This window comes from Alcanivorax hongdengensis A-11-3, assembly GCF_000300995.1.
In the GTDB taxonomy this organism is placed as follows: domain Bacteria; phylum Pseudomonadota; class Gammaproteobacteria; order Pseudomonadales; family Alcanivoracaceae; genus Alcanivorax; species Alcanivorax hongdengensis.
The window spans coordinates 1-56,510 of record NZ_AMRJ01000013.1 but is presented as its reverse complement, the minus strand read 5'-3'; the positions used below and the strand labels follow the sequence as shown (position 1 = coordinate 56,510).

Annotated in this window: 53 protein-coding genes and 1 tRNA gene (1 of these 54 running past the window's edge); 25 read left to right on the top strand and 29 right to left on the bottom strand. The window is 59.9% G+C overall.

Features of this window, described 5'->3' with window-relative positions:
* The 3 genes in view from A11A3_RS09630 to pilB are tightly spaced (at most 2 nt apart) and all read right to left on the bottom strand, a layout consistent with a single transcriptional unit that may run on beyond the window.
* Positions 1-443: the 5' portion of a prepilin peptidase gene (locus A11A3_RS09630; protein ID WP_040296994.1), read on the bottom strand. The gene continues 436 nt to the left of window position 1, outside the view; the window shows 443 of its 879 coding nt (coding positions 1-443); it begins with the start codon at positions 441-443; the stop codon falls past the left edge of the window.
* 1 nt (position 444) lies between these two features.
* On the bottom strand, positions 445-1,668 hold the full coding sequence (locus tag A11A3_RS09625; protein WP_008929103.1) for a type II secretion system F family protein: 1,224 nt from the start codon (positions 1,666-1,668) through the stop codon (positions 445-447).
* A 2-nt stretch (positions 1,669-1,670) separates the two neighbouring features.
* Complete coding sequence (gene pilB, locus A11A3_RS09620) at positions 1,671-3,380, bottom strand: type IV-A pilus assembly ATPase PilB (protein WP_008929102.1); 1,710 nt, start codon at positions 3,378-3,380, stop codon at positions 1,671-1,673.
* Positions 3,381-3,776: 396 nt separating this feature from the next.
* On the opposite strand from pilB, the gene A11A3_RS17445 reads away from it, so the two are divergent.
* Positions 3,777-4,253 (top strand): pilin, encoded by a 477-nt coding sequence (locus tag A11A3_RS17445; protein WP_040296993.1) that lies wholly within the window; start codon positions 3,777-3,779, stop codon positions 4,251-4,253.
* Positions 4,254-4,855: 602 nt separating this feature from the next.
* On the opposite strand, the gene nadC is transcribed toward A11A3_RS17445, so the two are convergent.
* Both nadC and A11A3_RS09605 read right to left on the bottom strand, forming a co-directional pair.
* Positions 4,856-5,701 carry a carboxylating nicotinate-nucleotide diphosphorylase gene (gene nadC, locus A11A3_RS09610; RefSeq protein ID WP_008929100.1) on the bottom strand — a complete coding sequence of 282 codons (846 nt, stop codon included), beginning with the start codon at positions 5,699-5,701 and terminating at the stop codon, positions 4,856-4,858.
* Between the two features lie 111 nt (positions 5,702-5,812).
* Positions 5,813-7,153: an alanine/glycine:cation symporter family protein gene (locus A11A3_RS09605; protein ID WP_008929099.1), complete on the bottom strand. Its 1,341-nt coding sequence runs from the start codon at positions 7,151-7,153 to the stop codon at positions 5,813-5,815.
* 176 nt (positions 7,154-7,329) lie between these two features.
* Here A11A3_RS09605 and A11A3_RS09600 point away from each other — a divergent pair, with 176 nt between their 5' ends.
* The 6 genes from A11A3_RS09600 to aceF all read left to right on the top strand — a co-directional run bounded on the left by A11A3_RS09600 (position 7,330) and on the right by aceF (position 16,385).
* Positions 7,330-9,546, top strand: a complete 2,217-nt coding sequence (locus A11A3_RS09600) for a DUF1631 domain-containing protein (protein WP_008929098.1) — start codon at positions 7,330-7,332, stop codon at positions 9,544-9,546.
* Between the two features lie 63 nt (positions 9,547-9,609).
* Positions 9,610-10,167, top strand: coding sequence for a 1,6-anhydro-N-acetylmuramyl-L-alanine amidase AmpD (gene ampD / locus A11A3_RS09595; protein ID WP_008929097.1), 558 nt, complete (start codon positions 9,610-9,612; stop codon positions 10,165-10,167).
* A complete protein-coding gene (locus A11A3_RS09590) occupies positions 10,164-10,994 on the top strand; it encodes a protein AmpE (protein WP_008929096.1) in 831 nt (276 codons plus the stop codon). Before ampD ends, A11A3_RS09590 begins: the two co-directional genes overlap by 4 nt.
* Positions 10,995-11,483: 489 nt before the next feature.
* A complete protein-coding gene (gene aceE / locus A11A3_RS09585) occupies positions 11,484-14,156 on the top strand; it encodes a pyruvate dehydrogenase (acetyl-transferring), homodimeric type (protein ID WP_008929095.1) in 2,673 nt (890 codons plus the stop codon).
* Between the two features lie 134 nt (positions 14,157-14,290).
* Positions 14,291-14,719 carry an endonuclease domain-containing protein gene (locus A11A3_RS09580; RefSeq protein ID WP_051011794.1) on the top strand — a complete coding sequence of 143 codons (429 nt, stop codon included), beginning with the start codon at positions 14,291-14,293 and terminating at the stop codon, positions 14,717-14,719.
* A 4-nt stretch (positions 14,720-14,723) separates the two neighbouring features.
* The gene (gene aceF, locus A11A3_RS09575) at positions 14,724-16,385 is read left to right on the top strand and encodes a dihydrolipoyllysine-residue acetyltransferase (protein ID WP_008929093.1); all 1,662 of its coding nucleotides are present in this window, start codon (positions 14,724-14,726) and stop codon (positions 16,383-16,385) included.
* 72 nt (positions 16,386-16,457) lie between these two features.
* Here aceF and A11A3_RS09570 read toward each other — a convergent pair whose 3' ends face one another.
* From A11A3_RS09570 to A11A3_RS09525, 10 genes are all read right to left on the bottom strand, one after another.
* Complete coding sequence (locus tag A11A3_RS09570; RefSeq protein WP_008929092.1) at positions 16,458-16,799, bottom strand: DUF4890 domain-containing protein; 342 nt, start codon at positions 16,797-16,799, stop codon at positions 16,458-16,460.
* 117 nt (positions 16,800-16,916) lie between these two features.
* The gene (locus A11A3_RS09565) at positions 16,917-17,588 is read right to left on the bottom strand and encodes a response regulator (protein ID WP_008929091.1); all 672 of its coding nucleotides are present in this window, start codon (positions 17,586-17,588) and stop codon (positions 16,917-16,919) included.
* Positions 17,585-18,943, bottom strand: coding sequence for an ATP-binding protein (locus tag A11A3_RS17255; RefSeq protein ID WP_008929090.1), 1,359 nt, complete (start codon positions 18,941-18,943; stop codon positions 17,585-17,587). Before A11A3_RS17255 ends, A11A3_RS09565 begins: the two co-directional genes overlap by 4 nt.
* Before the next feature lie 76 nt (positions 18,944-19,019).
* Positions 19,020-19,598, bottom strand: a complete 579-nt coding sequence (locus A11A3_RS09555) for a cob(I)yrinic acid a,c-diamide adenosyltransferase (protein ID WP_008929089.1) — start codon at positions 19,596-19,598, stop codon at positions 19,020-19,022.
* Positions 19,598-21,508, bottom strand: coding sequence for a TonB-dependent receptor plug domain-containing protein (locus A11A3_RS09550; RefSeq protein WP_008929088.1), 1,911 nt, complete (start codon positions 21,506-21,508; stop codon positions 19,598-19,600). Before A11A3_RS09550 ends, A11A3_RS09555 begins: the two co-directional genes overlap by 1 nt.
* Before the next feature lie 141 nt (positions 21,509-21,649).
* Positions 21,650-22,519: a ketopantoate reductase family protein gene (locus A11A3_RS09545; protein WP_008929087.1), complete on the bottom strand. Its 870-nt coding sequence runs from the start codon at positions 22,517-22,519 to the stop codon at positions 21,650-21,652.
* A gap of 26 nt (positions 22,520-22,545) precedes the next feature.
* Entirely contained in the window at positions 22,546-23,496 is a 951-nt protein-coding gene (locus A11A3_RS09540) for a GGDEF domain-containing response regulator (RefSeq protein ID WP_040296991.1), read from the bottom strand.
* A 69-nt stretch (positions 23,497-23,565) separates the two neighbouring features.
* Positions 23,566-24,915: an AmpG family muropeptide MFS transporter gene (locus A11A3_RS09535; RefSeq protein ID WP_008929085.1), complete on the bottom strand. Its 1,350-nt coding sequence runs from the start codon at positions 24,913-24,915 to the stop codon at positions 23,566-23,568.
* A gap of 6 nt (positions 24,916-24,921) precedes the next feature.
* On the bottom strand, positions 24,922-25,245 hold the full coding sequence (locus tag A11A3_RS09530) for an MGMT family protein (protein WP_008929084.1): 324 nt from the start codon (positions 25,243-25,245) through the stop codon (positions 24,922-24,924).
* A gap of 137 nt (positions 25,246-25,382) precedes the next feature.
* Complete coding sequence (locus A11A3_RS09525) at positions 25,383-26,144, bottom strand: SDR family oxidoreductase (protein ID WP_008929083.1); 762 nt, start codon at positions 26,142-26,144, stop codon at positions 25,383-25,385.
* Positions 26,145-26,263: 119 nt separating this feature from the next.
* Here A11A3_RS09525 and A11A3_RS09520 point away from each other — a divergent pair, with 119 nt between their 5' ends.
* The 8 genes from A11A3_RS09520 to rimI all read left to right on the top strand — a co-directional run bounded on the left by A11A3_RS09520 (position 26,264) and on the right by rimI (position 34,602).
* A complete protein-coding gene (locus A11A3_RS09520) occupies positions 26,264-26,965 on the top strand; it encodes a HugZ family pyridoxamine 5'-phosphate oxidase (protein ID WP_008929082.1) in 702 nt (233 codons plus the stop codon).
* 197 nt (positions 26,966-27,162) lie between these two features.
* Positions 27,163-27,453 carry a co-chaperone GroES gene (groES, locus tag A11A3_RS09515; protein ID WP_008929081.1) on the top strand — a complete coding sequence of 97 codons (291 nt, stop codon included), beginning with the start codon at positions 27,163-27,165 and terminating at the stop codon, positions 27,451-27,453.
* A gap of 70 nt (positions 27,454-27,523) precedes the next feature.
* Positions 27,524-29,170, top strand: a complete 1,647-nt coding sequence (gene groL / locus A11A3_RS09510; RefSeq protein ID WP_008929080.1) for a chaperonin GroEL — start codon at positions 27,524-27,526, stop codon at positions 29,168-29,170.
* 129 nt (positions 29,171-29,299) lie between these two features.
* Complete coding sequence (gene rrtA / locus A11A3_RS09505) at positions 29,300-29,896, top strand: rhombosortase (protein WP_008929079.1); 597 nt, start codon at positions 29,300-29,302, stop codon at positions 29,894-29,896.
* Positions 29,862-31,580, top strand: a complete 1,719-nt coding sequence (locus A11A3_RS09500; RefSeq protein ID WP_008929078.1) for a DUF3592 domain-containing protein — start codon at positions 29,862-29,864, stop codon at positions 31,578-31,580. Before rrtA ends, A11A3_RS09500 begins: the two co-directional genes overlap by 35 nt.
* A 140-nt stretch (positions 31,581-31,720) precedes the next feature.
* Complete coding sequence (locus tag A11A3_RS09495) at positions 31,721-33,268, top strand: 2-isopropylmalate synthase (protein WP_008929077.1); 1,548 nt, start codon at positions 31,721-31,723, stop codon at positions 33,266-33,268.
* Positions 33,269-33,383: 115 nt separating this feature from the next.
* Complete coding sequence (locus A11A3_RS09490; protein WP_008929076.1) at positions 33,384-34,124, top strand: hypothetical protein; 741 nt, start codon at positions 33,384-33,386, stop codon at positions 34,122-34,124.
* On the top strand, positions 34,111-34,602 hold the full coding sequence (gene rimI / locus A11A3_RS09485) for a ribosomal protein S18-alanine N-acetyltransferase (protein WP_008929075.1): 492 nt from the start codon (positions 34,111-34,113) through the stop codon (positions 34,600-34,602). Before A11A3_RS09490 ends, rimI begins: the two co-directional genes overlap by 14 nt.
* A gap of 11 nt (positions 34,603-34,613) precedes the next feature.
* On the opposite strand, the gene A11A3_RS09480 is transcribed toward rimI, so the two are convergent.
* Positions 34,614-35,039 carry a hypothetical protein gene (locus tag A11A3_RS09480; RefSeq protein WP_008929074.1) on the bottom strand — a complete coding sequence of 142 codons (426 nt, stop codon included), beginning with the start codon at positions 35,037-35,039 and terminating at the stop codon, positions 34,614-34,616.
* Between the two features lie 98 nt (positions 35,040-35,137).
* On the opposite strand from A11A3_RS09480, the gene A11A3_RS09475 reads away from it, so the two are divergent.
* The 4 genes from A11A3_RS09475 (at position 35,138) to A11A3_RS09460 (ending at position 37,914) form a co-directional block, all read left to right on the top strand.
* Positions 35,138-35,473, top strand: coding sequence for a DUF2834 domain-containing protein (locus A11A3_RS09475; RefSeq protein ID WP_008929073.1), 336 nt, complete (start codon positions 35,138-35,140; stop codon positions 35,471-35,473).
* A gap of 60 nt (positions 35,474-35,533) precedes the next feature.
* Entirely contained in the window at positions 35,534-37,114 is a 1,581-nt protein-coding gene (prfC, locus tag A11A3_RS09470) for a peptide chain release factor 3 (protein WP_008929072.1), read from the top strand.
* A gap of 87 nt (positions 37,115-37,201) precedes the next feature.
* Complete coding sequence (locus tag A11A3_RS09465; RefSeq protein WP_008929071.1) at positions 37,202-37,600, top strand: MmcQ/YjbR family DNA-binding protein; 399 nt, start codon at positions 37,202-37,204, stop codon at positions 37,598-37,600.
* 2 nt (positions 37,601-37,602) lie between these two features.
* A complete protein-coding gene (locus tag A11A3_RS09460) occupies positions 37,603-37,914 on the top strand; it encodes a hypothetical protein (RefSeq protein WP_008929070.1) in 312 nt (103 codons plus the stop codon).
* Between the two features lie 6 nt (positions 37,915-37,920).
* On the opposite strand, the gene A11A3_RS09455 is transcribed toward A11A3_RS09460, so the two are convergent.
* On the bottom strand, positions 37,921-38,337 hold the full coding sequence (locus tag A11A3_RS09455) for a VOC family protein (RefSeq protein ID WP_008929069.1): 417 nt from the start codon (positions 38,335-38,337) through the stop codon (positions 37,921-37,923).
* A gap of 1 nt (position 38,338) precedes the next feature.
* A complete protein-coding gene (locus tag A11A3_RS09450) occupies positions 38,339-39,763 on the bottom strand; it encodes a phospholipase D family protein (RefSeq protein ID WP_008929068.1) in 1,425 nt (474 codons plus the stop codon).
* Positions 39,764-40,031: 268 nt separating this feature from the next.
* Here A11A3_RS09450 and A11A3_RS09445 point away from each other — a divergent pair, with 268 nt between their 5' ends.
* On the top strand, positions 40,032-42,668 hold the full coding sequence (locus A11A3_RS09445; RefSeq protein WP_008929067.1) for a DUF6351 family protein: 2,637 nt from the start codon (positions 40,032-40,034) through the stop codon (positions 42,666-42,668).
* Here the strand turns inward: A11A3_RS09445 and A11A3_RS09440 are convergent.
* Together A11A3_RS09440 and A11A3_RS09435 are read right to left on the bottom strand one after the other, a co-directional pair.
* Positions 42,665-44,473: a beta-ketoacyl synthase gene (locus tag A11A3_RS09440; RefSeq protein ID WP_040296989.1), complete on the bottom strand. Its 1,809-nt coding sequence runs from the start codon at positions 44,471-44,473 to the stop codon at positions 42,665-42,667. The two genes, A11A3_RS09445 and A11A3_RS09440, sit on opposite strands and share 4 nt — an antisense overlap.
* 221 nt (positions 44,474-44,694) lie before the next feature.
* Positions 44,695-45,876, bottom strand: a complete 1,182-nt coding sequence (locus A11A3_RS09435; protein WP_008929065.1) for an acetyl-CoA C-acyltransferase — start codon at positions 45,874-45,876, stop codon at positions 44,695-44,697.
* Positions 45,877-46,213: 337 nt separating this feature from the next.
* Here A11A3_RS09435 and A11A3_RS09430 point away from each other — a divergent pair, with 337 nt between their 5' ends.
* From A11A3_RS09430 to A11A3_RS09410, 5 genes are all read left to right on the top strand, one after another.
* Positions 46,214-46,801 (top strand): superoxide dismutase, encoded by a 588-nt coding sequence (locus A11A3_RS09430; RefSeq protein ID WP_008929064.1) that lies wholly within the window; start codon positions 46,214-46,216, stop codon positions 46,799-46,801.
* A gap of 168 nt (positions 46,802-46,969) precedes the next feature.
* On the top strand, positions 46,970-47,533 hold the full coding sequence (locus tag A11A3_RS09425; protein WP_008929063.1) for a hypothetical protein: 564 nt from the start codon (positions 46,970-46,972) through the stop codon (positions 47,531-47,533).
* Between the two features lie 42 nt (positions 47,534-47,575).
* A complete protein-coding gene (locus tag A11A3_RS09420) occupies positions 47,576-48,433 on the top strand; it encodes a hypothetical protein (protein ID WP_008929062.1) in 858 nt (285 codons plus the stop codon).
* Positions 48,434-48,478: 45 nt separating this feature from the next.
* Positions 48,479-49,144, top strand: coding sequence for a hypothetical protein (locus A11A3_RS09415; RefSeq protein WP_008929061.1), 666 nt, complete (start codon positions 48,479-48,481; stop codon positions 49,142-49,144).
* Positions 49,145-49,189: 45 nt separating this feature from the next.
* Positions 49,190-49,274: transfer RNA gene (locus tag A11A3_RS09410), tRNA-Leu, on the top strand.
* A gap of 40 nt (positions 49,275-49,314) precedes the next feature.
* Here A11A3_RS09410 and A11A3_RS09405 read toward each other — a convergent pair.
* The 9 genes from A11A3_RS09405 to A11A3_RS17725 all read right to left on the bottom strand — a co-directional run bounded on the left by A11A3_RS09405 (position 49,315) and on the right by A11A3_RS17725 (position 56,337).
* Entirely contained in the window at positions 49,315-50,325 is a 1,011-nt protein-coding gene (locus A11A3_RS09405) for a phage integrase (protein WP_008929060.1), read from the bottom strand.
* On the bottom strand, positions 50,322-51,563 hold the full coding sequence (locus tag A11A3_RS09400; RefSeq protein WP_008929059.1) for a phage replication initiation factor: 1,242 nt from the start codon (positions 51,561-51,563) through the stop codon (positions 50,322-50,324). Before A11A3_RS09400 ends, A11A3_RS09405 begins: the two co-directional genes overlap by 4 nt.
* 66 nt (positions 51,564-51,629) lie before the next feature.
* Positions 51,630-52,679, bottom strand: a complete 1,050-nt coding sequence (locus tag A11A3_RS17435) for a zonular occludens toxin domain-containing protein (RefSeq protein WP_083851727.1) — start codon at positions 52,677-52,679, stop codon at positions 51,630-51,632.
* A complete protein-coding gene (locus A11A3_RS09395) occupies positions 52,679-53,005 on the bottom strand; it encodes a DUF2523 family protein (protein WP_008929057.1) in 327 nt (108 codons plus the stop codon). Before A11A3_RS09395 ends, A11A3_RS17435 begins: the two co-directional genes overlap by 1 nt.
* Complete coding sequence (locus A11A3_RS17730) at positions 53,005-54,528, bottom strand: virulence factor TspB C-terminal domain-related protein (RefSeq protein ID WP_157375555.1); 1,524 nt, start codon at positions 54,526-54,528, stop codon at positions 53,005-53,007. The genes A11A3_RS09395 and A11A3_RS17730 overlap by 1 nt, the downstream gene beginning before the upstream one ends.
* Before the next feature lie 66 nt (positions 54,529-54,594).
* Entirely contained in the window at positions 54,595-54,729 is a 135-nt protein-coding gene (locus A11A3_RS18050) for a major capsid protein (RefSeq protein WP_237738848.1), read from the bottom strand.
* Between the two features lie 349 nt (positions 54,730-55,078).
* Positions 55,079-55,387 carry a hypothetical protein gene (locus A11A3_RS09380; RefSeq protein ID WP_008929054.1) on the bottom strand — a complete coding sequence of 103 codons (309 nt, stop codon included), beginning with the start codon at positions 55,385-55,387 and terminating at the stop codon, positions 55,079-55,081.
* 22 nt (positions 55,388-55,409) lie between these two features.
* On the bottom strand, positions 55,410-55,670 hold the full coding sequence (locus A11A3_RS09375) for a hypothetical protein (protein WP_157375552.1): 261 nt from the start codon (positions 55,668-55,670) through the stop codon (positions 55,410-55,412).
* 424 nt (positions 55,671-56,094) lie between these two features.
* Positions 56,095-56,337: a hypothetical protein gene (locus A11A3_RS17725; protein WP_008929052.1), complete on the bottom strand. Its 243-nt coding sequence runs from the start codon at positions 56,335-56,337 to the stop codon at positions 56,095-56,097.
* Between the last annotated feature and the right edge of the window lie 173 nt (positions 56,338-56,510).

The following is a 56,510-nucleotide window of genomic DNA, read 5'->3' as shown; positions in this document are numbered from 1 at the left end:
AACGCTGCCGCCAGCAGGATCCAGGTAGCAAACAGTGTAAAGGCCAGCCATGGCCCATAACCGAAATGCCAGGCGCACAGGCCGGACAGTATGCCACTGATGATTTCAACCGTCGGGTAGCGCTTGCTGATCGGGTTCTTGCAGTGGCTGCACTTGCCACGCAGCGCCAGCCAGCTGACCACGGGGATGTTCTCCCAGGAACGAATCTGGTGGTCACAGTGCGGGCAGCGCGAGCGGGGTACAACCAGGTTGAATACCGTAAGCGCTTCGGTGCTCTCAAGCTCCAGTAATTCACGGGCTTCCTGTTTCCAGGCGCGCTCCATCATCAAGGGCAGGCGATGGACTACCACATTGAGGAAGCTGCCTACTAATAAACCCAGAATTGTTATGACAGAGACAAGTACCGCCGGCTGTGACAAAACATCGGGGAAAAAAGGTTGCATGCTAAACGACGCTTCCCAGCTGGAAGATTGGCAGATACATGGCAACGATCAGACCGCCAATCAATACGCCAAGTACACTCATGATAAGCGGCTCCATCATACTGGTAAGGCCGTCCACGGCGTTGTCGACCTCATCTTCGTAATAGATAGCCACTTTTTCCAGCATGGCATCAAGGGCACCGGATTCTTCGCCAATGGCGGTCATCTGGAGTGCCATGGCAGGAAAAACACCCGTTGCCCGCATGGCAAATTGCAGTTGCTGACCTGTGGATACATCTTCCTTGATACGCAGAACCGCTCTGCGATAAACCACATTGCCGGTTGCACCCGCGCAAGCGTCAAGTGCTTCAACCAATGGGACGCCAGCTGCAAAAGTGGTGGCAAGAGTCCGTGCATAGCGCGCTACTGTCGCTTTAAATGTTAGATCACCCACAAGGGGTAACCTTAGCATTAGCCTGTCGAGTGTATCTCTGAATGCTTCGGAACGTCTCCTTGCTTCAGATAGTCCGACGCCTAATACAATGATGCCTGCTAATATATACAGAAAGTTGTTTTGCAGTGAGTTTGAAAGACCTATAACAAATTGTGTAAAGGCGGGGAGCTCTGCGCCAAAACCCTTGAATAGATCTTCAAATACCGGGACTACCTTGAGCAAGAGGATTGCGGTTACAATCGCCGCGACAATAATAACGGTAATTGGGTACTTTAATGCTTTCTTGATTTTTTGCTTCAGGGCTTCACTTTTCTCTTTGTACAGTGCCACTCGATCCAGCATGGTTTCCAGGGCTCCAGACTGCTCCCCTGCGTCAATCAGACTGCAATAGAGATCATCAAAATAGAGAGGATGCTTCTTGAGGGCGCCGGCAAAATTGTTACCTCCTTCCACTTCCACCTTGAGCTTTAGTACTAGGTCTTTCATGGATGGGTTGTCCAGCCCGTCAGCAACAATTTCAAAAGCCTGTACGAGGGGGACGCCGGCCTTCATCATGGTGGCCATCTGGCGAGTAAAGATGGCAATGTCCATTGGCTTGATCTTCTTCTTGCCGCCAATGTTGATCTCGCGCTTCTTTACCACCTTCTTGGCATTGATGCCCTGCTTGCGAAGTTCGGCACGAACCAGAGCCGGCCCTTTGCCGCTCACTTCCCCCTTTACCTTTACGCCGCGACGGTCTACGCCTTCGTAAACAAAGGTGGCACTTTTTTGTTGTGTTGCTGCTTTAGCCATAGTTAATGCCCGCTGGTGACACGGTTGATTTCTTCCAGACTTGTCACACCTTGCATGACTTTGACCAGGCCGGAGCGATGCAGGTCATTGAATCCCTCTTTGCGGCACTGATCAGCGATCTGGATGGAGTTACCTTCCTCCATGATGATTCGGGCGATGCCGTCAGTGATCTTGACCACTTCGTAGACCCCGACACGCCCCTTGTAGCCCCCTTTGCACTTGTCACATCCCTCAGGGCCATAGACAGTAAATCCGGTTGCCACATCTTCTTCAGTGAAGCCCATCTCAAGTAACGATTGTTTAGGGATGTCCATTTCCGTTTTGCAATGCTCACAAAGTCGCCGGGCGAGCCGCTGTGCGATAATCAAGACAACGGAGGTAGCAATATTGAAAGACGGCACCCCCATATTTCGTAGCCGGGTCAGGGTCTCCGGGGCACTGTTTGTATGGAGGGTCGAAAGCACCATATGACCGGTTTGAGCGGCTTTCACTGCAATACTGGCGGTTTCCAGGTCCCGAATCTCCCCCACCAGAATGACATCCGGATCCTGACGCAGAAAGGCGCGTAGGGCGGAGGAGAAATCCATGCCCTGCTTGGGGTTCACATTGACCTGGTTGATGCCTTCCAGGTTGATTTCCACCGGGTCTTCCGCAGTGGAGATGTTTCGCTCCGGGGTGTTGAGAATGTTGACACCGGTATAGAGTGAAACGGTTTTACCCGAGCCCGTGGGGCCGGTAACCAGAATCATGCCCTGTGGCTTGTGTAGCGCGTCCAGGTACATCTGCTTTTGAATATCTTCATAGCCCAGCGCTTCAATACCCATCTTGGCGGATTCCGGGTCAAGAATCCGTAGCACGATCTTTTCGCCAAACAGTGTAGGGCAGGTGTTAACGCGGAAATCGATGGCACGAGTTTTGGAGATTTTCAGCTTGATGCGCCCATCCTGGGGAACCCGGCGTTCGGAAATGTCCAGCCGTGCCATGACCTTTAACCGTGCGGAAAGTTTGCTGGCGATATTGACCGGCGGTTTGCTTACACTTTGTAGAATGCCATCCTGGCGAAAGCGAACCCGGTAACTCTTTTCGTAGGGCTCGAAATGAAGGTCTGACGCGCCGCCCTTGATGGCATCAAGCAGCAGCTTGTTAACGAAGCGGACAATGGGGGCGTCGTCGGCGCCGGATTTGGTTTCGTCAGTTTTGTTTTCTTCCGCGGCGCTGACGTCCAGATCGTCCAGGTCGTCGTCCAGATCATCAAAGGCACTGTCTTCAGCTTCGGATTCCTGATGTGCTATCCACTGAACCAGTTTGTCTTCCTCGACCACCACCGTTTCAATGTTCAATCCTGTGTTGAACCGTATCTCCTCCAGGGCGGACAAATTGGTGGGGTCGGAAACGGCGATGAATAGCCGGCTTCCTCGACGAAACAGGGGGAGAACATGGTGCTTGGTGATCAGCTTGGGGTCGACAATATCCTTAACCAGGCTATCTCGCTGGAAAGCATTGAGATCCAGTATCGGGTCGCCAAACTCTTCCGCTACCGCACTGGCTACGGCTTTGGCTGGCACCTTGGCCGTATTGACCAACTGAAAAACCAGGCTGGTCTTTTCCTGTCGAGCTGTCTGTAGGGCCTGCTGAGCGCCTTCCGGGGATAAAAGTCCATCCTGAACCAGGCGGCGAGGCAAGCCACTGAGAGAGGCGGTTTGGGTAGTCATGGCAACCTGCTTGTTATTGCTTAGAGTGGTCGGTTTGCCCAACACTTTATTCTTAACATACCGGTTGATGGCGGAGCTGGGAAGGCCGAATGTCGCAAAATCAGGCCGTTGTCGGGTAAAGCTGAGGCTTATTCTTGTTTGTTGATGCAATACGGGTGTCGCGAGTTGTCAGTTTTTGCTTTGCGGTCGCCCAAAAGTGTCACTGGCTGACGCTTTGTGTCACTGGTCGTGAGTGACGATAGGGTTCTATGGGGCTAAGCGTAAAGTGCCATATGCAGACCAGACGGCGGTTTGGCTGTGTTGGTAAAAAGTTGGCCCGCTCTGTGCATTAGTCAGGGCCAGAAGCTCGCCGGGGGTGGGCTCCAGCAAAATTTGCCAATGGTTTGGAGAGAAAATATGAAGAAGCAAATGCAACAGGGTTTCACCCTTATCGAACTGATGATCGTGGTTGCCATTATCGGTATTCTGGCGGCTGTTGCTATTCCTGCTTACCAAGACTACACCATTCGCTCTCAAGCGTCAGAAGGCCCGACGCTTGCTGATGGTTTGAAAACCAGCATTGCCGAATATTATTCTGATCGTGGTGCATGGCCGGCTGATAACGCTGCTTTGGGAATTACTAACACTGTAGAAGGCTCCTATGTATCGAGCATCACTTCTGCTGGCGGTGTGTTGACTGTGACCTATGGCAACAAGGCTAATGCTGCAAATCTTGCTGGTAAAATCCTGACTATTCGTCCTGCGACTTCTGCAAATGGGGACATTGCATGGGTATGTGGTTATGGAGCTGCACCGAGTAGTAGCACCACAGTTGTTGGTGCTGACGCTACTGACGTTCCCTCCAAGTATCTGCCGACTGCTTGTCGTCCGTAATGGTTAGTTAATCCTTGCGGGTTTTCCGTGAGCTAGGATTGCCATGCAAGGCCCCCTTTTAAGGGGGCCTTGTCCGTTATGGGAGAGATCCTTTTTGCAGTATTGGGTTGATTTTCTGTGTTATTGCCGACTTTCCCAGTCAGGGGGCTGGCGGATTCCGCAAGCTTGGCTCCTGTAAACGGGAGCGGGGCATTCCAGAAAGCAAGTGTTAAGCGAACATCGTAGGTAGACTGTCATGATATGGGAGTTCGCTCCAATGGCAGCCGACTGGCGGCGAAAGATGAGGTTCGCTTGCAAGCAAGCTCCTACCGCTTATTATTGGTTCATCGCGGATTAGCGGGGGAATGTACAGGGTCGAACGTCAGAGGGCTGACGCCAATCTCAACCCCGGGCAGCTTGCGCAGCACTGATATTTTGGGGGTTCCTCTTGCATGCCGCCCCTTCGCCTACAAGTCGCCTCCTGGAAACCCAGGCATTGCCAGTGGGAGCTTGCTTGCAAGCGAACAAGCCCTATTCGTTTGTAAACAAACGTCTACAGGGGGCGGCCGGTGAAGGCTCTCAGACGTTGGTCAGGCTGAATTCCCGCCATTGCCCGATGAACTTTAATGTTGCTGGATTCGTAATGACAAGTCCGTGGCATGAATATGCTTGGTCAAGGCGCCGGAGGACAGGAACCAGTCACGGTAAGTGGGTAGCATGCCGGCATTCTCAATCGTCAGGTTTCCAGACACCTCCAGTGCGGACGGCACAGTCATATCCGCGGCTTGCACCAGCATTTCGGCGCTGAAATTATCCAGCATGATCTGATCCGGCTTGAGCGCCGCGGCCTCTTGCAGTTCTTCCAGTGTTTCCACTTCCACGATGATCTTCTTGTCCGGGGCCAGGGCTCTGGCGCGTTCAATGGCGGCGGTAATACCGCCGCAGGCGGCGACATGGTTTTCCTTGATCAGGAAGGCATCATAGAGGCCGATGCGGTGATTCTCGCAGCCGCCACAGAGTACTGCGTACTTCTGGCCGGCGCGCAGGCCGGGAAGGGTTTTGCGGGTGTCCAGAATGGTCACCTTGTTGTCGATCACGGCATCCGCATAGCGGCGGGCGGTGGTGGCGGTGCCCATCAGGGTTTGCAGGAAGTTGAGGGCGGTGCGCTCGCCGGTGAGAATCTGGCGGGTATTGCCGCGCAGTGTACACAGCGTGGTATCGGCTTTTAGGCGCTGGCCATCTTCCACGTGCCATTCCAGCGCCACATTGCCCAGCTGATGGAACACTTCATTTGCCCAGGGGATGCCGCACATGACGCTGTCTTCCCGGGTGATGATAGTCGCTGTGCTGGTGCTATCCGCATCAATCAGCTGGGCGGTGATGTCGCCATCACGAATATCTTCTTCCAGGGCGAAGCGAACGTTGCGAGAGATATCATCGCCGACGTAGTCGGGCAGGGGAATGGTCATGCTGAGGTAAATCCTAAACGTGAGTTTGTTCATTGCAGGAGGCGGCTTGCAAGCGGACGAGGGCGTTCCTCGATCTCAGAGATTCGCTTGCAAGCAAGCTCCTACCAATATTCATTCCGGGCGGCGGTTGCTAAAGAATTCCCGGCTCAAGCGTATCACCACCGGCGACAGCAACAGCAGGGCTATCAGGTTGGGGATCGCCATCAGGATATTCATTATATCAGCCAGAGCCCACACAACGTTAAGGCTCACGGCGGCGCCGACAGGCACGGCCAACACCCAGAGCAGGCGGAAGGGCACGATGGCCTTTTCGCCGAACAGGTAGCTGGTGCAGCGTTCGCTGTACAGGCTCCAGCCAAGCAGGGTGGTGAAAGCGAAAATCGCCAGGCTACAGGCGACAATTATATCCCCGATGCTGCCAAAGGTACTGGAGAAGGCCAACGCGGAAAGCGGCGCGCCCTTTTCGCCACTGGTCCAGGCCCCGGATGAAACGATGGCCAGGCCGGTGATGGAGCATACCACAATGGTATCCAGAAACGTCCCCAGCATGGCGATGGAGCCCTGCCTTGCCGGGTGGTCGGTATTGGCGGAGGCGTGGGCAATGGGGGCGCTACCCAGACCGGCTTCGTTGGAAAAAATGCCACGGGCAATGCCGAAGCGGATGGCTTCCTTGACCACCGCGCCGGCAAAACCGCCGGCGGCGGCCGTACCGTTGAAGGCACCATCAAAGCAAAGCGCCAGGGCGTTGGGGAGTTCGCTGGCATGGTTGATCAGCACGGTCAGACCGGCCAACAGATAGGCCAGGGCCATGAAGGGCACCAGTATCGTGGCCACATGGGCGATACGTTTGACGCCGCCCAGTACCACCAGGGCAACCAGTACGGCCAGTGTCAGGCCGGTGATCCAGGTGGGAATGCCAAAGCTGCTGGAAAGCCCGTCGGCCACGGAATTGGCCTGGACTGTGTTGCCAATGCCGAAGCCGGCAAACATGCCGAAAAAGGCGAAGGCGGCAGCCATCCAGCGCCAGTTGTGCCCCAGGCCGTTACGAATATAGTACATGGGGCCGCCCACATACTGGCCGCGGCTATCCGTCTCGCGGAATTTGACCGCCAGTACCGCTTCCGAATATTTGGTGGCCATACCCACCAGGGCAATCAGCCACATCCAGACCAGTGCACCGGGGCCGCCGGCATGAATGGCCGTGGCCACGCCGACAATGTTGCCGGTGCCAATGGTGGCTGACAGTGAGGTGGCCAGGGCGGCGCCGGCGCCGATGGTGCCTTCACCACGCTTGGGGCCGAACATCTGGCGAAAGCCGAAACCCAGCTGCCGCAGGGGCAAAAATCCCAGGGCCAGGGTCAAGTAGATGCCGGTCCCGGCGATGAGGACCAGCGCCGGCCATCCCCACAGGAGACCGCTAATCTGTTTGAGTATGGTTACAGCGTGCTCCATGGGTATCGCCTATTGCCAGTAAAACCAATAGGCTAGAAGAAATTGCCCGGTAGGGAAAGCGCGGGGTTACTGGTAAGGATGTACCTATAAGGTAGTATCTGCCAACTGGTTCAAAATTCTTATATGGCCAGTATGTTAGCTTAATAATTAATCAGTATTTGGTGTCAGGTGACTCTATGACCAAGGTTACGCGCTTGCAGTCTGTGCCCGGCAAAACCGGTGTTGCCGCTTTGCCGCGCCCCCTCGAAAAAGTGCGTGACCGTTACCTGAATCTGGCAGCGGGCTATCTGTCCGACATGCTTGATGGCGCCGATGACACCCTTTATGACTTGGCGGAAAAAGAATCCGACAGCGAGCGTGAGCGCTACTTTGATGCCATGCGCGAGCTGCGTATCCAGCGAGCCGGCCTGGAAACCGGTTTCCGGCAGTCATTGAGCAACCTGTTCCAGAAACTGGCGCATTCCCCTGAAAAAGGCGAAAGCCTGGAAGACACCAAGGTCGACCTGGACAGCCTCTCACTGGTCAATGAGGAAGAGCTGGAAACCTCGGTGGCACTGGACAATATGGCCCGGCGTGCCCGCAATGGCTGCGATGAACAGCTGGGGGTTTTCCATCACCGACTGGAGTATCTCTTCGAGGGCAAGCGCAGCTTTAGCCAGCGCGATAATCCTCTGGAGCCCCGTCAGCTGGTGGAGTGCTTTAACAGCTGTCTGGAAAAGCTGTCTCTGGATATCAAGGCCCGCTTGATCGTGCTCAAACTTTTCGAGCGTCAGGTCATGGCGGAAACCGGCTATTTCGCCTCTGAAGCCAACAAGGTGCTGATTGATGCCGGCGTGCTGCCGGAAATGAAATCCGCACCGATTGCTCCGGCCCGCAAGGCCGGAGGCCGTACTCTGGCAGCGTCTTCCGAGTCGGCTTCAGGGGGCGGCGGCCCCAGCAATGACCAGATGTTCGGCCTGCTGCAGGAGTTGCTGGTCACCATGCGTGGCATGCAGGTGGGTGGTGGCCACGGTAGTGCCGGAGGCGCCGCGGGGCCGGTCTCACCCATGGCGGTGATGCAGGATGGTGTGCCTTACATGAATGGTGCCCCGGTGGCCAATGCGGCCAGTGTGCACCAGGTCAGCTCCGATGACCTGCTGGGTGTGCTCAATCGGCTACAGCGGGTTGAGCGCAGCCTGGACCAGGGCGACGATGAAGATCGGGATCTGAAAAACCACCTGTCCGACATGCTCGACAGCGAGCATGGTGAGGCCATTCACGCCCTCGATCAGGCCGATGACGATGTCATCAATCTGGTCTCCATGCTGTTCGATTTCATTCTGGATGACGAGGGGCTGCCCTCGGAAATCAAGGCCCTGATAGGGCGCTTGCAGATTCCCCTGCTCAAGGTGGCCATCAGTGACAAAAGCTTCTTCAGTAATGACAACCATGAGGCCCGTCAGCTGCTGAACATGCTGGCCCGTGCCGGCAACCAGTGGGACCCGCAGCAGGGCATCCAGGATGAGCTCTATCAGCGCATCAACCAGGCGGTGCATCAGATTATTGATGACTATGAAGATGATGCCAGCCTGTTTGCGCGCCTGCTCGGCGAGTTTCAGGACTATTTTGATAGCCAGAAAGTCCGCTCCGAACGGGTGGAGCAGCGAGTCCGTGAGGCCGAAGAGGGCAAGGCCCGGGCCGAGCAGGCCCGTGAGTCCGTCACCGTATTGCTGGATCAGCGTATGGCCGGCCGTTCCCTGCCGGACGTGGTGGTACGTCTGCTGCGTCAGGGCTGGCAGCAGGTGCTGTATCTCACCTGGTTGAGGGAAGGGGAAGACAGCCCGCAGTGGCAGCAGCAGGTCAAGGTGGTGGATGCGGTGGTCTGGAGTGTGCTTGAGCACCGGGAGCAGACCGCGCTGGAAAAACTCAAGGTGTTGAGCCCGAAGTTGCTAAAAACCCTGCACGCCGGCCTGACCCGAATCAACTACGACAGCGCGGAAACCAACCAGCTGCTAAGTCGCCTCAAGGAAGTGCACACCCAACTGCTCAAGGGGCTGCAGACCGAGCGTGTTGCCGTCAAGGCGGAGCAACCCGAGGCGCCGGCACCGGTGGACCCGGCACTGTCGCAGGATCATTTCCTGGTCCGCAAGGTCAGCCAGCTTTCACCGGGCCAGTGGATCGAGATTGGCGAAGGCGAAGACGCCGTGCGCGCCAAGCTGGCCGCCAACATCCGCTCCGGGACCAAGCTGGTCTTTACCAACCGCCGTGGTATCAAGGTGCAGGAATATACCGGCTATGATCTGGCCGTTGCCCTGCATAAGGGGGCTGTTAAACTCATTGAGGAAGGGGCGCTGTTCGACCGGGCCCTGGAAGCCGTGATCGGTGATTTGCGCCGCAGGCAGGGAGTGGCTTAGCAGCCTGCTAGCTCCTGTCTGTCTGCTTCGGCGCGACAGTAGCAGGAGCCGTGGGTGCTAAGCATGACCAGACATCGGGTGGACCAGGCACAATGGTGCCCATCCCCCAACTACAATGAGCGCCCGGACCCCACCGATATTTCCCTGCTGGTGATTCACAATATCAGCCTGCCACCGGGCCAGTTTGGCGGCCCCTACATCGAAGACCTGTTTCTCAACCGCCTGTCGGCGGATGCCCACCCCTATTTTCGTGACATCCACCAGCTCACCGTCTCGTCCCATTTTCTGGTGCGCCGGGACGGCTCTCTGCTGCAGTTCGTTGACTGTGACCAGCGTGCCTGGCATGCGGGGGTGTCGGAATTCGCAGGGCGCGAAAACTGTAACGATTTTTCCCTGGGGATCGAGCTGGAAGGCGCCGATGATATCCCCTATGAGCCGCCGCAATATGGCACCCTGGTGGCGCTGACGGCATTGCTGCAGGCCCGGTATCCTGCCATTACCGATAGGCGCATTACCGGCCATCAAGATATCGCCCCGGGCCGCAAGACCGACCCGGGACCGGCGTTTGACTGGACTGAATACCGACGGCGGTTGGCGGCTTTCAAGGAGGAAAGAACATGAAGATTCTGCTGTTGCTGGTGGTGCTGGGCCTGCGTCGTCTGGATATCCACTGGCCCGCCTGGCTAATGGACGAACAGCGCCATGACCGCTGGTTACAGGCCTGGGCTGCCCGTTTTGGCCAGGGTATGTTGCTGTGGTGGCTGGCCGTTGTGCTGCCGTCAGTGCTACTGACCCTGTTGTTCGCCTATGGTGACAGCATCGGCTTCCTGCTGTTGCTGCTGGTGCCGGCTGGCATCCTGCTGCTGTGGTTACTGGGCGCCCAGAGTGAATTCCGTTATGTGGATGAGCTGTTGGTGCGCGGCCATATGAATGACAGTCAAGGCTTTGCCGATCTGGCAGCTGATGAATTCGGAATCAGTGGCTCCACGCAGACGCCCGATTATTTTCCCGCGCTTACCGCCCGCATTCTTGAACGTGAAATGCGCCTGTTCGCGGCCATCTTCTGGCTGATGACCCTGGGTTTTGGGGCCCTGACTTTTTATCTGCTTAATCGGGTCTGGCTGAACCGTCAGGAACAGAGCGATAGTCGCTTGCGGGATCTGCAAGCTATTCTCGACGGGATACCCCGACAGTTGCTGGTGCTCTGCATGGCCCTGGCCGGCAATTTTTCTGCGGTCATGTCGCGCATGAACGGACACTGGTGGCGACAGGATAAGGCCGCGCCGCCGCTGGATCAGATCGTGCTGGTGGCCCTGGATGATGCTCCCGGAAAAGCGCCTGTCTCGCTGCCGGAAGGGATGGAACAACTGGAAGCCCTGCAGGGCTTGCTGCTGCGCTGCATGGCGATATGGTTGATTCTGGCCGCGCTCTGGGTGGTGTTGGTCTGATTGGGTCTCTGAAAATCCGGTTTTGCTCTGCGACAGGTAGTGTAGCTCCCCTCTCCCCTTGTGGGAGAGGGGCTGGGGGTGAGGGGATGACGCAACTCAATGCGGTAGTCTTGCCTCTCACCCTCTCCCTGTCCCTCTCCCATCAAGGGAGAGGGGACCATTCCGGAAAAGTGGGAGGCTTGAGTTTTTCAGAGGTTCCCTAGGCCCTTGGTCGCATAGGCGGCACATCGGGAATTTTCTATTCTGTGGTAACGCCAATGGCAACGCTGCAGGAGGCTGTGATCGTTTTCGTCACCTGTCAGGTTTGCTTGTAAAAGCCGCGCCGCTAGTATGAGGCATAGAGGTTATGGCTCTCCGCGGGGCGCCATGATCACAGTCGGTGCCTGTCGACTGTAACCACGGTTATCGCTCAGTTACCCCTGAGCCTGGTCTGTCGGCCCGTAGTGATCCTGCGTGCCGGTTCGGCAACGCGAGTAAGGACGCAAGCCCATGCAAAAACGCAGTTTTTTTGATGATATCGATCCGTCCGAAACACGGGAATGGCTGGAAGCTCTGGAATCGGTGGTAGAGCGCGAAGGCCCGGAGCGGGCCGCCTGGCTGCTGGATATCATTACCAACGAAGCCCAGGAACAGGGCGTCTATCGAACTCACCTGAACACCCCGTATCTCAATACCATTTCCGCCCAGGACGAAGCGTCCATTCCCGGTGACATGTTCATGGAGCGACGCATTCGCTCCCTGGTACGCTGGAATGCCCTTGCCACGGTAATGCGGGCCAACATGAACAACGATGACGAGCTGGGTGGGCACATTGCCTCCTTTGCGTCATCGGCCACACTGTACGATGTGGGCTTCAACCATTTCTTCCGGGCCCCCAGCGACAAGAACGAAGGGGACCTGGTGTTCTTCCAGGGCCATTCTGCCCCGGGGGTGTATGCCCGCGCCTACCTGGAAGGACGCATTTCCGAGCAACAGCTGGATAACTTCCGCCGTGAAGTGGACGGCCAGGGCTTGTCGTCTTACCCCCATCCCTGGCTGATGCCGGACTTCTGGCAGTTTCCCACCGTGTCCATGGGGCTGGGGCCGATCCAGGCCATTTATCAGGCCCATATCATGAAGTACCTGCAGAACCGGGAACTGATTCCCCGGGACGATCGCAAGGTTTGGGCTTTCCTGGGCGACGGCGAAATGGACGAGCCGGAATCCCTGGGCGCGCTGGCCCTGGCCGGCCGCGAAAAACTGGATAACCTGGTGTTCGTGGTTAACTGTAACCTGCAGCGGCTGGATGGCCCGGTGCGCGGCAACGGCAAGATCATTCAGGAACTGGAAGGCGTGTTCCGCGGTGCCGGCTGGAATGTCATCAAGGTGGTCTGGGGTCGACTATGGGACCCGCTGCTGGAAAAGGACAGCCAGGGCCTGTTGCGCCGGCGCATGGAAGAATGCGTGGATGGCGAATACCAAGCCTACAAGAAAAATGGTGGCGCCTACACCCGCGAACACTTTTTCGGCGAATACCCGGAGCTTAAAAAACTGGTCGAGCACATGTCCGACGAGGACGTTTACCGGCTCAACCGCGGTGGCCACGACCCCTTCAAGGTCTATGCCGCCTACCACGCGGCCACCCATCATACCGGTCAGCCCACCGTGATTCTGGCCAAGACCGTCAAGGGTTACGCTACCGGGGCCGGGGAGGCGGTCAACAAGACTCACCAGATGAAAAAACTGGATCTGGACAGTCTCAAGGAATTCCGCGACCGCTTCGACATGCCGTTCACCGATGAACAGCTCAAGGACGTGCCCTATTACCGCCCGGCGGACAATTCCGCCGAGCTGCGCTACATGAAGGAGCAGCGTGACAAGCTGGGTGGCTATATGCCGGTACGCCGCCAGCAGGCCAGCCAGGCGCTGACCCTGCCCGGGCTGGATATCTTTTCCAGCTTTCTGGAAGGCAGTGGCGACCGGGAAATTTCCACCACCATGGCCTTTGTGCGCATGATGAGCGCGCTGATCAAGGACAAGCAGATTGGTGATCGCGTGGTGCCCATCGTGCCCGATGAGGCGCGCACGTTCGGCATGGAAGGCCTGTTCCGGCAGCTGGGCATCTACTCCTCCGGCGGCCAGAAATACGAGCCGGAAGATGCCGGGCAGGTGATGTTCTACCGGGAAGACAAGAAAGGCCGGATTCTTGAGGAAGGCATCAACGAAGCCGGTGCCATGTCCGGCTGGCTGGCTGCCGCCACCAGCTACAGCGTGCACAACTTCACGCTGATTCCCTTCTACATCTACTACTCCATGTTCGGCTTCCAGCGGGTTGGCGATCTGGCCTGGGCCGCCGGCGACAGCCAGGCGCGCGGCTTCCTGCTGGGGGCGACCGCCGGGCGCACCACGCTCAATGGTGAGGGCCTGCAGCACCAGGATGGTCACAGCCATGTGCTATCCAGCACGGTGCCCAACTGTGTCAGCTATGACCCGACCTACTCCTACGAGCTGGCGGTAATCCTGCACGATGGCCTCAAACGCATGTACGAAGACAATGAAAAGGTCTTCTATTACCTGACGCTGATGAACGAGAACTATGTGCATGGCGCCATGCCGGAAGGGGCGGAAGAGGGCATCCGCCGAGGCATGTACCTGTTGCGCGAGGGCAAGGCAAAAACCAAAAAGGCGCCACGGGTTCAGCTGCTCGGTGCCGGTACCATTCTGCGTGAAGTGGAAGCAGCCGCAGAGCTGCTGCGTGACGATTTCGGCGTGGCCGCCGATGTCTGGAGCGTTACCAGTTTCAATGAGCTGCGCCGCGAGGGTATCCGCATGGATCGTGACGAAATGCTGCACCCGGAACAGGAGCGCGAGCAGAACTGGGTGGAAAAATGCCTGGATGGCCGTGATGGGCCGGTGATTGCCTCCACCGATTACATGCGCACCTATGCCGACCAGATTCGTCCCTGGATCAAGGCCCCTTACTCGGTGCTGGGCACCGACGGTTTCGGCCGCAGCGACTCTCGCCAGAAGCTACGTCATTTCTTTGAAGTGGACCGTTATTTTGTGGCCCTGGCGGCACTCAATGCCCTGCGCAAGGCGGGCAAGGTGGACGCCTCGGTGATCAAGGAGGCCATCGAGAAATACGGGATTGATACGGATAAACCCTATCCGGTCACGCATTAAAAACAGCCCTCTCCCTGTCCCTCTCCCGCAAGCAAGAGAGGGAACCTTTCCGAGAGATGGGATTCTCCCCTCTCCCGCTTGCGGGAGAGGGGCTGGGGGAGAGGGCCTTTTTCATTGAATCAGGGAAGATTGCAATGAGTGATGTGTCAGAGGTATTTCGCGTTCGTCGATCTTTAACAAAACGGGCACGAGATCTGCGTAGTCGGCAAACCGAGGCAGAGAAAAAGCTATGGTATTACCTGCGTGCCGGTCGTTTCATGGGTATCAAGTTCAAGAGACAGAAGCCCATCGGCAACTACATTGTGGATTTTGTGTCGCCTTCACATTGTTTGATCATTGAGCTTGATGGTGGTCAGCATGAGGAGCAGCGGGAGTACGACCAGATTAGAGACGCCTGGTTACGGAATCAGGGCTACGAAGTCGTACGTTTCTGGAATCATCAGGTGCTGACTGAAACCCAGGCAGTACTGGAGAGTATTCGCCAGCAAATTCAACAGCTGTCGGCCCTCTCCCCTGACCCCTCTCCCGCAAGCGGGAGAGGGGAATCAACTGGCAAAGGTTAGGGATATGGCTAAAACCATGATTCATGTTCCCGATGTGGGCAGCAGTGATCCTGTTGACGTCATCGAGATCAGCGTAAAGGTGGGCGATACCATCGCCGCCGAAGATACCATTGTGGTACTGGAATCCGACAAGGCCACTGTGGAGGTGCCGGCCCCGCAGGGCGGCAAAGTAACCGCTATCAAGGTCAAGGTTGGAGACCGGGTCAAGGAAGGCGACGATCTGCTGGAAGTGGACGCCGCGGATGACCAGGCCGATAAGCCGCAGGATCAACAGCCGCAACAGGCCGAAGAGGCGCCGGCACCAACGCAAGAAGACGATGCCGGTGAGGCCGCACAAAAGCAGCAGGAAGCGTCGGCCCCAAGCGAGTCGGCAGGTAGTGAAACGGTGACCGTGCCGGATCTTGGTGATATCGAGGCTGCCGAGATCATTGAAGTGAATGTGGCCGTTGGTGACAGCCTGGAACCGGAGCAGGTCATCGTGGTGCTGGAATCCGACAAGGCCTCGCTGGAAATTCCGGCGCCCAAGGCCGGCAAGGTGCAATCCCTGGCGGTCAAGGCCGGTGACAAGGTGGGCACCGGCGATGTGCTGTTGACCCTGTCGGTTTCCGGTGCGGCAGCGCCGGCAGCCCCGTCCGTTTCGAAAGAAGACAAACAGGACAAGACGCCGGCCCGGGAGGAAACGGCCGCGCAACACGCTGCCGCCCCAACCGACACCCCGACAACGCTGGCGCCCCAGGCAGCCGCATCCTCCGGCGGCACGTCAAAAGCGGTCCATGCCGGCCCGGCGGTGCGCAAGCTGGCCCGGGAGATGGGTGTGGATCTGGCCCAGGTCAGTGGCTCTGGCCCCAAGAGCCGAATCCTCAAGGAAGATGTTCATGCCTGGGTCAAGCAGCGTTTGGAGCAGCAACCGGCGGCCAGCGCCGGCGATGGTCTGGCGGTGACGTTGCCGGACATTGATTTCAGCCAGTTTGGTGAGATAGAGCGCGTGGAGCTCAACAAGCTGCGCCGGGTGGCCGCCCAGAACCTGACTCGCTCCTGGCTGACCATCCCCCATGTGACCCAGCATGAGCAGGCCGACATTACCGACCTGGAAGCCTTCCGCAAGCAACAGAACAAGGCGCTGGAAAAAGAAGGCGTCAAGCTGACCATGCTGGCCTTCCTGGTCAAGGCCTGCGCATCGGCGCTACAGGCGTTCCCGCACTTCAACAGCTCCCTGGAGAAGAGCGGTGAGGCACTGATCCAAAAGCACTACATCAATATCGGCATTGCGGTGGATACCCCCAATGGCCTGGTGGTGCCGGTGATCCGCGATGCGGACCGTAAAGGTCTCAAGGAGATCGCCCGGGAAATGGGCGAGCTGGCGGAAAAGGCCCGCAATCGCAAACTGACTCCGGCGGACATGAAGGGCGGTACCTTCAGCATTTCGTCACTGGGCGGGATTGGCGGCACCGGGTTTACGCCCATCGTCAACTGGCCGGAAGTGGCGATTCTCGGTGTTAGTCGCTCGGATATGCAGCCGGTATGGGATGGCCAGCAATTCCAGCCGCGTCTGACTCTGCCGCTGAGCCTGTCCTATGATCACCGGGTGATCGACGGGGCTGATGCCGCGCGATTCTGTGTTTATCTGCGGGACTTGCTCACGGATATGCGCCGGGCGCTGTTGTAGCAGTGGCTGTCTCAATGACAAAAAAGCCGGCTTGTGCCGGCTTTTTTGTAGGGGCAGGGAAGCGTAAAGCGCTCAGTCGTCGCCATGATCCTGCATGCGCTTTTGATGTTTCTCACGCCATTTTTCCATTCGTGCCTTGCGCTTTTCCTTCATCTCGGCAAATTTCTTCTGCTGCTCCGCGTTAAGAACCCCGTTGATCTTGCTTTCGGTCTCGGTATGCAGGGCTTTCATTTTTTCACCCTGGGCCTTGAAGATGGCCTGAATCTGCGCCTGCTGCTGGTCAGTCAGTTCCAGTTTTTTACTCATATGCTCCATCATGCGCCCTTCGTGCGGGGGCGGCATGTCGTCCGGGGCGGGGGCGGCCATGACGGCGCTGCTGGCAACCAGCAGGGTGGCAATCAGTACTTTTTTCATGAAGCTCTCCTTGACGCACATTGCGAATGATCTGGCTGTCACTATGGGCGCAAAGGGTGCAAACATTATGCAGCGATTGAGAAAGAAAATTGCATGCCCTGGCGCAAGCGGAGGGGATCAGGGGGTCTCCAGCCGGTAGCCCACCCCGTAGACACTGCCGATCCAGTCGTGGTCGTCGGGGCTGCCCTCGGCCAGTTTGCGCCGCAGTTTGCGGATGTGACTGTCGATGGTGCGGTCGGAGACCACCCGGTGATCCTGATAGATTTCATCCATCAACTGGTCGCGGCTCCAGATGCGGCCGGGCTGCCGGGCCAGGGTGGCGAGCAGGGCAAACTCGATGGCGGTCAGGGCAATGCGCTGGTCCGCAATGACCGCTTCGTAACGGTCCTTGTCCAGGCTCAGGCCGGTCTCCGTGGACGGGCTTTCCGGGTTCGCCCGGCGCAGTACCGCCTTGACCCGGGCCACCACCTCCCGGGGGCTGAAAGGTTTGCAGATATAGTCATCGGCGCCCAGCTCCAGGCCCAGTAGCCGGTCCACTTCGTCCACCCGGGCGGTCAACATGAGAATGGGCAGCTGGCTGTGTTGACGCACGGCCCGGCAGACATCCATTCCGTCGCCATCGGGCAACATGATATCCAGTAGCATGGCCTGGAACTCGCCGCTGCCGGCCAGCTTGACGGCCTGCTCGGCGCTGTCGGTCTGCTGTGTCTGGTACTGGGCGTGCTCCAGGTAATCGGCCAGCAATTGTGACAGGCGAGGTTCGTCTTCCACGATCAGAATGCGGCTCATGGCGCCTCCCTGGGCAACAGCACGTCGATACGAAGACCGCCCTGCTTGCTGTGGGCAGCATGGATCTGGCCGCCGTGGGCCTGGACAATGCGATCACAGATGGCCAGCCCCAGGCCCGAGCCGCCAGTGCGGCGATTGCGGGAGCTGTCCACCCGGTAGAGGTAATCAAACAGTCTGGGCAGGGCGTCATCCGGCACGCCGGGGGCGCTGTCTTCCAGTGTCAGGCGCCACTGGTTGCCGTCGGCGGCCAGCCTGACGGTCAGGCTGCCGCCGGCCTGGGTGTACTTGAGGCTGTTCTGCAACAGGTTGTCGAGCAGCTGTCGCAGACGCACCGGGTCGCCATGGATCGGACAATGGTCGATCAGTTGTGTCTGACAGTGGATATCGTGCAGCTCAAAACTGCTGGCATAGCTGTCCAGGGCGTCTTCCAGCAAGGCACTGAAGTCCAGCGCAGTGAAGTGATAACGCAGGTTGCCGCCATCGGCCAGGGCCAGGTCGTGCAGGTCGTTGATCAGGTGGGTGAGATGGGCCACCTGGCCTTCCAGGCCGGCCAGGGCCTGCTGGTTCACCGGGCGGATGCCATCGCTGAGGGCCTCCAGTTCCCCCTGCAGAATGGCCACCGGGGTGCGCAGTTCGTGGGCGATGTCGGAAAACCAGCGCTGTCTGGCCGCCTGGCCCTGCTGCAGGCGCTCTGCCAGCTGGTTGACCTGGTGAATGAGGGTGCCCAGTTCATCGCGGCGCCGGCTTTCCAGACGCTCCCGGTAATGGCCTTCCTGCAGGTGCCGGGTGTGCCGGGAGAGGGCCAGGATGGGCGCCACCAGGTGCCGGGCCAGCAACCAGGAAACCAGCAGTGACAGGGCCAGGCCGACACTGAGCATCCAGATACCGAAATCCACTTGCCGGCCCATGAAGCGCTGGTCCAGCTTGTCGCGGATGGCATCCTGGTTGGGGTAGGTGAGCCAGCCCACGGTCCGGTGGCCGGCATGAACCGGTACTTCAATGCGCATTCCTGGCGGGCCGGGCGGGGCCGGTGGGCCCAGCAGCGGGCGCTTGTTTTCGCCCAGTAATTGTAGATGGTGCAGGCCGCGGGTCTTGTCGTCCTCGTCACGGTCGCCAGCCAGGATATAAAGGCGTTTGAGCTGGCGGGGGTTGCGCAGCAGGAATTCCCAGCTACCGCTCTGGCTGTAGAGCATGCCCAGGTGATCGGCCAGCCGCTCCACCTTGGCCTGCTGGCGCTCATCCAGATAGGTGTTGAGGCTGCGCTGGAAGGCATAGAAGGAGAAGCCGCTGCCAGCGGCAATCAGCACCAGAAAGGTGGCCAGAAAAATCAGGAAGAGCTTGTTGCGAATGCCCATGGTGCCGTTTCACTGAATCGATAGGGCCAGTGTAGCCTGCCAGAGGCCCGGCAGGCAGTTGCTGCACATTGTTTCCTTATTTGCGCTCGGCGCGGGATTGCCACAGCAGCTCGGGTTGCTCGTGGCGCTGGTTTAGCAACCGGGCCATGACGAACAGCAGGTCCGAGGCGCGGTTGAGCAGGGCCAGGCTGATCGGGTTGACCGCGTCGCTGTCGTTGTCATTCAGCATGAGCAACTGGCGCTCACAGCGCCGGGCCAGCGTGCGGCAATGGTGGCACCAGGCGGCGTCCGGGTGACCGCCGGGCAACACGAATTCCTTCAGCGGCGGCAGTTGGGCATTGAAGGTGTCCGCACGGGACTCCAGTTCCACCAGGTCGTCATCGTTGACGGTACGGTGGCCGGGAATGGCCAGTTCGCCGCCAAGGTCGAACAGCAGCTGCTGCAACTGCTCCAGCACCGTGTCCAGGTCCTCATCCAGTGCGCGGGCACGCAGTACTCCCAGGGCGCTGTTGAACTCGTCCAGTTCGCCCAGTGCCTGAATGCGCGGATGGGTTTTACTGACCCGGCTGCCGTCGGCCAGGCCGGTGGTGCCCTGGTCGCCGGTGCGGGTGATGACGCGATTGATGCGGGTCTTGTCGGAGGTCCTGTCAGTCATTACAGCTCCATGCCGAGGGTGACCAGATAATGCCGGTCGGGCAGCGGGTAGAGGCTGGTGTTGCCGCTGAAACTGCTATAGCTGCCGTAATCGGCGAAGTGATTGCCTTCCAGATTGTAGACGCCGGCCTGCAGATAAAGTGCCCGATAGCGCGTGGTCAGTTGCAGGTCGGTGGTGCGATAGCTGTCGAGCTTGTCCTGGCTGTTGGCCAGATCGCCGTCGTAGTAGCGGGCGCCCACATAGCGATGGGCAATCTGCGCGGACAGCCATGGCAGGGCCTGCCAGTCGGCGATCAGTTGCAGGGTGGATTCAGGTACCAGCGGCACATCATTGCGGTCATAGCTGCCGCCGTCGAAGCGCGCCTGCTGCACACTGCCATTGATGGTCAGTGCCAGGTCCTTGTCCAGCTTCCAGCGCGAGTTGAGGCTGATGCCCTGGTGGCGGGTGTCATCGTCCAGGTTGCGGTTGGTGCCGGTGATCGGGTCGTAAACAATTTCGTTACCGATCTGGGCACGCCAGAAGGTCAGGGTCGAGTGTTGTCGGCCCTGGGCCCAGCTGGCCCCGGCGGTGTAGGTATGGCCGGTCTGCGGATCGATGGGCGGGTTGAAGGGACTCAGCTCGTCCACGTTGGCAATGCGCACACTGCGCTGGGCCCCGGCGAAGAAAGCCAGGCCGCCGTCAATGGTATAGCGCACGCCGCCTTCGTACATTTCGCCGTCCTGCTCGTTGCGCATGCCATCGCCACTGAGGGTGCTGTCCAGGCGTCGGGCACCGGCACTCACCGACCAGTGGCTGCCCAGGGCCATCAGGTTATGCAGATACCAGGCACGCTCGGTCTGGTCCAGATCCCGGTCACCAAAGCTGGCACGGCTCTGGTAGTCGTAGTCATGCAGGTCAAAACCCAGTGTCCAGTTATGTACCACCGGCCCGGTGGCCAGTTGGCCGTTGAGTTTGGGCGCTACGCTGTAGCTATCCACGGTGGTCTTGCCCTGGCTGGCCAGGGATACATAGCGGTAGTCCTGGGTCTGGTGGCGGCGGCTGAAATCCAGGGTCAGGGCATTGTGGCCGGGTAGCTGGACGCTGAGGCCGGGCATCACCCAGTAGTTGTCCTGCTCGGCATCATCGAATGGCGTGTTGGTGCCGGTGGGGTCATCCTGATACTGGTTCTGGCTGGCACTGATCGTGCGACCACCGGGCAACCCCTGTTCCTGGTGGGAGCCGCCGGCGCTCAGGTAGGCGCTCATGCCATCGCCCTGGTAGCGCAGGTCCGCAAAGGCGTTGTGCTGGCGGATTTCATTGTTGTCCCGGTAGCCGTCACTGGACAGGCTGTTCAGGGCCAGGGCACCACCCACGCGGTCGCCCTTGCCGCTGGCGTAGGCACTGCCACCGGTGGTGGCATAGCTGCCGCCCACGGCCTTCAGACCGGCGCTGTTGCGGTAATTCTGTCGGGTAATGATGTTGATCACCCCGCCCACGGCGCCATTGCCATAAAGGGCGGCGCCGGCGCCGGGAAGCACTTCGATGCGCTCAATGGCCACCAGCGGAATGGCGGCCAGATCCGGGCTGCTGGTGTCGATGGGCGACAGTCGCTGGCCATTGAGAAGAATCAGGGTGTTCTGGTTGGCGGTGGCGCCGAAGCCCTGCAGGTCAATGCTGGCGGTAGTGCCGCTGATACCGTAGAAGCGGCTGGTCTGTACCCCGGCGACGCTGTCCAGCACATCGCTGAGCGTGGTGGCCGGCATTTCGTCAAGGTCGGCACGGGTCAGCACCACGGTACCGATGGGCAGCTCAGCGGCCAGACTGTCACTGACCGAGCCATTGATGCGTACCGGCGTCAGTGTGGAATCTTCGGCCAGGGCCAGGTTGCCCAGGCCCAGCAGGCCCAGAGCCAGCAGAGGGCGAATGTGCATGTGTTCTCCTGCAGAGCACGGTTAACAGGGGGTGGAAACATCGCTTTGTGCCGTTTCCGGCACCCTTTGCGGCAGCGTTGCGCAGAGGGCGCTGGCACGATCTTGCCTGTCAAAGGCGCTACCATAGCCTGCTTGTCTTTGTCATGACAGTGCCTGCACCAGTTGCCGGTGGTGAGGCAGGTCCATGCCCAGCGGTTCGGCCTGGCGCAGCAGGTAGCCGTTGATGGCATCAATTTCCGTACGGTTGCCACGCTGGCGGTCGGCCCGCATGGAGGAGGTGTTGCCGGCGGTGGCGCGGGCCACGGCCAGCACATTGGGCAGGGAGTTTGCGGGCCAGTGCGGGTCCAGCCGGGTTAACAAGGCATCGGCCTCGCGGCACAGGGCGTTAGCCTGGGCCAGCAGGGCCGGGTTGTTCAGCAGCGCGCCGTTGTCCACATCATGCAGGGCGGTGAGCGGGTTGATCACGGCGTTGACCACCAGTTTCTGCCACTGACGGTGCCGTAAATCCGCCTCCCAATGCAGGCCGGGCCAGTGCTGCCGCAGGGCTTCGAACCAGACCGGCGGCTGTGGCAGGCCGCCCCACCAGGTGTCGTTTTCCGCCACCACCTCATGACGAGGCGGGCGACCCTTCACGGCGCTGGTGGTCACCGTCTCGATCAGGGCGCCGCCGTCGGGCAGCAGGCCGTCCAGGGCGCCCATGCCGTTTTGCAGACGCACCACCAGCGTGCCCTGGTGCAGCCAGGGTTGCAGGGGGAGCAGGGCATCGCGGGTGAATGGGGTCTTGCAGGCGACCAGCAGGGCATCCAGGGGCCGGGCAAGCCGGGCCGGGCTCATGGCCGGCAGGGTCAGGCGGCGGGGCTGGTCACCGAATACCAGTTCGCGATGCAGCATCGGATCGTTGCCGGGTCGCAGGGCGGTGACGCCGTGGCCGGCCTGTTGCAGGTAATGGGCACTGAGCACGCCAATGTTGCCGGTACCGATCAGGTACCAGTGGGGCAGGGTCTGTTTCATGCCCCAATGGTACGGTGAGTCAGCCCTCAGGCGTTAGCGGTGGCCGCCACAATGCGTTTTTCCTGCCGGGACAGGGGCAGTTCATTGAGTGCCTGGGAGAGCATGTCATCGGCGCCACTGTCGCCTTCCGAGGCGCTCAGGGCCATGCTGACCTGCAGACTCAGAAAGCCGGCGGCGGTCTGGTAGGCACGGTGATTGAGCGCATCGTAGAGCCGGCGGAAGCCGCCCGGGGCACAGTGGCTCAGGTGTGGCTGGTGGGTGATCAGCGCGAAGCAGTCACTGTCCAGCCGGCAGAGGCGATCCATGGGCCGCACGGACTGGCGCAGTCGGCGGCTGAAGGCGAGTACGCCCTGTTGCATGACCTTTTGTCCGCGTTCCTGCTGCAGTCGCTGGAAGTCATCCAGTTGCATCAGCATCAGGCAGGCGGCACCACCGCGTTTTTCCGCCTGGCGCAGGGTGTCACCCAGACAGCGCAGGGCATCCTGGCGATTGCCGAAACCGGTCAGCGGGTCGATCAGGGCATGGCGCTTGAGCTGGCGGTTGACTGACAGCATGCGCTGGAAGTCGGTCTGTACCCGGTTGTGGCGCTGAATGATGCGGTCGGCGGCCATCACCCGGTGCACCAGTTGTTCGGTCATGGTGGATTTGCTGACGAAGTCATCCACGCCCTGATCAAAGGCCTGTTGCAGGGCCTTGACCCCTTCCCGGGCGGTCAGCAGCAGTACATAGGTGTAGCGGTTGCCGGCCTCGTCGCTCTGGCGGATACGACGGGTCAGCTCCAGGCCGTCCATTTCCGGCATCAGCCAGTCGGCCACCACCAGGTCGGCGGGGCGTTCGTTGAGTTGCCCCAGCGCGTCGAAGGCGTTGTCCACGTGACGAATCCGGGTATAGCCGGCGGAGGCCAGCGTGCGGTTGACCACTGCCGCAGAAAAGCGGGCGTCATCCACTACCAGAATATCCATCTCGGCTGTGTTCATCCTTGCCTCTGTTTTTGTTGTTTTTTTGTACAAACAGGGACTATAGCGCAAATCAGGCGTGAAACACCATCAGCCGGAAGCGCCTTCCGGGCGCAAACCTCGCCGCATCAACCAGATCAGGATCAACAGGCCGGGAATGGCCATGATGGCGGTGAGAATGAAAAACAGTTCCCAGCGGCCACCGAGAAAATCCACCAGGGCACCACTGCCGGAGGCCAGGGTGGTGCGCCCCAGGTTGCCCAGCGAGGCCAGCAGGGCGTACTGGGTGGCGGTGAACTGGCGATCGCACAGGTCGGAGATATAGGTGACGAAGGCGATGGTGGAGATGCCGGCGGTGAAGTTGTCCAGGATCACGCAGGTCATCAAGGGCATGTCCAGAGCCAGCTGCTGAATATGCAGTAGCGGGATGTTCAGCACCACGGTGTCGGTGCGACCGATGTGCGCCAGCCAGGCATACAACAGGTTGGTCAGGGCCATGGCGATGCCGGCCAGCAGCAGTCCTCGCGAGGCGCCCAGCTTGATGCTTACCGCCCCACCCAGGAAGCTGCCCAGGCCGAGGGCGATCATGCCGCCGCTCTTGACGTAGGCAAACACCTCTTTCCACTCGTAACCGATTTCATTGTAGAAACGGATCGACATGGAGCCGAGAAAGGCTTCACCAATCTTGAACAGGAAGATAAAGGCCAGCAGGGTGAGCGCCATACCGGCGCCGTTGCGCCGGAAAAATTCCACAAAGGGGGCCAGCACCGAGCGCTCCAGCCACAGTTCCATGCGGCGCAGGCGCGGCGTGTCCGGCGCGTGGGCAGGCACCGCCTTGTGCTGTGGCTCGCGGGCCAGCAGGGTGCCACCAATACCCAGCAGCATGGCAAAACTCATCACCATGTAGATCTGTTGCCAGCTGTCCAGCACATCGGTGAGCCACAGGGAGATACCGGCAATGAAGAGATTGCCCAGCAGCCAGCCCACCACCCCGGCGGAGGCGGCGGCGCCCTGCTGGTCCACCGGCACCGATTCGATGCGGATGGCGTCGATGGCGATGTCCTGGGTGGCCGAAACAAAGGCGATGGTGACGCACACCAGTGCCACCGCAAACAGTTGCTTGCCCGGATCGAAGGTGCCAAGCAGGAACAGCAGGCCGAGCAACAGCAGTTGGGTGAGCAGAATCCAGGCCCGGCGTTTGCCCAGCAGGCTGCCCAGTGGGCCCAGCTTGAAACTGTCCACCAGCGGCGCCCACAGGAAGTTCACCGCGTAGGGCAGCGATACCAGGCCGAACAGGCCAAGGCTGGTGCGGCTCAAGCCCTCGTCGGTAAGCCAGGCACTGAGAGTGGAAACGATCATGCCCTTGGGGAAGCCGCTGGCGATGCCAAGCAGGAAGATCACCAGGATAGGGCGGTCAATAAAGGCGCGAAATACTTTCATCGAGTGTCACTGTTCCCTGACGGCATCGGGTTGCCACTGATAACGCTTCATGGCGACGCGCTGGCCGAGCACTACCACGCCTTCCGCCTGCAGCCGGCGACACTGTTCCTCACCGCCGGGTGTGCCGGCCAGGGCAATATGGCCGTCACCACGCAGAACGCGATGCCAGGGCAGGCGGGTCTGTGCGGGGAGCTGGCTGAGCAGGCGGCCCACAAAACGGCCGTGGCGGGGAAAGCCGGCTTGCCGGGCGACCTGGCCATAGCTGCTGACCGATCCCGGGGGAATGGCCGCCACGATCTGGTAGACCGCCTCGCGGAATGTCGGATTCATGGCTCGATAGCTTCGGGGCAGGGCCGGGAACTTGCAAGTTGAATGTTGCAAAACCGGCACCGGGTCAGGTGCAGAAAAACACAGGCACAAAAAAGCCGCGCCCGGTCGGGCGCGGCGATTCGGTGTGGCTCGGCGGGTTAGCGCAGGCCACCGTCCATGTCGATGCAGCGACCGGTGAAATAGTCGGTCTCGAAAATGAACGCCACGGAGCGGGCGATGTGCTCCGGCTCACCCAGACGGTGCAGTGGTACCGCCTGCACCAGACGCTCGCGGGCTTCGGGCTTCATGGCGGCCAGCATATCGGTATTGATGGTGCCCGGGGCCACTGCGCCGGTGCGGATGTTGTAGCGTGCCAGTTCCTTGGCCCACACCTCGGCCATGGCGGCCACTGCGGACTTGGCCGCAGAGTAGTTGCTCTGGCCGAAGCTGCCCTGGCGGGCCAGGGAGGAAATATTGACGATCACGCCTTCTTCCACCCCCAGCTCCAGCATTTTGGCGGCGGCTTCCCGGCCACACAGGAATACGCCGGTCAGGTTCACGTCGATCACCGCCTGCCATTGCTGCAGGCTCATCTTGCTGACCACTTCGCCATCCTTGTATTTCACCAGCAGGCCATCGCGGGTGATGCCGGCATTGTTGACCAGCCCGTGCAGGGCACCGAAATCCGCCACCACGCTGTTGAACAGGCTTTCCACGTCCTCTTCCCGGGCCACGTTGGCCAGGTAGGCGCGGGCTTCGCCGCCGGCGGCTTCACAGGCGGCCACGGTGGCATCCAGATCTTCCTGGTTCAGGTCCACACAGGCGATGCGGGCACCCTTGCCGGCAAAATAGGTGGCAATACCGCGGCCCAGGCCCCGGCCGGCACCGGTGACAACAACCACTTTCTGGTTCAGATCCATGGTGATTCCTTACACTGTCGGTTCACGATGGTCCGGATTATGGTGGGGGCTGGCCCCCGGGCCAATGACCGGATTGCTCAGTCCACCGGCAAATCGGGAAACGCGCGCAAGGACATATCATGCAGCAGGAAGCCCAGGCACAGGCCTTCATCTATCAGCACAGCCACGCCGCCCTGGCCACCGTGGAGGCCAACGGCGGGCCCTTCTGTTCCGCCGTCAATGTGGTGCCCGATCACGAGGGGCGTTTGTTGATGCTGGTCAGTGAGCTGGCCGAGCACAGCCTCAACCTGCGCCATGACGCCCGGGCCTCTTTGCTGTGGGTGGAGCAGCGCCACAGTGACTGGCAGGCGGCCACCCGGTTGACCGTGTCCGGCCAGGTCATGCCGGTGCCGCCGGAACAGGGGGGGCGTTACCTGCAGGTCTTTCCCCAGGCCCGGGATTACCTGCAACTGGATTTCCACTTTCTTGCCCTGCGGCCGCGGACGGTGCGCTGGATTCCCGGCTTTGCCCGGGCCACCTGGCTGGACGGTGATGCGCTAGCCCAGCCCTGGGGCTGGGACCTGGCTCGCGAGCAGGCCATGGTTGGCCACATGAATGATGACCATGGTGACGCGCTGGATCACTACCTGACCCTGCTGGGATCGTCCGGGCAGGGGGCCCGCATGCTGGCCGTGGACCCCTGGGGCGCCTGGCTGTGGCATGACCGGCGGTTACACCGATTACCGTTTCCGGCCCGGGCGGAAGATGCCGGCCAGGTCCGTGAAACCCTGGTGATGCTGGCCCGCACCCGACCGGAGGATTTTTTCCTCGCCCGCCCTTGAAAGCCGTTGCACAGGCCCCATTGCTCTGCCCTGCGGGCCGTCGCGGGCAGCGGATTTCTCGCCACTTTCCCTATTGACTGCGCCTGCGTCATTACTATGATTAGCACTCGACTCGTTAGAGTGCTAATTCGGACTGCCGAGCTCTGCCATGGGCGGGCTCGGGTGTCACAAGAACTGAAACTGGGAGTTTGAGGAAAATGAACATCCGTCCTTTGCATGATCGCGTGCTGGTTCGCCGGGAAGAGGAAGAGACCAAAACCGCCGGCGGTATCGTGCTGCCCGGCTCCGCCGCCGAGAAACCGTCCCGCGGTGAAGTGATTGCCGTGGGTAACGGCAAAATCGCCGAAAACGGTGATGTGCGTCCGCTGGACGTGAAAAAAGGCGACAAGGTGATCTTCGGGCAGTACGCCGGCAACACCGTGAAGGTGGAAGGTGAAGAGCTGCTGATCATGAGCGAATCCGAAATCCTGGCCGTTATTGAAGGTTAATAACCGAAGGCCAAGGGCTTATTTCAAGTAGCCCCCAGTGGGCAAACCGATTTCGCAGAGGTAAAGAACAATGGCTAAAGAAGTACTGTTTCGTGATGACGCCCGTGCCCGCATGGCCAAAGGTGTCAACATTCTGGCTGACGCCGTAAAAGTCACCCTGGGCCCGAAAGGCCGTAACGTGGTGCTGGAGAAATCCTTCGGCGCGCCCAACATCACCAAAGACGGTGTGTCCGTGGCCCGTGAAATCGAACTGGAAGACAAGTTCGAAAACATGGGTGCCCAGATGGTCAAGGAAGTGGCCTCCAAGGCCAACGACGAAGCCGGTGACGGTACCACCACGGCCACCGTGCTGGCCCAGGCCATCGTTAACGAAGGCCTGAAATCCGTTGCCGCCGGCATGAACCCCATGGACCTCAAGCGCGGCATCGACAAGGCCGTGGAAGCCGTGGTGGCCGAGCTCAAGAAACTGTCCACCCCGTGTGACAACACCAAGAGCATCGAGCAGGTCGGCACCATCTCCGCCAACTCCGACAAGTCCGTTGGCGAAATCATTGCCCAGGCCATGGAAAAAGTGGGCCAGGAAGGCGTCATCACCGTTGAAGAAGGCCAGTCCCTGCAGAACGAGCTGGAAGTGGTTGAAGGTATGCAGTTCGACCGCGGTTACCTGAGCCCGTACTTCATCAACAACCAGGAAAAGATGCAGGTTGAGCTGGAAACGCCCTACATCCTGCTGGTGGACAAGAAGATCTCCAACATCCGTGAGCTGCTGCCGGTTCTCGAGAACGTGGCCAAGCAGGGCAAGCCGCTGATGATCATCGCCGAAGACATCGAAGGCGAAGCACTGGCTACCCTGGTGGTCAACAACATGCGTGGCATCATCAAGTGCGCCGCCGTCAAGGCGCCGGGCTTCGGTGACCGTCGCAAGGCCATGCTGCAGGATATCGCCATCCTCACCGGCGGTACCGTGATCAGCGAAGAAGTGGGCCTGAGCCTGGAAAACGCGTCCCTGGAAGATCTGGGCACCGCCAAGAAAGTAAACATCGACAAGGAAAACACCACCATCGTCGATGGCGCTGGCCAGCAAGGCGATATCGATGCCCGCGTGGAGCAGATCCGCAAGGAAATCGAGAATTCTTCCTCTGATTACGACAAGGAAAAGCTGCAGGAGCGCGTGGCCAAGCTGGCCGGCGGTGTGGCTGTCATCAAGATCGGTGCTGCCACCGAAGTGGAAATGAAAGAGAAGAAGGCCCGCGTTGATGACGCCCTGCACGCTACCCGTGCGGCGGTGGAAGAAGGCGTGGTCCCCGGTGGCGGTGTAGCCCTGGTTCGTGCCCTGGCCAACATGGGCGAGCTGGAAGGCGACAATGAAGAGCAGAACGCGGGCATTGCCATCGCCGTGCGCGCCCTGCAGGCGCCGCTGCGTCAGATCGCCCAGAACGCCGGCGCGGAAGCGTCCGTGATTGTTCAGGAAGTGCGTAACGGCAGTGGCAACTATGGCTACAACGCCGCCACCGGTGAATACGGTGACATGCTGGAAATGGGTATCCTGGATCCTGCCAAGGTGACCCGTTCCGCGCTGCAGGCGGCTGCCTCCGTGGCCGGCCTGATGATCACCACCGAAGCCATGGTGGCAGACAAGCCGGAAGAGAACGCCGGTGCCGGCGCCCCGGATATGGGCGGCATGGGCGGTATGGGTGGCATGGGCGGCATGATGTAAATCACGCCGGTCCGTGACCCGATAAAAAGCCCCGCTTCGGCGGGGCTTTTTTGTGGGCGCTTGAGCGGTTTCCTTGCACCGGTGGGCCAGCGCTGCCGATAATGCCCGCTCGGTGTTAAAGGCGCTCACATGCAACCACTGGATAAAAAATTGCGGCCCTGGTACCTGGGGCTGGCGGCCCTGATGGTGCTGCTGGGACTTGCCGGCAAGCAGGTCAATCCCTGGCTGGAGTTCGACCGCCATGCCATCGAACAGGGGCAGTGGTGGCGCCTGGTCAGCTGCCACTTCGTGCATCTGACGCCCTGGCACATGCTGCTTAACCTGAGTGGCTTTCTGTTGTGCGGATACTTTTTTGAAGACCTGCTCAACCGTTACCGGGTGGCGCTGTGGGCTTTGCTGGGGGCCTTGCTGGAAGGGCTGGCACTGTATCTGCTGGACCCGCAACTGGTGTTCTATGCGGGGCTGTCCGGCATTCTTCATGGCCTGCTGGTGATGTGTCTGTTGCTGGGCTGGCGCCGTAATCCCTGGCTGCATTCGCTGGTATTGCTGGTGATCGCCGGGCGCATTTTTTTCGAACAACAACCGGGCTATGACGTGGATTATCTGCAGGCCTGGATTCACGGCAAAGTGTATGTGAACGCCCATCTCTACGGGGCGATCACGGGGATAATACTCGCGGGGGGTGTGGTAATTGGACAATACGGAAACCGGTACCGGCAGCGATAAAAAACAAAAAAGCGGCTGGGTCATGAACCTGTTTGCCGGTCTCTTTCTGGTGGCCGGCCTGGCGTTGATGGTCTTTGTGGGCCTCAAGCCGTTGTTCCATTACTGGCAGTCCGGCAGCTGGCAACAAGTACCGGCCCGGGTGCTCAGCAGTGAGTTGCATCGCCATCGCGGCGATGATTCCACCACCTACAGCGTCACCGCCCGTTACCGCTATGAGTTCGATGGCCGCAGCTACACCAGCAACCGGGCCAGCCTCTACAGCGGCAGCGATAACTTCGACGACTACTGGCAGCAGCTGGCCGGGCGGCTGGAGCGGGCCCGTTTGCGGGATTACGCCATCACCGCCTGGGTCAATCCGCAGGCACCGTCCCAGGCCTATCTGGACCGGACCCTGCGCTGGAGTGCCATGGTGTTCGGGGTGACCATTGGCGCAGTCTTTTCCCTGGTGGGAGGGGGGCTGCTGTGGCTGTTCAATCGCTCCTCCCGCCAGCGCCAGCGGGACCAGGTCGCCGGCACCCTGAGCAGCCAGGAAACCTCCGGATACTGGATCCTGATCGGCATGGGGGCCATCTTCGTGTTGCTACCCTCGCCGGCGCTGTGGGCGATTCCCGAGGAGTGGCACAAGGGCAACTATGCCATTCTGGCGGTACTGCTGTTTCCGCTGGTGGGCGGCGGCATGTTGCTGGCGGGCTGGAAAATGCGCCGCACCTTTCTCTACTTCGGCCCCACGCCGCTGGAACCGGACCCCAATCCGGGCCAGATCGGCGGCCAGATGGGCGGGGAGGTGCGCATTGGCCTGCCGCTCACCGAAGACCAGATTGATACCCTGATGCTCAGTTGTGTGCGCCGGCGGCAAACCGGCAGCGGCAAGAACCGCAGTACCAGTGAAACCATTATCTGGCAGCGTGAGCAGCGACCGCTGGTGCAACAGGGTGCCAACGGTACCCGCATCCAGTTCTGTTTCGACGTGCCAGAGGGGTTGCCGGAAACCGGCGGCCCCCATGACAACCGCATTCACTGGCGGGTAAATCTGGAAGGCAGACAGCAGGGGCGCAGCCTGTCTCGCAGCTGGGAGCTGCCGGGCCTGGCCGGTACCGGCCAGAGCCGCTTCACCCTGCCCGAGGCCCATCGCCGCAACAGCGAACGGCAGGCATCCCTGGCGGCGATGGAATCCGCCAATGCCCAGATCCAGGTGGAGCAGACCGGCCAGGGGCTGCGGATCTACAGTGCCGCCGGTCGCCACCTGGGCATGAAGCTGGGCTTGCTGCTGTTCGGTGGGCTCTTCACTGCCGTGGGCGGCTTTCTGTTGTATCAGGCCGCCAGCGAGGGCGCGATGCTGTATTTCATGGCCGTAGTCTTCGGCGGGATTGGCCTGCTGATATTGTTCAGCGCCCTGTATATGCTGGGTCGTAGTCTGGAGACCCATGTGCGCGGCTCGCAGGTGCGTACGGTGCGGCGCTGGCTGGGGATTCCCCTGTTCCAGCGGCAGGGGCAGCTGCTGCGTGCTGATCAGTTGCAGTTGCACAGCAGCCTGTCCACCACCCAGGGCACGCGCAAGACCGAGTACATGGCGCTAAGCGCCAATCTGGACGGCAGGAAGGTTCGCCTGGCGGAAGGCATTGCCGGCCGCGATGCCGGTGAGGCCCTGCAGCAGTCCGTATTACGGGTGCTGCGGCTGGCCTGAATCCCCACCTGGGGCGTGGTTTTTTGCTAGAATCGCGGGCAGTAGACCGGACTATCGTATTTGCTGGCAGCAGCACCTGGACTGACTCAACAGAATCATTGGCGCCGCGGTAATGGCAGCGCCCTATGCAAGAGAATCCTATGAGCAAAGACCGCCTGATTATCTTTGATACCACCCTGCGTGACGGTGAACAGAGCCCCGGCGCCACCATGGACCAGGACGAAAAGCTGCGTATTGCCCGGGCCCTGGAGCGCATGCGGGTGGATGTGATCGAGGCCGGTTTTGCCATCGCCAGCCAGGGGGACTTCCGGTCCGTGAAGGCCATTGCCGACACCGTGCGCGAGTCCACCATCTGTTCCCTGGCCCGGGCCAAGGCCGCCGATATCGACCGTGCCGCCGAAGCACTGGCCGGCGCCGAGTCCGGGCGTATTCATACCTTCATCGCCACCAGCCCCATCCACATGCAACACAAGCTCCGTCTCGAGCCGGACCAGGTCATCGAGCATGCGGTGGCGGCGGTCAAACATGCCCGTAATCACATGGGCGATGTGGAGTTCTCCTGCGAAGATGCCGGACGTTCCGAGATCGATTTCCTGTGTCGCATCATCGAGGCGGTGATTGATGCCGGCGCCCGCACCATCAATATTCCCGACACCGTGGGCTATGCCATTCCCGAGCAGTTCGGCGACACCATCGGCCAGCTGCTTAGCCGCATCCCCAATGCCGACAAGGCGGTGTTCTCGGTGCACTGTCACAATGACCTGGGGCTGGCGGTGGCCAATTCCCTGGCAGCGGTACAGGCCGGCGCCCGGCAGGTGGAATGCACCATCAACGGCCTGGGCGAGCGGGCCGGCAACGCCTCCCTGGAAGAGATTGTCATGGCGGTGCGAACCCGCCAGGACCTGTTCAATGTGGACACCGGCATCAATGCCCGCGAGATCGTGCCGACCTCGAAGATGGTGTCCCAGATCACCGGCTTTCCGGTGCAGCCCAACAAGGCCATCGTCGGCGCCAATGCCTTCGCCCATGAATCCGGCATTCACCAGGACGGCGTGCTCAAGCACCGAGAGACCTACGAAATCATGTCCGCCGAGGATGTTGGCTGGCACACCAACCGCATGGTGCTGGGCAAGCATTCCGGCCGCGCCGCCTTCCGCGCACGCCTGGACGAGCTGGGTATTACCTTTGCCTCGGAAGCGGCCATGAACGAGGCGTTCCAGCGCTTCAAGGATCTGGCTGACAAGAAGCACGAAGTGTTTGACGAGGATCTGCAGGCGCTGGTCAGCGACACCAAGAAGGCCGCCGAGGAAGAACGCTACAAACTGGTGGTGCTGGAAGCCACCGCCCGCACCGGGGAAACCCCGGAGGCGCGCATTGTGCTGTCCATCGATGGCCAGGAGCAGAGTGCCACGGCTACCGGCGCCGGGCCCGTGGATGCCGCCTTCAAGGCCATTGAAGCACTGGCGCAAAGCCACAGCACCCTGCAACTGTATTCGGTCAATGCCATCACCGCCGGCACCGATAGCCAGGGCGAAGTGACCGTGCGGCTGGAAAAGGGCGGGCGGATCGTCAACGGCCATGGCGCCGATACCGATATCATCACCGCCTCGGCCAAGGCCTACCTGAATGCCCTCAACCACTTTGCTGCCGGGCTGGAAAAAGCCCACCCCCAGGCGGCGGATGTATGAATACACGGTCTGGGGTCGTAGGTATGACGTCTGACGCTAAACGCCTTTGGTCTGGCGTGTTTGCCGCCGGTGTTCGTCGTCCGGCCTCAGACGTCAGACAGGTGCGGAGCTCGCTATGAACGAAGCGCAGCGGCAGAGTTATCTCAAGGCCATGGGGCTGACGCCCTGGGTGGCCCGGGTACCTCTGCCCGGTGCAGCGCCGTCCCCGGCACTGGACTGGCAGGAGGAAAACCCCGGGGAGGTGCCTGCGCAGCCAGCCCCCGAAAGCAGCATGAAACCGGCCCGCCCGGCAGCGGAACCCACCCGGGTGGAATCTCCCGCCGCCACACCGGCGCCGGCCAAGCCATCGCCCGACACACCCGTGGAGGCCGAGCCGGCCCCGCAGGCGTCAGCGGCGGTGCCTGCCGGACAGGCGCTGACCTTCACCCTGGAAGCCCATGGCGGCAATGGCACCTGGTTGCTGGCCGCCCAGCAGGATGCCCAGGCGCCGGGGCTGGGCCGTTTCGAGGCGCCCCTGCTGGCCAGTCTGCTGGCCCTGTTCCGGGCCCGGCCCGAGCGCCCTCGACGCTTTTTCTGCCCATTGACGGATCAGCCCATGGCCGCCGGTGATGCGGCCCAGGCGCTGGATGCCTTCCTCAAGGGATTGCATCGCCAGGCCGGCGGGGAGCGTGTGCTTTTGCTATTGCCGCAGGCCCTTAGCGAGTCCCTGTTCGAGATACCGCGTTATCGGCCGTTCACCCTGGGTGGCATGCCGGCGCTGGTGGTCAGCAGCCTGACCGAGATGCTGGAAGACCCGGCTGAGCACAAGAAGACAAGCTGGCTGGCCATGCAGGAGCACGGTTTTGCTGGCCAGTGACATGGAAGCGGCGGTGCCCGGTCTGCAATGCCGTGAGATGGAACCGGAAGACCTGGAAGCCGTCACCGCCATTGAACAGGCCGCCCAGGTCACGCCCTGGGGCATGGCCCATTTTCGTGACTGCCTGCAGACCGATTATTACCGCTGCGAAGTGGCGGTACAGGGGGAGCAGCCGCTGGCCTTTCTGATCCTCTCGCAGATCCTCGATGAGATGCACGTGCTCAATATCGCCGTGGCGCCGGCCTTCCAGCGCCGTGGCGTGGCCCGCCATCTACTGATGGCGGCCCTGGAGCGGGCACGCCGGGAAGCCATGAGTGTGATCTACCTGGAAGTGCGCGAAAGTAACCATGGTGCCCGGCAGCTCTATCATTCGCTGGGGTTTGAGGTCACCGGCCTGCGCAAGAACTATTACCGCCGTGCGGATGAGGGGCGCGAAAATGCGGTGCTCATGCAGTGCGTGCTGGCCCCGCATCCCTGATTCGCCGGGCGCTATTTATCGGCCTTCATGGGCATCCAGCCCTTTTCCGTATCGTGGAAGGTGATACTGCGCTGGCGGTTGAAGGTGTCGCCTTTCTCGAAATCACCGTGTTCCATACGCAGGGCACCCAGCGTCATTACCATGGCAAAGCGGTCCAGCCCTGACAGCGATTCATCGCCCTTGACCTGGTCGGTGTACTCGCCCAGGCCCTGTTTGGCTTTCAGGGTGTAGGAAACCTCCAGGGTATAAAGGCCGTCACCGGCCTGGTAACCGTTGTCCTTTTTGACGTCCTTCACTTCCAGAAGCTGTTGCAGGTGGGCGTGCTTGAGCTCCGCCTGCAGGGCCTTCTGCGCGTCAGCGGCATCCGGTGTGCGGCTGCAGGCGGTGGCCAGCAGGGCGAAGACGATCAGGGCGCAGGCATGATAAAAAGAACGCATGACAGGTATCCTTGGTGACGATGGCTGACACTCTAGCATCGAGCGCGGTGGCGCCCAAGCGATGCCCATACTTTCAAATCCGGCAAAGGGAAGTGCTCATGTCCGATCGTGTTTTTCGTCTGTCACTGGTGCTGGTGGCGCTGTTGTTCTGTGGCGTGTTTGCGGCGGTGGTCATACCCCCCTTGCTGGCCAACCCCGATGTCATCAGCGCCGCCCTGGCCGGGTTTGCCAACCCTTATGCCGCCGGCTATTCCACGGACGTGATTCTGTGCTGGGTGGTGCTGGCCATCTGGGTGCTCTTTGAGCGCCAGCGCTATCGCCTGCGGGGCGGCTGGCTGGCCCTGTTGCTGGGGGTGGTGCCGGGCGTGGCCGTGGGCTTTGCGCTGTACCTGCTCATGCGTCATCGGCAGCTGAAAGGCTCGGGACTGCCGTAACCGGGCCCCAGGCTGGTATACTCGCCGCCCCTGATACACCCGAGTAACGTTGGAAGCCCCATGAGCCTGCACGACGAGGTGGCCAAGCGCCGCACTTTTGCGATTATTTCGCACCCGGACGCCGGTAAAACCACCATTACCGAGAAATTGCTGCTGTACGGCAACCTGATCCAGAGCGCCGGTACCGTCAAGGGCAAGAAGTCCGGCAAGCATGCCACCTCCGACTGGATGGAAATGGAGAAGGAGCGGGGCATTTCCGTGACCACCTCGGTGATGCAGTTTCCCTACCGGGATGCCACCGTCAACCTGCTGGATACCCCCGGCCACGCGGACTTCTCCGAGGATACCTATCGCACCCTGACGGCGGTGGATTCGGCCTTGATGGTGATTGATGCGGCCAAGGGCGTGGAGGAGCGGACCGTCAAGCTGATGGAAGTCTGCCGTCTGCGTGATACCCCCATCCTCACCTTCATCAACAAGTTGGACCGGGATGTACGCGATGGCATTGAAGTGCTTGATGAAATCGAGGACGTATTGAAAATCGAATGCGCTCCCATCACCTGGCCCATCGGCATGGGCAAGAGCTTCAAGGGGGTCTACAACCTGCTGCGTGATACCACCGTGCTGTACAAGACCGGTCAGGGGCACACCGTCCAGGAAGTCCGCGAGGTCAAGGGGCTGGATAACCCGGAACTGGATGACGCCGTGGGCGCGGATTATGCCGAGGAACTGCGCGACACCCTGGAACTGGTGCGCGGCGCCAGCCACGAGTTTGATCTGGAGCGCTTCCTGGCCGGCAAGCTGACGCCGGTGTTTTTCGGTACCGCCCTGGGCAATTTCGGCGTCGATCACATGCTTGATGGCCTGGTGGAGTGGGCACCGCCACCCCAGCCCCGCGATGCCACGGCACGGACGGTGGAGGCCAGCGAGCCGAAGATGACCGGCTTCGTGTTCAAGATCCAGGCCAACATGGACCCCCGTCACCGGGACCGCATTGCCTTCATGCGCATCTGTTCCGGTAAATACCAGAAAGGCATCAAGCTCAAACAGGTGCGTACCGGCAAGGACGTGCGTATTCCCGATGCCCTGACCTTCCTGGCCGGCGAGCGAGACAATGTGGATGAAGCCTTCTCCGGTGACATCATTGGCCTGCACAACCATGGCACCATTCAGATCGGTGACACCTTTACCGAGGGCGAAGAGCTGGCCTTTACCGGCATTCCGCACTTTGCGCCGGAGCTGTTCCAGCGGGTGGTGCTCAACGACCCGCTCAAGAGCAAGCAGCTGCACAAGGGGCTGACCCAACTGGCGGAAGAGGGCGCCACCCAGGTGTTCTTCCCGCTGCGCAACAACGACGTGATTCTCGGTGCCGTGGGGACCCTGCAGTTCGATGTGGTCGCGGCGCGCCTGAAAGGCGAGTACGGTGTGGATTGCCGTTACGAACCGGTGTCCGTTGCCACTGCCCGCTGGGTGGAAGCGGACAGCGAGCGGGAGTTGGCGGCTTTCGAGCGCAAGGCCCATGATAATCTGGCCCGTGATGGTGCCGGTCACCTGACTTACCTGGCACCGACCCGGGTCAACCTGCAGCTGGCCCAGGAGCGTCACCCGGATATCCTGTTCCGCGAGACCCGGGAGATCTGAGGCCTGAGCATCGTTGTGGCCGCGTGCTGGCAAGCGAATGAACGGGGTCGCGTGCCAGTCGTTGCCATGCAACACCAAGGAGCCTGCATGGATGTTGAGGCGGTTCGCGACTACCTGCTGGGCAAACCCGAGGCCATGGAGGACTATCCCTTTGGCCCCGATGCGGCGGTGATGAAAGTGCATGGCAAGATGTTTGCCCTGCTGATGACGCGCCAGGGACAGCCTGGTTTGAATCTCAAGTGTGACCCGGACCAGGCCCAGGCCCTGCGGGATATCTTCGCGGCGGTGCAGCCCGGCTATCACATGAACAAGAAGCACTGGAATACCGTGCTGCTGGATGGTTCCATTCCCGACGGGGAAATACAGCGCATGATCGATCATTCCTATGCTCTGGTGGTGGGTGGCCTGCCCCGGAAAATCCGTGAGGGGATGCAAGTACGTCACGGGCGGGCGGCGCTCTACGGCAAGCAAACAGAGGACGAGTAACCATGTCGGCAGTGATCATCGGCGCATTGATTGTCATCTGGCTGGGGCTGGCCATGGGCGCGGCCCTGTTGCGCTGGCTGGGCGTGCAGCTGCATTACCCGGCGCGGCTGGTCGCGCCATTGTTGCTGGCGCTGGTGGAGACTGTGCTGTTCCTGTTGTTTGTGCCTCAGTCCGAGCTGTTGCCGGAAGGTTATCGCTGGCCCGTGGCCGGGGTCCTGGTGGCCATGGCCTGGCTGGTCAATGGCACGGTCAGCGCTCTGGACTGGTATCGCCAGCACCCGCCCGCCGAGGGGCCGGCGCCCTCCGATGGCTGATAGCGGTCAGCCGGGCATTGACGGGTTCCAGGCAATCTCCCAGAGATGGCCATCCGGGTCGCGAAAGTAGCCGGCGTAACCGCCCCAGAACGTATCGTGGGCGGCTTTGACGATCTCGGCCCCGGCATTTCGTGCCTGCTCCATGACCGTATCCACGTCTTTTCTTTGTCGCACATTGTGGCCGATATGCAGGTCGGTGGTGGCCGGGGCGCTGAGTGGCAGGCCGCTGTGGTGGGCCATGCTCTGGCGGGGCCACAGCGCCAGGTTGACGCCCTGTTGCAGGGGGATGAACACCACGGCGCCATGCTCGAATTCCTCGCCGACAATGCCGTCCGTTTTCAGCCCCAGCCCGTCGCGGTAAAAGTGTAAAGCGCGTGCCAGGTCATCCACTCCCAGGGTGATAACGGTAATGCGTGGTTCCATATCAGAAACTGCTCCAGCCGGTGAATTCCATGGCCCGGTAGAGCCAGTATTTAAGCACGGATTCATCCGCATACTCGTCATAGGGCACGCTGTGGTATTCGCCGTGGCGATTGTGCCAGCGTCGGTCAAAGGCCGTGCCGGCCTGTTCCATCACCGCCGTTTCCGGGCTGGCCACCACCCGCACGCTGCTTTCCAGATTCAGGTTGTCCAGATTGCGGCGGGTGTAGTTGGCCGAGCCCAGTATCAGTTCCGCCTGGCTGTCACTGCGTCGCAGCAGCATCTTGGTGTGGCATTGCTCGCCGTGGGTGTTGCACCAGCGCACCGGGATGCCGGCCCGGTGCAATTCCCAGGCCACCTGGCGATTGGGGATGCCGTTTTTCTGCCGCCCGAAGGCGTCCTTGTTAGGGTCCAGCAATACCCGCAGGGTCACGCCGCGCTGACGGGCGGCCAGCAGGGCCTCCACCAGCGGCCGGTGGGACAGGTAGAACACCGACACATCCAGCGCTTCGTTCGGCCCGGCTTCATCGATGGCATTGATCAGGGCGTCACGGATGGCGGCTTCGGTCAGCACCTGAATCTGTTCCGGGGTCTGCATGTCCGTCTCGGCCTGCGTGGCAGGCATGGCCGGCAGCGTGGCCCCGGAAAATCGCGCCACCGCCAGTTCCGTATGCAGCACATCCAGCGCCGCCGGGCCGCTGAAGCGCAGGCCGATATTGCTGTGCGCGCTGCTGCCGTCGTGGGCGTTGGCGGAGGTCACCAGGGCGGTCCATTGATCACCCTCATCCACCACCAGGGTCTTGCGGTGATTGGCCTTGAAGTTGGGCAGTGTCAGGTAGCTGCGCAGGGTGACCCGACCCGGCCCCAGCGGGTTGGGCAACCAGCCCTTGTAGGGGCTGTTGCCCAGCCACTGACAGCATAGCCGCCACAGCCCCGACCAGCTGGGGTTGGAATCGCGCAGGGCGGGCAGGCGTGTCATCACCACGGTAATGCCGGCCTGGCGTAGTAGTTCAAGCTGCGGGTCGATCAGACCGCCGTAGAGGGTATTGATGGGATCGGTGATCACCACCATGGGCAGTGCCGGGTTGTCCCGGCGTTTGGCCAGCAGGGTATCGGTGAGCTGCTGGGATAGACGGCGCAGGGTTTCCGGTGGTGTGCCCTGGAAATCGTTGTAGAGAAACATGTCGACCACCACCAGCTGTTGGGCCTGGCGAATCAGCCGGAAGTATTCATCGAAGATCTGCTGGCGGCTGTGACGTTGTTCGTGGCTGTCGACCCAGGTGTCGTCCACCAGCAGTGACAGGTCGCTGGCCGGTTGCAGCTTGCCGCGAAAATCCAGCCCGTCGGGCAGGGGCTTGTAACGGTGCCAGAGGCCCATGGTCGCCACCAGGGTGACCAGTAACAGAAATCCGGTTTTCCAGGGTCGCATGCTTCTTCCTTGATGGCGGAGGACGACACCTTAGCAATTCCCTGCATGCCGTCACAGGGCAGACACAATGGCGGTCATAATGGGACATTCGTGCTACATCCTGCAACGCTGGCCATGGTCGGTAACGTGCCCACTACCGGGTGGCAACAGCCCCCGCCGTTATCGTGGCCAACAATCTGTAATGCAAAACACCCAATAACAATCCGGTGGCGTCGTGAGGGCGCCACCCGCATTGCGGACCGGCCAGTTGGCCGTCAGGAGCATAATAATGAAATACCGCCTTGCCTTTGTATTGTGCTGTGCCCTTTCCCTGCTGGCTGCCTGCGGGGGCGGAGGAGGGGGTGGTTCCTCACCCGCTGCCAGCACACCTGACACCCGAAATCCGGATACCCAGGATCCGCCGCCGGTGGTGGCCGGTGACGGGGAGATCCGTATGTTATCCAACCGGGCGGACCTGATCAGTGACGGGGATGCGCTGGTGGAAGTGCTGGCGCAGGACCCGGCCCAGCTGCAGGGCGCCCGGGCACAGGTGGGCGAGACGGATGTGACCGCCATGCTGACGGCCACGGACAGCGGCACCCTCAAGGGGCTGATCAGCGGTCTGGCCCTGGGCGAAAACACCCTGACCGTGACGTTGGCGGACCAGTCGGTGCTGACGCGCACAATCATCAACCACCCCAATGGCGGTCCGGTGTTCTCCGGCCCGCAAATCCAGCCCTGGCATTGCACCAATGAGCAGGCGGTGGACGCCCAGTGCAACCAGCCGGCCCATTACAGCTTCAAGTATGTGCCGGCGGACAAGCTGCAATCGCTGATCAGCAATTTCGACCCGCAGAACCCGGGGCTGCCCGGCGCCTTCCAGCCCTATGACCCGGCCAACCCGCCGGCGGCGGACAGCATTGCCACGGTGACCACCGACCAGGGCGTCACCGTGCCCTTTATCGTGCGGGTGGAAACCGGGGTTCAGAACCGGGATCGCTATCAGATCATGACGCTTTTCCAGCCCGATGCGCCGTGGACCGCCCTGCACCCGCAGGCCCAGTGGAATCACAAGTTGCTGATCCACCATGGCGGTAACGTAGGGGTCAGTTATGGCATGGGCAACCCGCCCAATGGCGACCTGGCCGGCACCGCGCCGGACGGTGCAGAGTTCCTGCTCGGCGACAGCATCAGTGTGGCCTTGGGCCGTGGCTTCATGACCCTGTCCACCGCCCAGGGTAATCTGGGCCACAACGAAAACCTGGTGACCGCGGCGGAATCGTTGATGATGGCCAAGGAGCGCATCATCGAGCAGTACGGTGAGCTACGCTACACCATCGGCACCGGCTGCTCCGGTGGCTCGATTACTCAGCAGCACGTGGCCAATGCCTACCCGGGCATCTACCAGGGCCTGATTGTGCAATGCTCCTACCCGGATGTCTGGACCACCGCCACCCAGTTCGCCGATTACCACTTGCTCAGCCACTACTTCGGTAACCGTATTCCCGAGAGCCCGGAGGACATGGTGGATGTGTTTAAATCCGTGTTCAGCTCCGGCGTGGTGCCGCTGGTACAGTGGCCGGCGTTTTATGGGCACCTGCCGCTCAATCCGATCGTTTCCGACGTGGCCTTTTTCCCGGCGGCCTACCCGGACCAGGCCGATTGCCCGGGGCTGGAAGAGGGCGTGCCGGTCTACGATGCCGACAACCAGCCCGACGGGCTGCGCTGCGGCCTGCTGGATTACATGGCAAGCCAGTTCGGCCCCCGTGACCCGGCGGTGTGGTCCGCCAATGAGCAGTTGCTGTCGCGCAGCTTTACCGGCATTCCGCTGGACAACGCCGGTGTGCAGTATGGCCTGGGTGCTTTGCAGGCCGGTGTGATCACCGGCGACCAGTTCCTGGCGGTGAATCGTAATATCGGTGGCCTCAGTGTGGATATCGACTTCCAGCCGGAGCGCACCGTGGCGGACCCGCAGGCGCTCAGCAATGCCTACCGTACCGGTGCCATCAATACCGCCGAGCACATGGCCAACGTGCCGATCATCGACCTGCGCGGCCTGGATCCGGGCATTGCCCACGATGCCTACCACTCCTGGCAGATGCGGGCCCGCCTGCAGAAGGCCCAGGGTTATTTCGACAATCAGGTGATCTGGTACGGCGCCATTCCGCTGGCCGGGGATACCACCTTTGCCACCCAGGCGCTGCTGGTCATGGACCGCTGGCTGAGCAATGTGGAAGCCGATACCAGCAGTGCCTCCGTGGCGCAAAAGGTGGTGGCCGACAAGCCGGTGCAGGCCCGGGATCGCTGCCTGTCCGTTGCGTCTCTGCTGGATGAGGGCATCGTGCCGTTCACCGGCAACATTCTCTACCCGAAGCCGGTGGTGCCCGGGTTGGACCCGACCCTGCTGCCCTCGCCGCCGCCGGAAGCTGGGGTGGTGGTGGATGCGCTTACCGGCCAGGTGTGCGGCCTGGATATCAGTGAATTGCCGGTGGCTTCGTCCTTGCCGGTGGTGGGTGACCTGCTTGGTACAGTCGGCGATTTGCTGTCACCGATCACCGATAACCTGGTGGATCTGCAGCATCTGGTGGTACAGACCCGTTTCGGTACGCCGCGCACGGTGGCCGGTGACAGCATCGACACCCTGACCAACAAGTGCCAGCTGAAAGCCGTGGACCCGGCGGATTACCCGGTGAACCCGCTTACCGGCATCATTGATTCGCAGGCCTTTGCCGACAAGGTCGCCGAGATCTTCCCCAATGGTGTTTGTGATTACAGCAAGCCGCCGGTGGGGCAGGTGCCCACCCGCACCTGGTTGCAATACGGCACTGCCGAGCAGGTGATCATCGGTGGCGAACCGCTCACCGGTGAAGCGGCCGGCAATTCCCGGCAGGGCTGGGCATCACCGGCCTTTGATACCGGGCTTTAGTCGGCAAGCTGGAACTCGCGCAGGCCGGTGTCGTCGTCCAGAGCGATGGGCACGCCACCGGCCAGCACGATCTGCCGGTCATTCATCTGCACCTGCTCATCGGCGATCACCCCCTCGTTAAAGCGGTACACCGGGGCCGGTGTGTCATGGAGGCAATGCTGGTGGAAGCGCTGCTGGCCTAGGCGGGTCTGTTCGCGCCGCTGCTGCCATTGCTGCATGGCTCGCTGCCCGTGGCGTTGGCCGAGCATGCTCTCGGTGGCGTCGGGGCCCAGCACCACGGCGGTGGCGTTGTTGCCACCGAAGCCCTTGGAATTGATCAGGCTGGCCTGCATGTCGTCACGCTGACGGTGTTGCAGGCACAGGTCCAGACGCTGGCGATGCACATCTTCGGCGATGTGATCAATGGTGGTAATGCCGGGTAGCCAGCCCTGGGCGAAGCTGCCCAGGGCGGCGGCCAGCTGGTCACCGCCGGCACTGCCCAGTGAATGCCCCAGGTAGGCCTTGATGGCCACCACCGGCCAATGGGCAATCCCGAAGGCCTCGGCGGTGCTGTCCAGCACCCGCGATTCGGTGACCCGGTTCTGCGGGGTGCCGGTGCCATGGGCGTGGATAAAACTGTGTTCGCGCAGGCCTCGCTCGCCAATCAGTTGGCGGGTGAGGGCGGCGGCCTTGCCCAGGGTCAGGTAGTTGCCGACTCCGGGGGCGGAGATGGATTTCTTGGCGCCATCCGCATGGATGAAGACATCCGGCACCGCGCCGAGGATGTCAGCCCCCAGTTCCAGGGCCAGGGCGTCGTCCATGAGGATGGCGAACTGGGCGGATTCCGCCATGGTAAAACCGCAATTGGCCGAGAACGGCCGGCAGGCCCGTCGCAGGTCCGCCTCAGGGGCATGGTCCAGAGCCGCCAGGGCCTGGTCCTCGGCCAGCGCGCCCATGGCCCGGTAACCTTCCATGACTTCGGGCACCAGCGGCGCTTCGCTGGTGCCCACCACCGCCAGGCGTACCTTGCCGCTGCGAATGGCCTGCACGCCCTTTTCCAGGTTGTAGAGAAAGGTGGCGCAGGCACCCAGCATGCCGCCGGTGGTGCCCACCGAGTGCAGCGCATAGGCATTGAGAAAGTCCGCGGTCATTTCTCCCAGTCCCAGCGGCACCTGCTTGGAGGTAATGCGGCTGCCCTGCAGGGGCGCCTGCAGGACGCCGCCCAGGCCGTTTTCGTCCAGCTGGGACATGGCGTTGCTGGCATAGACCGCCACCTGGTCCGCGGGCACCGCGGCGGCTACCTGTTGCCAGTCCAGCCCCAGCATGCCCAGCGCATCACTGATGCCGAAGATGGCCATCTGCAGGGCACGGGGGTGGTGGCGTGAGGCATACAGGCTGCCCGGATCGAACCCGTCCGGCAGCTGGCCGGCGGCACTGACGCGGCGCGGGCTGGCATGAGGCACGCGCAGTGCGCTGCCCGCCGGCAGGGTCACGCGACTGCGGCGCTTGTCCAGGGCGCTGACCTGCCAGCCAGTCGGCAGTGGGTCCGGCAGGTCCATGTTGCGCATTTCCAGTGTCAGCGGGCCGGCGCTGGTGCCGGCCAGGGCGCCCTGTAACTGATGGTGATCCGGCAGGCTCCGGACCAAGGTGGCGTGCAGCTGCTGGTCCGGGGTGCCGCCGCTGAGGCGGGCGAGGGAGGCCAGGGTCTGTTGCTGACGCTGACCGTCCAGCACATCAAAAATCAGGCGCTGAAAGCCGAAATGCAGGGCGCTGCGACCGGCCGCATTGATGCCGCCCATGGCGGTGATCACGGGTAATGCTGTCATGGTGCTCCCGGGTGTTTCCCCACCCCAAAGTGTGACTGATCGGTCAGGGTACAGCTGAAATCCGGTTTTGCGTATAAGCCGCAGGGCGAATTGTGCCGGGAAAATGCAACAGAGTTTTAACAGGCTGTCGAGAAACCGCCGGATAGGGCGCATCGCCTTGATGGCGATGCAAAAAACGGGGCCCTTGGGCCCCGTTCGGTGTACTGCGGGTTGCAGACGGCTTACAGCAGCTCGATGGCCACCGCCGTGGCTTCACCGCCACCGATGCACAGGCTGGCCACACCGCGCTTGCCGCCGGTGCGCTTGAGCGCGTGGATCAGGGTCAGGATGATGCGTGAGCCGGTGGAGCCCACCGGATGGCCCAGGGCACAGGCGCCGCCGTGGATGTTCACTTTCTCGTGGGGAATGCCCAGGTCGATCATCGGCATCATGGCGACCATGGCGAAGGCTTCGTTGATCTCGAACAGATCCACGTCGTCCACGCTCCAGCCAACCTTTTTCATCACCGCTTCGGTGGCACCGATGGGCGCCAGGGTGAACTCGCTCGGGTGCATGCTGTTGGTGGAATGGGCCAGGATGCGTGCCAGAGGTTTGAGGCCGCGCTCGCTGGCCACGGATTCGCGTGCCAGTACCAGGGCCGAGGCACCATCGGAGATGGAGCTGGCATTGGCTGCGGTGACGGTACCGTCCTTGGCAAAGGCCGGGCGCAGGGTGGGGATCTTGTCGATATTGGCGTTGCCCGGCTGCTCGTCGGTATCGACCACGGTCTCGCCCTTGCGGGTCTTCACGGTCACCGGGACGATCTCGTCCTTGAACCAGCCATTGTCGATGGCGGCCTGGGCGCGCTTGAGCGACTCGATGGCGTAGTTGTCCATGTCCTCGCGGGAGATGCTGCGCTTGTCGGCCACTTCCTGGGCGAAGGAGCCCATCAGGCGGCTGGTTTCGGCGTCTTCCAGGCCGTCCAGGAACATGTGATCGTAAACCTGACCATGGCCCATGCGCATGCCGCCGCGGGCCTTGTCCAGAATGTAGGGGGCATTGGTCATGGACTCCATGCCACCGGAGACGACGATGTCGTTGGTGCCGGCCTTGATGGAATCAAAGGCAAACATGGTGGCCTTCATGCCGGAGCCACACAGCTTGTTGATGGTGGTGGCGCCCACATAGTCGGGCAGGCCGGCCTTGCGCATGGCCTGGCGGGCCGGGCCCTGCTTGAGGCCCGCGGGCAGCACACAGCCCATGATCACTTCCTGCACATCCTCGGCCTTCAGGCCGGCACGGGCCACGGCTTCACGGATGGAGGCCGCGCCCAGTTCCGGTGCGGTCACCGGGGCCAGGGCCCCCTGGAAGCCGCCCATGGCGGTGCGGGCACCATTTACAATGACAATTGCATCATCAGACATGTTTTTCTCCTGCCAAACCAGTGCATTGAGGAACCGGATGCGCGCAACGCCAACCGTGTTCCAAGGCTCAGTAAGTAAAATTTGCCGCGCATTGTACTTGAAAGCGTTTTAATACGCCCCATGTGTCAGGGACCTGCCGGTCACAGGTCCGCCATCGACATAGCCTTTCGCTATGGCAGCCAGAGGCATTGGCTTCATTGAACAGGGCAGCGGTGGAGATTGACGCCGGTAGCTTGTTATTATCGTTCGGCCGCTGGCGATCATAGGATGCGCCGGCGGGGAATTCTCTCCCGTTGCATTGAGGCAGCGGGGCAACATGATGTCAGGGGACAACGTTATGGCTTTTGAACTTCCGCCGCTTCCGTTTGAGAAAAACGCTCTCGAGCCGCACATTTCTGCCGAGACGCTGGAGTACCACCACGGCAAGCACCACAACGCTTACGTGACCAAGCTCAACGACATGGTTGCCGGCACCGACAACGAAGGCAAATCCCTGGAAGAGATCATCAAGACTGCCGAAGGCGGCCTGTTCAACCAGGCAGCCCAGGTATGGAACCACACCTTCTACTGGAACAGCCTGAGCCCCAACGGTGGCGGTGAGCCCACCGGCGAGCTGGCCGACGCCATCAACAAGGCATTTGGTTCCTTCGAGGAATTCAAATCCCAGTTCAACGCCAAGGGCGCTGGCAACTTCGGTTCCGGCTGGACCTGGCTGGTCAAGAACAGCGATGGCAGCGTGGAAATCGTCAACACCGACGACGCCGACACCCCGATCGCCCACGACAACGGCCAGACCCCGCTATTCACCGTGGATGTATGGGAGCACGCTTACTACGTGGATTATCGCAATGCCCGTCCCAAGTATCTGGAATCCATCTGGAACCTGATCAACTGGGACTTCGCGGCCAAGAACTTTGCCGCCTGATCCTGCGTGATCTGCCGTTAAGGCACGGAAAAGGCCGCCTCGAGCGGCCTTTTTTGTGTCTCGCTGGCGGCCCGGGGGGAAGTTTGATAGCGTCGCTGCACAACCGGGGACCTCTACGCCACGGCTGTGGTCCAATCCCCGACGATGATGACAATAACAGGTAGTTTTATGCGTAATATCGGTATTCTTGCCCTGTTGCTGGGCACGTTGTGCAGCCCCGTACTGGCCGCGCAGGCCCCGGCCAAGGGTGACCAGGCCGGCCAACAGGCGGAAAAATCTCCCCAGCAGCAGGCCATGGATCAGCTGGCCCAGGCGGGTATCCGTGAGTCACTCAAGGCCATTCACGAGTCCGGTGGTCTCTACCCTTTCGGTCTGATCCAGACCGGCGACAAGGTGCAAGCCATCGGCTATTCCGGCAAGAAGAAAGATGCCCCGCCGGAAGAGCAATGGGCCGAGCACCTGTTCGTCAAGCTGCGTGATATTGGCAAGGCCCAGCCGGAGGTGGACATGATGGCCATGTTCCGCCTGCACAAGATCGATAACAAGGATGGCAGCAAGACCCTGGGCGTCTGGGCCGAAGTGGACCATCGCGACGTGCGGCCCTGGGTGATCTTTCTGCCCCTGGTCAAGAACGATGATGGCAAGTACGAACTGGGTAAAATGGTTTACTACGCCACCGAGCAAGGCCTCTTTGAGGAACATGCCCAGGAAGGTCAGGCGTCAGATAAGTAAGCGTTGCAGTAACCGTATGCCCCTTTGAGTCAGGATCGATTGATGACACGAGATCGTGAAGTAAACCTGGGTGATCTGGACGAGGTCGCCGTGGATGACAAACCTCTCAAGCGCCCGGCCAGCCAGGCGCCTTCAACAGCCAGGCCCGCCGGTGGCGGCAAGGCTACTGGCAAGACGCCGGCAGCCAAAACACCCCGGGGCGGTTCCGGTGGCGGCTGGATTGTAGCCACCTTGCTGCTGGCGGCGCTGGTGGTGGCCATGGGAATCTGGTTCAACCAGCAGATGGGGGAGATGCGTGCCCAGCTGGACAACCGCATGAGCGAGTCCAGTCAGAAGCTGGGTAACCTGGCGTCGCAATTGTCTGCCACGGATGAAAATCTCAATCAGTCTTCCGACAAGCTGCTTGATACCGTCAAACAGCACGGCAGCGCACTGGACAAGAACCGCGATGAGATCCGCAAGCTCTGGGATGTGAGTAACAAGCGCAACAAGGACCTGATCGAGGAAAACAGCAAAAAGCTGGGCAGCATGACCAGTAGCCTGGCAGCGGTGAAAAAGAGCCAGGCCAGCGTCGATAGCCGCGTAAAGGGTATTGACGAGCAGGTGGCGGGGCTCAAGACCCAGGTGCAAAGCGCGGTGGATGCCATCAACAAGAGCAGCAGCCAGTGGCAGTCGCAGATCAGCCAGATGCAGACGCAGATCGATGTGCTGGCCGAAAACGTCAAGCAGCTGGAGCGCCAGAACCAGTCGGTGAAAAACAGCGTGGCCAAACTGGAAAGCGCGCAGAAGAACTACGCCAGCCTGGGCAGCCGGGTGGATGACGTGGAAGCCGCGGTGGCGGCATTTGACGCCTACCGCCTGCAGGTCAACAATCGTCTGGACAAGCTGGAGCAGCGCTAAGCTTCAGCCAGTACAACAATAACAATCCAACAAGCAGGGATCGCCATGGCCAGGTTGCCCGAGAACAAGCAGCGCCGGCTGGAAGGGCTCAATCAGGACGTGCTGGCAGTTGCCGCGTCCGAGCCAGTGCCGTTACTCACACCACTGACGCAACCGCCGCATGGCGGGCAAGGTGGCCCGCGCGGGCAGCGCGCCAGCAAGGGGCCCCTGTGGGCGGCCTGGCTGCTGGCAGTGCTGGCCCTGGTGTTCGCCATTCTGGCCTGGCAGCACAGCCGTCAGCTGGCCCAGCAGGTGGCCTCCCTGCGTGGCGAGCAAAAGCAGTTACAGGAGGCCCTGGCGGATCTGCGCACGCCCGCCGCAGTGGTGCCGGCCAGCAATTCTGATGACACTCTTTCCGATAGTAGTGCCCTGCGGGCGGATATCCGTCAGTTGGGCACCCGGCTGCGCACCCTGAGCGTGGAGCAGACCCGGCTGGGCCGGCAGCAGCAGGATGCCAGCGCCCTGACCGGACGCCTGGACAACCTGGACAGCAGCCTCAAGGCACTGCGCGTTCAGGTGGATCGCGTGGCGAAACAGGCCGCCGCGGCTCCGCCGGCGTCGACCACGCCGGCCCCTGCCACGTCCTCCCGGGAGCTGACGAGCCTGCAAGCCAGAGTCGACAAACTCGATAAGGATATGCAGGCGCTGTATCGCATTTTGCAGGGTGGCTGACAGCACTGGTTTTTAGCCGGGCGGCTGCTACAATAGCCGCCCTGCGCGCCAGTGGTGGAATTGGTAGACACGCCAGATTTAGGTTCTGGTGCCGAGAGGTGTGGGGGTTCAACTCCCTCCTGGCGCACCATTAACTAATTGATTTAGTTAATGTTTTACGCATCATTGTTTTAATCAGTCGAAAAAATGTCGGCAAGGACATTTCCCGTCAAAGGGCCCAGGCCTATAGCTTCCCTGAGATGATCCGGCGCTAAATGTGCATAGCGCATGGTCATTGTCACAGTCGCGTGACCCAGTATCTTTTGCAGCGTAAGGATATTTCCGCCATTCATCATGAAGTGGCTTGCAAACGTATGCCGTAAGACATGGGTAGACTGCCCCCTGGGCAACTTAATGCCCGAACGCTTAAGCGCCTTGTCAAACGCAGGTTCACAACGCGTGAACAGACCGTATGCGTTGAAGTGGCGATGTATGCGAGCCGACAACTCCTTGCTAATGGGGACCGACCGGGCGCGCTTAGACTTTGTATTGACGAAAGTGACTTGACCACTCTTTACACGATCTGGTGTGAGTGAGCGGGCCTCCCCCCACCGACAGCCGGTAGACAGGCAAATTATCGCAACCAACTCAGCGTGAGGTAGCTCACACGTGTTGCGAATGGACTTGAACAGCTGGGGTATCTGCTCGGTAGTTAGGTAGGAAAGCTCACGCTCTTGCAGCTTGAGCATCCGGACAGAAGACAATGGATTGGGATAGGTAATCTCGCCAAGGCGGGCCAGTTCGTTATACATGGCACGAAGATAACCAAGCTGATTGTTCAATGTCTTACCAGCAGAACCAGCGCTAAGGGCGTTTGACCTGAACTCAGTATAGACCTGGCCACTTAGTCTCGCAGCAACGGGATTACCCAGGCGTGAGCAGACACCCAGCATTGATTGCTTTCGGCGAAGGCCATCGCTAAGTGTTTGACCATGCAGCAAAAACCAACGGTTAATCAGATCCTCGAGGTGGCGTTTATCCTTTGCCGATTGATTCCACTCTGGATTTTTGAGGTATTTGACTCGCATTAGCGACTCAAAGCGCTTGGCTTCAGCCTTTGTTGCCAGGGTCTTGCGATGGCGCTGACCCTTCACTGGTTCGATATCGACATGCCAGCGGCCATCAGGTAGCGGCTTGATCATACAGCCCTACCATAACGGATGTAGCGTTCCTCAAGCAGGTCCCGGAAATGCTGCTTGAACTCCCACGTCTTCATACCCTTGTCTCGATAATGCTCGATGAGAAGGTCGAAAAAAGGAAGCCGCTCAAGTGCCTTGTAAGCTTGCGCTGAACTCATTCGGTGGCGAGCTGCACACGATATGTAATTGCCCAGGAGTAACTCAACGTTCTTTCCTGAAAACCCCGAAGCACTCTTGTAGTAGCGCTTGTATTCGACAGGTTCATTATCATCAGACAGCAGCTGATTGCCCAGAAGAGTCCAGACAGGATGATACACACCCGGGCGGTGCAGGTACTTGAAGGCGTGTAAGCCGTATTGCCAAAGGCCGTCGAGGTGGGCGTGAAGGCCAAAGTAGTCAGTAGACGCAATGACTTCACCCGTTTCCTGATTAATCGAGCCATCAGCAAACTGCTGGACCACAGAGTGATGGAAACGAAGCTCGACACGGGTGACAGGCTGATCATAGTCATAGCGGCCAGAATCTGCCCATACAGAGCGCCAGAAGTCGAGTTTGTCGCGGCACTTAGCTTCAAGTGACTTGTTGTAAACAGACAGCTGGACAGCACTGACCGAGCCGAAAGTAAATGTTTCACCGCGGCCATAGACAGCTGAGGTGGTATCAAAGTCTACACTGTCGATGCCGCTATACGACTGTGAGCGGCGTGATCGACAATGTACGTGGCCTTCGAAATCACGTGGAGGAGCCCAACCCTGCAAGTCGACAGCGATATGAACCGCTGATTGTGCGGGTTCAGCACTCAGCAATACAGCGTCAGCAAAGCGATTCATCAACTGCTGGAGGCCATACGGCGACTCAGAGCGGATGCAGTGTGGTGAAACCTCGACCTTGAGGTGATGCGCAATAGCATCATTAGAGGCATGAAATGACTTTATCAGGAGAATCAGACCGAGGTCGGCATTCTGCAACTTGAACTGATAGCCGGAATCACGCCCGACACGGCCAGCGTGCCAACGCTCACCGGCAAAGTCGACCAGGCCGGGCTCTGCAAAAAGAGCCAGAAGCTCAGGCCGCAATCGGCCACGATACAGCTGTCGAACCGTATCAACGCCAAAATGAACAACGTTAACATCCGAAAGATTGAAAACATCAGCCGTACCGGAATCGATGAAGATGCGACCGAAAGGGCTTTCGGTCATATCTTCATCAAAGGACAAGCAATGAGTCGGTGCCTTAGCCATAACGAGCCTCTATGTGGGAAAACGTGGTTTCTTATCTCTTTTTATAAGACGTGTTACAGGGACGTCTCAGCGACCAGGCTGACCATACCCGGCATCGCCAGATGGGGCGCTTCGTCCCTCAGCGCCCCCATCTTGGCGGTTGCCGGGCATTGGATAGCCAAGATCGGCATCAGCCACCATGTGATTAAATACGCCATCCTCAAGCGCCCGCTGGCACACGGGCAGCGGTAAATCACGGATCCGAGTACCCTGCTGCGTGTAGCAGGTGCAATCCGATAGGTCGGATCGGAACGACATGCAACCGTGTATAACGGGCGCAGATTTAACCGTGAGAGCCTGTTCTCTATACAATGGCGCCGAATACGGCAGAGATGACAGTTGGGGCTTGCTGATCGATGCCCAATCAACTGGGCCGTCAGGGATGCCACCACGCATCTTAGATGCAGGAGAGCCCGGCACGGCCTGTTCGACCGGATCAGCGTCACCAAGTGAAAAGTCGTGAAAGAAGAACCACCAGCTGGCACCGGATATGATTATCACCGCAGCAAACAGATAGAGAATTGGCGGAGCACTGAATTTATGAGTGTGGAGTTCCGAACTTATGTAAAGGCCAAACACCTTTTTAGGCAGACGTTTTTTTGTCACTGAGCAGCGGCGGAGGTCGGAACGATTGCTCGGTGAAATAGCACCAATGCCTGAATGATACTCTTGAATAAAGGGACCGCTAAAAGGCCTGATATAATGATAATGCTCGTTTGCAATCTTGCGAGCGTGCGAATCGAGAAGTCCAGGCTCTTGAGTGATGAAATAAATATCAACACCACGGTGGCGATGCTTTTCTAGCGCACTCAATCCAGGGGGGACCGCTTTGGATGACGGCCTAACAGGCCACAACTCCTGTGATTCATCGACAACCAAGATTGAACCGTCAGGGAGATGATCAGGCCAGTTCAAACACTGATCATCAGTGAATTCCAGCCAGCCTAGCTTAGACCTGCCTTTGTCAGTAAAGCGGATGCCGCGATAAAAGATCGGACGATCCGTGATTGACATTAAACGCTGAATGGTGGAGCTGGTCTTACAAGCACCAGGCACACCCGTTACCAAGACAAACATCAGCTGCCCCCTTCATCCCCGCTCGGATTGCCGGCCATAAACGATATGCGCTTAAACCCTGTTGCAGCGAGGGTCCAGGCAATAAGCCCTAGGTGAGCAGAAATTATCAGGCTAATAAAAACGTCGAATCCGGCCATGCCAGCGAGGTATAAAAAATCGGCAGCAGCCCCGAATTTCTCTGAAACTATCTGAACCAGTGAATTGGCCATATCCGTTATACCGATATAAGCCACCGTACCCATGCCGAGGGAAACCAGGACACGAGCAACAATGCCGGCAACCGATCCAAAGAGCCAAACGCCGACACTACGCAATAATGCAGACATTAGTCGTCACCTCCAGAGCCTGAGAATTTGCGCATCAAAATCATCGCAGAGAGAAAATAGCCGAGGGCTATAATTGCGGGGCGGATCATAGTGGCACCGTCACAGATCAGCTCGTAGCTAATCGTGAACGATCCACCGATTGCACCGGGCATCGAAAAGGTGCGATCAGCTGGGCATGAAGCATTAGAAAACTGGACTTCGTCTTCTTTGAGGTTTCCGATAAGGCCTGAAGCACTGACCTCCTTACCGGGTATTTTATTCCCATCGTTATCTGTGTCGCTGACAGAGGGGCCGTCTCTATATTCATCCGTGCCTACAATATCTTCATGCTGTAATTTGCTTTGACAACGCTGGCGAAATTGCTCGATAAAAATCCCGCATTGGACTGCATCCATATTCGATTTGCAGTCGGGATCAGTCTGTTCGTCTTTTGTGCATTTACCTTCGCCGTAGGTGCCCTGCTCAGCATCATCAGTACAGTTGGGGTCGCTGGGATCACAGTTAGATTCATCAGCATCAGGGACGCCGTTACCATCCGCGTCAGTGTCCTGGCCATCAGGAATGCCATCACCATCGCTATCGGCGTTGTTGGGGTCAGGGTCCTCGCCATCAGTCACGCCGTCACCGTCCGCATCGGGGTTAGAAGGGTTTGCATCCTCGCTGTCAGGAATGCCGTCACCATCGCTGTCCCAACAACTAGAGTCATTGCATTCATCAGGGGCGCGGCAATAGCGAACACCGTCAACAACCGTTGAATTAGGGCAGGTATCGCTATCAGGTGAACTGCAGTACTTGTGACCATCGGTAGATGAATAACAACCTTCATCATCGAGGTAATCAGCGAACGGGCGGGCACTTTCACCATCAGCATCAGAACAATAGTCACCGCTACTGGTGTAATCGGCACGACAACTACTTGTGCCATCGTTCAAAAAGACACAGACGATCTTACTAGGACTGTTAAATACACAGCTGTCAAAGCACGTAGAGCCTTGCCGGACAGGAGTTGTGATGCTTTGGTGCTCACCATCTGGGTGACCGCACTCGGGAGGAGGCTGATTTGCTACACATTCATATTCAGGTACAGAAGCGCCAGTGTTGCTGGTGCCATTTAACGGGCCGTCAATAATCGTGTAGTTATTGCCGTCATCAGGGCAACTAACAGCAGTCCAGAATTTTTTACCCGATGAATTGGTGTCGTTAAAGCAATTGCCAAAGGAAGTGGATGAAGCAAAATCATCGCATGCTTGCTGGTTATTTTCGGCGATAGTGTTGCCGTTAGACTGCTGATAATCGCACCTACCGCCAAAGGTGCCGGGGATACAATAGGAGCGAGAAACAGAGGCATCCGCTCTAATCTCCTCATCAGCATGAGCCTGGGATGCGGCAATTAGGCAGACACTGAAGAAAAGAGCAAACAGAACGCGCCGAGAAAACCAGATTAAAGAGGAAAGGCTAGACGCTCTCAGCGGATGCTGAGAAGCCAATACAATGCGGTTAACATAGAGAAAAAATAGATCCACGGTCCGAAATCCCCTTCCATCTTGTTCTCCGATAAAAAAAGGGGCCGAAGCCCCTTAGTCCAGGGCTTAACGACCGCCCATCATGCCTTTGACGATCTTGAAGATCAGAACCGCCGCAGAGACGGTAACAATCGCCAGGGCAATGGGGCCCAGATCAGTCAGGCCATCAGTGATGGCCGTATCAACACCGGTAAAGTCCATAACGTTCTCCTTTCATCCAAATAAACGGCGCGCTTGCCTTACAATGAAGACGCCCGCCCAGAGTGAACCGATAGCCAACAGCAGGCCGTTAGCATCGGCGTATGTCATCGGTGGTAGCCCAAAAGGACCACCACCGGAGACATTCTGTAGCGTGCCAGTGCAGAGCGCCGCGCCGTCTTCGGCTTGCTGCCATTCGCCGTCCTGACACGCTATTAAATTCATGATCTACCCTTTAAACCTTGGGCCTGTCCGGCCCAAACCCGGACCAGCGTGACGCTGGACCCAATCGCTCCGCGAAATAAAAACAGAAGATGGAGCCTTTGTGTTTTCATTCCGCAGAGCCAAACCCTTATTTATCCGCCGGCTTAGTGGTCTGGCTGGCGGGCTGCGCTTTTTTTGGGATGACGCCAGTGAGGAACGGCTGAGACTTGCCACCGGCAGCACGTTTCAGAATGGCAGTGAACTCGACATCATCACCGGGCTTGAGGTCACCGACCTGGTCGAATACAACCGGGTCAGCACTGAGTTTCATGACTTCACTGCCTTTGGTGGCGGCAGGATCGCTGGCAGGCTGACCGCAGAACACGGAACAGTAAGTATCACGATCTACAGTGACTTTATTTACGCCGTATACGGTCAGGTTCATTTGCAGGTCCATGGTGTTACCCTCTTGCGTTGGTTTAGCTGGTCGGTATGCCCAGCTCGGTTAAAATCTGCTTCGCATCCAGTTGGCGACGCGAGTTAGCGTGTTTTCTGCAATGTGCCCTGGCTTCACGTTCGGTCTTGGCGAAGTTAATGAAGCACCAAGGGGCATACAGTTTTATGGGCTTTTCAAAGGCGCCCCATGCGCGTTCAGAAATGAAAAGTCCCGGTGTTAACTCTCTGGTCCGGTAGCTCCCGCACTTCGTGTAGCTGAACTGGCCTTCCTTGTAGAATTCCATAACGTTCTTCCTGTGAATGGGTACAAGAGTCATCATCGGTATAAAAAACAAAAACCAACCCAGCCAAAAAAATGAGAAATACAAAAAAAATAGAAAGAGCATCATCATCCATAACCAAATCCTTAAATTCTTGTGTTCGCCCTTACGGGCCGGGCTCTACTCGTTTCACTCCCCAGTACTAAGGTACTGGCCCTTACGGGTAACGATCCCTCGAACCTGCCGCGCTCCGCTTGCCTAAGATCAAAAGAAGAAGGGCGCCGATAAATCGGCAAAGGCGCTTTTTTTGAAGAACAAAACCGCTCGCAACTCTGAATCAAGGGAGGGTTTCCCACCCCGCCAACGACGCCGGTCTGTTTGCGGACAGTAAGGCGACAAATGACCAGGGCAAGGCCAGAGCCTACGGTGCTACGCAGCCTTGCCCTGGTCATTTGCCACCTTCCTTGACGTCCGCGACCGGCGACGATGACGGGGAGGGAAAAACGGAGGGACACCCAGCATCAAGCCACGCCGTCAACACCGCGCCAGCAAGGTCATAAAGGTCTACACCACGGGCACAGGCCTCTTTTAACAACTTGAGCTTGGTTGACTTCGGGGCGACGACATAAAAGCGTTGGGGCTTATCTTCATAGTCGTCGTGCTGGTCAAGGCGTGGGGGGATGGTGGTCATGCTGCACCCCCAAAGAGGTCAAACTGGTCAGACTTAACGGAAGTGACCAAAGAGGTGAGGGATAGGGCGTATTCCTTTTGCTCGCGCCATGAGAAATAAACCGGATCACCGTCCTGGTTAAACTCAATCGCGGTAGAGCACACCGGGTTCTACCCCGTTTCCACGGACGGTTT

What these genes read in the sequence shown, in the direction of transcription:
- A11A3_RS09625 (WP_008929103.1), bottom strand. Translation starts at nt 1,668, where the DNA reads ATGGCTAAAGCAGCAACACAACAAAAAAGTGCCACCTTTGTTTACGAA.
- pilB (WP_008929102.1), bottom strand. Translation starts at nt 3,380, where the DNA reads ATGACTACCCAAACCGCCTCTCTCAGTGGCTTGCCTCGCCGCCTGGTT.
- A11A3_RS17445 (WP_040296993.1), top strand. Translation starts at nt 3,777, where the DNA reads ATGAAGAAGCAAATGCAACAGGGTTTCACCCTTATCGAACTGATGATC.
- nadC (WP_008929100.1), bottom strand. Translation starts at nt 5,701, where the DNA reads ATGACCATTCCCCTGCCCGACTACGTCGGCGATGATATCTCTCGCAAC.
- A11A3_RS09605 (WP_008929099.1), bottom strand. Translation starts at nt 7,153, where the DNA reads ATGGAGCACGCTGTAACCATACTCAAACAGATTAGCGGTCTCCTGTGG.
- A11A3_RS09600 (WP_008929098.1), top strand. Translation starts at nt 7,330, where the DNA reads ATGACCAAGGTTACGCGCTTGCAGTCTGTGCCCGGCAAAACCGGTGTT.
- ampD (WP_008929097.1), top strand. Translation starts at nt 9,610, where the DNA reads ATGACCAGACATCGGGTGGACCAGGCACAATGGTGCCCATCCCCCAAC.
- A11A3_RS09590 (WP_008929096.1), top strand. Translation starts at nt 10,164, where the DNA reads ATGAAGATTCTGCTGTTGCTGGTGGTGCTGGGCCTGCGTCGTCTGGAT.
- aceE (WP_008929095.1), top strand. Translation starts at nt 11,484, where the DNA reads ATGCAAAAACGCAGTTTTTTTGATGATATCGATCCGTCCGAAACACGG.
- A11A3_RS09580 (WP_051011794.1), top strand. Translation starts at nt 14,291, where the DNA reads ATGAGTGATGTGTCAGAGGTATTTCGCGTTCGTCGATCTTTAACAAAA.
- aceF (WP_008929093.1), top strand. Translation starts at nt 14,724, where the DNA reads ATGGCTAAAACCATGATTCATGTTCCCGATGTGGGCAGCAGTGATCCT.
- A11A3_RS09570 (WP_008929092.1), bottom strand. Translation starts at nt 16,799, where the DNA reads ATGAAAAAAGTACTGATTGCCACCCTGCTGGTTGCCAGCAGCGCCGTC.
- A11A3_RS09565 (WP_008929091.1), bottom strand. Translation starts at nt 17,588, where the DNA reads ATGAGCCGCATTCTGATCGTGGAAGACGAACCTCGCCTGTCACAATTG.
- A11A3_RS17255 (WP_008929090.1), bottom strand. Translation starts at nt 18,943, where the DNA reads ATGGGCATTCGCAACAAGCTCTTCCTGATTTTTCTGGCCACCTTTCTG.
- A11A3_RS09555 (WP_008929089.1), bottom strand. Translation starts at nt 19,598, where the DNA reads ATGACTGACAGGACCTCCGACAAGACCCGCATCAATCGCGTCATCACC.
- A11A3_RS09550 (WP_008929088.1), bottom strand. Translation starts at nt 21,508, where the DNA reads ATGCACATTCGCCCTCTGCTGGCTCTGGGCCTGCTGGGCCTGGGCAAC.
- A11A3_RS09545 (WP_008929087.1), bottom strand. Translation starts at nt 22,519, where the DNA reads ATGAAACAGACCCTGCCCCACTGGTACCTGATCGGTACCGGCAACATT.
- A11A3_RS09540 (WP_040296991.1), bottom strand. Translation starts at nt 23,496, where the DNA reads ATGAACACAGCCGAGATGGATATTCTGGTAGTGGATGACGCCCGCTTT.
- A11A3_RS09535 (WP_008929085.1), bottom strand. Translation starts at nt 24,915, where the DNA reads ATGAAAGTATTTCGCGCCTTTATTGACCGCCCTATCCTGGTGATCTTC.
- A11A3_RS09530 (WP_008929084.1), bottom strand. Translation starts at nt 25,245, where the DNA reads ATGAATCCGACATTCCGCGAGGCGGTCTACCAGATCGTGGCGGCCATT.
- A11A3_RS09525 (WP_008929083.1), bottom strand. Translation starts at nt 26,144, where the DNA reads ATGGATCTGAACCAGAAAGTGGTTGTTGTCACCGGTGCCGGCCGGGGC.
- A11A3_RS09520 (WP_008929082.1), top strand. Translation starts at nt 26,264, where the DNA reads ATGCAGCAGGAAGCCCAGGCACAGGCCTTCATCTATCAGCACAGCCAC.
- groES (WP_008929081.1), top strand. Translation starts at nt 27,163, where the DNA reads ATGAACATCCGTCCTTTGCATGATCGCGTGCTGGTTCGCCGGGAAGAG.
- groL (WP_008929080.1), top strand. Translation starts at nt 27,524, where the DNA reads ATGGCTAAAGAAGTACTGTTTCGTGATGACGCCCGTGCCCGCATGGCC.
- rrtA (WP_008929079.1), top strand. Translation starts at nt 29,300, where the DNA reads ATGCAACCACTGGATAAAAAATTGCGGCCCTGGTACCTGGGGCTGGCG.
- A11A3_RS09495 (WP_008929077.1), top strand. Translation starts at nt 31,721, where the DNA reads ATGAGCAAAGACCGCCTGATTATCTTTGATACCACCCTGCGTGACGGT.
- A11A3_RS09490 (WP_008929076.1), top strand. Translation starts at nt 33,384, where the DNA reads ATGAACGAAGCGCAGCGGCAGAGTTATCTCAAGGCCATGGGGCTGACG.
- A11A3_RS09480 (WP_008929074.1), bottom strand. Translation starts at nt 35,039, where the DNA reads ATGCGTTCTTTTTATCATGCCTGCGCCCTGATCGTCTTCGCCCTGCTG.
- A11A3_RS09475 (WP_008929073.1), top strand. Translation starts at nt 35,138, where the DNA reads ATGTCCGATCGTGTTTTTCGTCTGTCACTGGTGCTGGTGGCGCTGTTG.
- prfC (WP_008929072.1), top strand. Translation starts at nt 35,534, where the DNA reads ATGAGCCTGCACGACGAGGTGGCCAAGCGCCGCACTTTTGCGATTATT.
- A11A3_RS09465 (WP_008929071.1), top strand. Translation starts at nt 37,202, where the DNA reads ATGGATGTTGAGGCGGTTCGCGACTACCTGCTGGGCAAACCCGAGGCC.
- A11A3_RS09460 (WP_008929070.1), top strand. Translation starts at nt 37,603, where the DNA reads ATGTCGGCAGTGATCATCGGCGCATTGATTGTCATCTGGCTGGGGCTG.
- A11A3_RS09455 (WP_008929069.1), bottom strand. Translation starts at nt 38,337, where the DNA reads ATGGAACCACGCATTACCGTTATCACCCTGGGAGTGGATGACCTGGCA.
- A11A3_RS09450 (WP_008929068.1), bottom strand. Translation starts at nt 39,763, where the DNA reads ATGCGACCCTGGAAAACCGGATTTCTGTTACTGGTCACCCTGGTGGCG.
- A11A3_RS09445 (WP_008929067.1), top strand. Translation starts at nt 40,032, where the DNA reads ATGAAATACCGCCTTGCCTTTGTATTGTGCTGTGCCCTTTCCCTGCTG.
- A11A3_RS09440 (WP_040296989.1), bottom strand. Translation starts at nt 44,473, where the DNA reads ATGACAGCATTACCCGTGATCACCGCCATGGGCGGCATCAATGCGGCC.
- A11A3_RS09435 (WP_008929065.1), bottom strand. Translation starts at nt 45,876, where the DNA reads ATGTCTGATGATGCAATTGTCATTGTAAATGGTGCCCGCACCGCCATG.
- A11A3_RS09430 (WP_008929064.1), top strand. Translation starts at nt 46,214, where the DNA reads ATGGCTTTTGAACTTCCGCCGCTTCCGTTTGAGAAAAACGCTCTCGAG.
- A11A3_RS09425 (WP_008929063.1), top strand. Translation starts at nt 46,970, where the DNA reads ATGCGTAATATCGGTATTCTTGCCCTGTTGCTGGGCACGTTGTGCAGC.
- A11A3_RS09420 (WP_008929062.1), top strand. Translation starts at nt 47,576, where the DNA reads ATGACACGAGATCGTGAAGTAAACCTGGGTGATCTGGACGAGGTCGCC.
- A11A3_RS09415 (WP_008929061.1), top strand. Translation starts at nt 48,479, where the DNA reads ATGGCCAGGTTGCCCGAGAACAAGCAGCGCCGGCTGGAAGGGCTCAAT.
- A11A3_RS09405 (WP_008929060.1), bottom strand. Translation starts at nt 50,325, where the DNA reads ATGATCAAGCCGCTACCTGATGGCCGCTGGCATGTCGATATCGAACCA.
- A11A3_RS09400 (WP_008929059.1), bottom strand. Translation starts at nt 51,563, where the DNA reads ATGGCTAAGGCACCGACTCATTGCTTGTCCTTTGATGAAGATATGACC.
- A11A3_RS17435 (WP_083851727.1), bottom strand. Translation starts at nt 52,679, where the DNA reads ATGTTTGTCTTGGTAACGGGTGTGCCTGGTGCTTGTAAGACCAGCTCC.
- A11A3_RS09395 (WP_008929057.1), bottom strand. Translation starts at nt 53,005, where the DNA reads ATGTCTGCATTATTGCGTAGTGTCGGCGTTTGGCTCTTTGGATCGGTT.
- A11A3_RS18050 (WP_237738848.1), bottom strand. Translation starts at nt 54,729, where the DNA reads ATGGACTTTACCGGTGTTGATACGGCCATCACTGATGGCCTGACTGAT.
- A11A3_RS09380 (WP_008929054.1), bottom strand. Translation starts at nt 55,387, where the DNA reads ATGGACCTGCAAATGAACCTGACCGTATACGGCGTAAATAAAGTCACT.
- A11A3_RS09375 (WP_157375552.1), bottom strand. Translation starts at nt 55,670, where the DNA reads ATGGAATTCTACAAGGAAGGCCAGTTCAGCTACACGAAGTGCGGGAGC.
- A11A3_RS17725 (WP_008929052.1), bottom strand. Translation starts at nt 56,337, where the DNA reads ATGACCACCATCCCCCCACGCCTTGACCAGCACGACGACTATGAAGAT.